General features: G+C 38.7%; 55 protein-coding genes and 1 riboswitch (2 of these 56 cut by a window edge). Of the genes, 44 read left to right on the forward strand and 11 right to left on the reverse strand.

Annotation, left to right across the window (positions count from 1 at the left end; translation table 11 throughout):
- The 12 genes from ACWF5P_RS00320 to ACWF5P_RS00375 all read left to right on the forward strand — a co-directional run.
- Positions 1-352, forward strand: the final stretch of a protein-coding gene (locus ACWF5P_RS00320) for a threonine aldolase family protein (protein ID WP_452444410.1). It extends 725 nt beyond the left edge of the window; 352 of the gene's 1077 nt are visible here — the last part of the coding sequence; its start codon lies beyond the left edge, outside the window; the stop codon is at positions 350-352.
- Between the two features lie 12 nt (positions 353-364).
- Complete coding sequence (locus ACWF5P_RS00325) at positions 365-1039, forward strand: alanyl-tRNA editing protein (RefSeq protein ID WP_452444411.1); 675 nt, start codon at positions 365-367, stop codon at positions 1037-1039.
- Positions 1040-1200: 161 nt separating this feature from the next.
- A complete protein-coding gene (locus ACWF5P_RS00330) occupies positions 1201-2016 on the forward strand; it encodes an STAS domain-containing protein (RefSeq protein ID WP_452444412.1) in 816 nt (271 codons plus the stop codon).
- A gap of 252 nt (positions 2017-2268) precedes the next feature.
- A complete protein-coding gene (locus tag ACWF5P_RS00335; protein WP_101223299.1) occupies positions 2269-3540 on the forward strand; it encodes an MFS transporter in 1272 nt (423 codons plus the stop codon).
- Positions 3541-4002: 462 nt separating this feature from the next.
- Entirely contained in the window at positions 4003-4806 is an 804-nt protein-coding gene (locus ACWF5P_RS00340) for an ATP-binding cassette domain-containing protein (protein WP_434167792.1), read from the forward strand.
- Positions 4807-4861: 55 nt separating this feature from the next.
- Complete coding sequence (locus ACWF5P_RS00345) at positions 4862-5851, forward strand: ABC transporter substrate-binding protein (protein WP_434167791.1); 990 nt, start codon at positions 4862-4864, stop codon at positions 5849-5851.
- A gap of 1 nt (position 5852) precedes the next feature.
- The gene (gene fhuB, locus ACWF5P_RS00350) at positions 5853-7832 is read left to right on the forward strand and encodes a Fe(3+)-hydroxamate ABC transporter permease FhuB (protein ID WP_452444413.1); all 1980 of its coding nucleotides are present in this window, start codon (positions 5853-5855) and stop codon (positions 7830-7832) included.
- 483 nt (positions 7833-8315) lie between these two features.
- Complete coding sequence (locus ACWF5P_RS00355; RefSeq protein WP_452444414.1) at positions 8316-9017, forward strand: response regulator transcription factor; 702 nt, start codon at positions 8316-8318, stop codon at positions 9015-9017.
- Positions 9014-10357: a sensor histidine kinase gene (locus ACWF5P_RS00360; protein ID WP_260358585.1), complete on the forward strand. Its 1344-nt coding sequence runs from the start codon at positions 9014-9016 to the stop codon at positions 10355-10357. Before ACWF5P_RS00355 ends, ACWF5P_RS00360 begins: the two co-directional genes overlap by 4 nt.
- 25 nt (positions 10358-10382) lie before the next feature.
- The gene (locus tag ACWF5P_RS00365; RefSeq protein ID WP_452444415.1) at positions 10383-11120 is read left to right on the forward strand and encodes a PepSY domain-containing protein; all 738 of its coding nucleotides are present in this window, start codon (positions 10383-10385) and stop codon (positions 11118-11120) included.
- A 272-nt stretch (positions 11121-11392) separates the two neighbouring features.
- Positions 11393-11974 (forward strand): beta-class carbonic anhydrase, encoded by a 582-nt coding sequence (locus ACWF5P_RS00370; RefSeq protein WP_452444416.1) that lies wholly within the window; start codon positions 11393-11395, stop codon positions 11972-11974.
- 16 nt (positions 11975-11990) lie between these two features.
- Positions 11991-13748 carry a SulP family inorganic anion transporter gene (locus tag ACWF5P_RS00375; RefSeq protein ID WP_260358583.1) on the forward strand — a complete coding sequence of 586 codons (1758 nt, stop codon included), beginning with the start codon at positions 11991-11993 and terminating at the stop codon, positions 13746-13748.
- A gap of 236 nt (positions 13749-13984) precedes the next feature.
- Here the strand turns inward: ACWF5P_RS00375 and ACWF5P_RS00380 are convergent, their stop codons facing one another.
- On the reverse strand, positions 13985-14644 hold the full coding sequence (locus ACWF5P_RS00380; RefSeq protein WP_452444417.1) for a DUF1796 family putative cysteine peptidase: 660 nt from the start codon (positions 14642-14644) through the stop codon (positions 13985-13987).
- 190 nt (positions 14645-14834) lie between these two features.
- Positions 14835-15626 carry a class D beta-lactamase gene (gene blaOXA / locus ACWF5P_RS00385; protein ID WP_452444418.1) on the reverse strand — a complete coding sequence of 264 codons (792 nt, stop codon included), beginning with the start codon at positions 15624-15626 and terminating at the stop codon, positions 14835-14837.
- Between the two features lie 199 nt (positions 15627-15825).
- On the opposite strand from blaOXA, the gene ACWF5P_RS00390 reads away from it, so the two are divergent.
- The 3 genes from ACWF5P_RS00390 to ACWF5P_RS00400 all read left to right on the forward strand — a co-directional run bounded on the left by ACWF5P_RS00390 (position 15826) and on the right by ACWF5P_RS00400 (position 17523).
- Positions 15826-16470: an alpha/beta hydrolase gene (locus ACWF5P_RS00390; RefSeq protein WP_452444419.1), complete on the forward strand. Its 645-nt coding sequence runs from the start codon at positions 15826-15828 to the stop codon at positions 16468-16470.
- 94 nt (positions 16471-16564) lie between these two features.
- Positions 16565-16951 carry an iron chaperone gene (locus ACWF5P_RS00395; RefSeq protein ID WP_452444420.1) on the forward strand — a complete coding sequence of 129 codons (387 nt, stop codon included), beginning with the start codon at positions 16565-16567 and terminating at the stop codon, positions 16949-16951.
- A gap of 80 nt (positions 16952-17031) precedes the next feature.
- Positions 17032-17523 carry a PTS sugar transporter subunit IIA gene (locus tag ACWF5P_RS00400; protein WP_101223285.1) on the forward strand — a complete coding sequence of 164 codons (492 nt, stop codon included), beginning with the start codon at positions 17032-17034 and terminating at the stop codon, positions 17521-17523.
- 112 nt (positions 17524-17635) lie between these two features.
- On the opposite strand, the gene ACWF5P_RS00405 is transcribed toward ACWF5P_RS00400, so the two are convergent.
- The gene (locus ACWF5P_RS00405) at positions 17636-18214 is read right to left on the reverse strand and encodes a hypothetical protein (protein WP_452444421.1); all 579 of its coding nucleotides are present in this window, start codon (positions 18212-18214) and stop codon (positions 17636-17638) included.
- A gap of 577 nt (positions 18215-18791) precedes the next feature.
- Between ACWF5P_RS00405 and ACWF5P_RS00410 the strand changes: the two genes are divergently transcribed.
- Both ACWF5P_RS00410 and ACWF5P_RS00415 read left to right on the forward strand, forming a co-directional pair.
- On the forward strand, positions 18792-19208 hold the full coding sequence (locus ACWF5P_RS00410) for a VOC family protein (protein ID WP_452444422.1): 417 nt from the start codon (positions 18792-18794) through the stop codon (positions 19206-19208).
- Between the two features lie 156 nt (positions 19209-19364).
- The gene (locus ACWF5P_RS00415; RefSeq protein ID WP_260358577.1) at positions 19365-20381 is read left to right on the forward strand and encodes a LacI family DNA-binding transcriptional regulator; all 1017 of its coding nucleotides are present in this window, start codon (positions 19365-19367) and stop codon (positions 20379-20381) included.
- Positions 20382-20434: 53 nt separating this feature from the next.
- Here ACWF5P_RS00415 and ACWF5P_RS00420 read toward each other — a convergent pair whose 3' ends face one another.
- Positions 20435-20950: a GNAT family N-acetyltransferase gene (locus ACWF5P_RS00420; protein WP_434167784.1), complete on the reverse strand. Its 516-nt coding sequence runs from the start codon at positions 20948-20950 to the stop codon at positions 20435-20437.
- Between the two features lie 171 nt (positions 20951-21121).
- Here ACWF5P_RS00420 and ACWF5P_RS00425 point away from each other — a divergent pair, with 171 nt between their 5' ends.
- The 10 genes from ACWF5P_RS00425 to ACWF5P_RS00470 all read left to right on the forward strand — a co-directional run bounded on the left by ACWF5P_RS00425 (position 21122) and on the right by ACWF5P_RS00470 (position 29895).
- Positions 21122-21565, forward strand: coding sequence for an ATP-dependent metallopeptidase FtsH/Yme1/Tma family protein (locus ACWF5P_RS00425; RefSeq protein WP_452444423.1), 444 nt, complete (start codon positions 21122-21124; stop codon positions 21563-21565).
- A 175-nt stretch (positions 21566-21740) separates the two neighbouring features.
- Positions 21741-22604, forward strand: a complete 864-nt coding sequence (locus tag ACWF5P_RS00430) for an amidohydrolase family protein (protein ID WP_452444424.1) — start codon at positions 21741-21743, stop codon at positions 22602-22604.
- Complete coding sequence (locus ACWF5P_RS00435) at positions 22585-22914, forward strand: UxaA family hydrolase (RefSeq protein WP_434167781.1); 330 nt, start codon at positions 22585-22587, stop codon at positions 22912-22914. The genes ACWF5P_RS00430 and ACWF5P_RS00435 overlap by 20 nt, the downstream gene beginning before the upstream one ends.
- On the forward strand, positions 22911-24074 hold the full coding sequence (locus ACWF5P_RS00440; protein ID WP_260358572.1) for a UxaA family hydrolase: 1164 nt from the start codon (positions 22911-22913) through the stop codon (positions 24072-24074). Before ACWF5P_RS00435 ends, ACWF5P_RS00440 begins: the two co-directional genes overlap by 4 nt.
- 30 nt (positions 24075-24104) lie before the next feature.
- On the forward strand, positions 24105-24920 hold the full coding sequence (locus tag ACWF5P_RS00445; RefSeq protein WP_452444425.1) for an SDR family NAD(P)-dependent oxidoreductase: 816 nt from the start codon (positions 24105-24107) through the stop codon (positions 24918-24920).
- On the forward strand, positions 24917-25690 hold the full coding sequence (locus tag ACWF5P_RS00450; RefSeq protein WP_260358570.1) for an SDR family NAD(P)-dependent oxidoreductase: 774 nt from the start codon (positions 24917-24919) through the stop codon (positions 25688-25690). The genes ACWF5P_RS00445 and ACWF5P_RS00450 overlap by 4 nt, the downstream gene beginning before the upstream one ends.
- Before the next feature lie 15 nt (positions 25691-25705).
- A complete protein-coding gene (locus ACWF5P_RS00455; RefSeq protein WP_452444426.1) occupies positions 25706-26620 on the forward strand; it encodes a fumarylacetoacetate hydrolase family protein in 915 nt (304 codons plus the stop codon).
- Complete coding sequence (locus ACWF5P_RS00460) at positions 26613-27038, forward strand: RbsD/FucU family protein (protein ID WP_427571437.1); 426 nt, start codon at positions 26613-26615, stop codon at positions 27036-27038. Before ACWF5P_RS00455 ends, ACWF5P_RS00460 begins: the two co-directional genes overlap by 8 nt.
- Before the next feature lie 22 nt (positions 27039-27060).
- On the forward strand, positions 27061-28401 hold the full coding sequence (locus tag ACWF5P_RS00465) for a sugar porter family MFS transporter (RefSeq protein WP_452444427.1): 1341 nt from the start codon (positions 27061-27063) through the stop codon (positions 28399-28401).
- A gap of 109 nt (positions 28402-28510) precedes the next feature.
- Positions 28511-28589, forward strand: a riboswitch (ZMP/ZTP riboswitch).
- 106 nt (positions 28590-28695) lie between these two features.
- Complete coding sequence (locus ACWF5P_RS00470) at positions 28696-29895, forward strand: phosphoglycerate dehydrogenase (protein ID WP_452444428.1); 1200 nt, start codon at positions 28696-28698, stop codon at positions 29893-29895.
- A 92-nt stretch (positions 29896-29987) separates the two neighbouring features.
- On the opposite strand, the gene ACWF5P_RS00475 is transcribed toward ACWF5P_RS00470, so the two are convergent.
- The 3 genes from ACWF5P_RS00475 to ACWF5P_RS00485 form a co-directional block, all read right to left on the reverse strand.
- A complete protein-coding gene (locus ACWF5P_RS00475; protein WP_170971670.1) occupies positions 29988-30155 on the reverse strand; it encodes a hypothetical protein in 168 nt (55 codons plus the stop codon).
- Positions 30152-30313 carry a hypothetical protein gene (locus tag ACWF5P_RS00480; RefSeq protein WP_452444429.1) on the reverse strand — a complete coding sequence of 54 codons (162 nt, stop codon included), beginning with the start codon at positions 30311-30313 and terminating at the stop codon, positions 30152-30154. The genes ACWF5P_RS00475 and ACWF5P_RS00480 overlap by 4 nt, the downstream gene beginning before the upstream one ends.
- A 400-nt stretch (positions 30314-30713) precedes the next feature.
- Positions 30714-31181, reverse strand: a complete 468-nt coding sequence (locus tag ACWF5P_RS00485; protein ID WP_452444430.1) for a hypothetical protein — start codon at positions 31179-31181, stop codon at positions 30714-30716.
- A gap of 378 nt (positions 31182-31559) precedes the next feature.
- Between ACWF5P_RS00485 and ACWF5P_RS00490 the strand changes: the two genes are divergently transcribed.
- From ACWF5P_RS00490 to ACWF5P_RS00505, 4 genes are all read left to right on the forward strand, one after another.
- Entirely contained in the window at positions 31560-32621 is a 1062-nt protein-coding gene (locus ACWF5P_RS00490; protein ID WP_452444431.1) for a M4 family metallopeptidase, read from the forward strand.
- 32 nt (positions 32622-32653) lie between these two features.
- Positions 32654-32971: a protealysin inhibitor emfourin gene (locus ACWF5P_RS00495; protein WP_452444432.1), complete on the forward strand. Its 318-nt coding sequence runs from the start codon at positions 32654-32656 to the stop codon at positions 32969-32971.
- Positions 32972-33442: 471 nt separating this feature from the next.
- Positions 33443-33997, forward strand: coding sequence for a competence protein ComK (locus ACWF5P_RS00500; protein WP_101223276.1), 555 nt, complete (start codon positions 33443-33445; stop codon positions 33995-33997).
- Positions 33998-34165: 168 nt separating this feature from the next.
- Positions 34166-34435 (forward strand): excalibur calcium-binding domain-containing protein, encoded by a 270-nt coding sequence (locus tag ACWF5P_RS00505; RefSeq protein ID WP_101223275.1) that lies wholly within the window; start codon positions 34166-34168, stop codon positions 34433-34435.
- A 208-nt stretch (positions 34436-34643) separates the two neighbouring features.
- Here the strand turns inward: ACWF5P_RS00505 and ACWF5P_RS00510 are convergent, their stop codons facing one another.
- Positions 34644-34955 (reverse strand): hypothetical protein, encoded by a 312-nt coding sequence (locus ACWF5P_RS00510; protein ID WP_434167773.1) that lies wholly within the window; start codon positions 34953-34955, stop codon positions 34644-34646.
- Positions 34956-35385: 430 nt separating this feature from the next.
- Here ACWF5P_RS00510 and ACWF5P_RS00515 point away from each other — a divergent pair, with 430 nt between their 5' ends.
- Positions 35386-36699 (forward strand): Nramp family divalent metal transporter, encoded by a 1314-nt coding sequence (locus tag ACWF5P_RS00515; protein WP_452444433.1) that lies wholly within the window; start codon positions 35386-35388, stop codon positions 36697-36699.
- A gap of 97 nt (positions 36700-36796) precedes the next feature.
- A complete protein-coding gene (locus ACWF5P_RS00520; protein WP_452444434.1) occupies positions 36797-37774 on the forward strand; it encodes a 2-hydroxyacid dehydrogenase in 978 nt (325 codons plus the stop codon).
- Positions 37775-38083: 309 nt separating this feature from the next.
- On the opposite strand, the gene ACWF5P_RS00525 is transcribed toward ACWF5P_RS00520, so the two are convergent.
- Positions 38084-38344 carry a zinc ribbon domain-containing protein gene (locus ACWF5P_RS00525; protein ID WP_434167770.1) on the reverse strand — a complete coding sequence of 87 codons (261 nt, stop codon included), beginning with the start codon at positions 38342-38344 and terminating at the stop codon, positions 38084-38086.
- Positions 38345-38767: 423 nt separating this feature from the next.
- Here ACWF5P_RS00525 and helD point away from each other — a divergent pair, with 423 nt between their 5' ends.
- From helD to ACWF5P_RS00560, 7 genes are all read left to right on the forward strand, one after another.
- Positions 38768-41104, forward strand: a complete 2337-nt coding sequence (helD, locus tag ACWF5P_RS00530) for an RNA polymerase recycling motor HelD (protein WP_452444435.1) — start codon at positions 38768-38770, stop codon at positions 41102-41104.
- Between the two features lie 647 nt (positions 41105-41751).
- Positions 41752-43047 (forward strand): Nramp family divalent metal transporter, encoded by a 1296-nt coding sequence (locus ACWF5P_RS00535; RefSeq protein ID WP_452444436.1) that lies wholly within the window; start codon positions 41752-41754, stop codon positions 43045-43047.
- A gap of 98 nt (positions 43048-43145) precedes the next feature.
- Positions 43146-43844 carry an FCD domain-containing protein gene (locus ACWF5P_RS00540; protein WP_434167767.1) on the forward strand — a complete coding sequence of 233 codons (699 nt, stop codon included), beginning with the start codon at positions 43146-43148 and terminating at the stop codon, positions 43842-43844.
- Between the two features lie 255 nt (positions 43845-44099).
- Positions 44100-44885, forward strand: coding sequence for an aldolase/citrate lyase family protein (locus ACWF5P_RS00545; protein WP_434167766.1), 786 nt, complete (start codon positions 44100-44102; stop codon positions 44883-44885).
- Between the two features lie 22 nt (positions 44886-44907).
- Positions 44908-45831, forward strand: a complete 924-nt coding sequence (locus tag ACWF5P_RS00550; protein ID WP_452444437.1) for a dihydrodipicolinate synthase family protein — start codon at positions 44908-44910, stop codon at positions 45829-45831.
- 133 nt (positions 45832-45964) lie between these two features.
- Positions 45965-46096, forward strand: coding sequence for a small, acid-soluble spore protein L (gene sspL / locus ACWF5P_RS00555; protein WP_061464729.1), 132 nt, complete (start codon positions 45965-45967; stop codon positions 46094-46096).
- Between the two features lie 276 nt (positions 46097-46372).
- Positions 46373-49543, forward strand: coding sequence for an ATP-binding cassette domain-containing protein (locus ACWF5P_RS00560; protein ID WP_452444438.1), 3171 nt, complete (start codon positions 46373-46375; stop codon positions 49541-49543).
- A 494-nt stretch (positions 49544-50037) separates the two neighbouring features.
- Here the strand turns inward: ACWF5P_RS00560 and ACWF5P_RS00565 are convergent, their stop codons facing one another.
- Positions 50038-51306, reverse strand: coding sequence for an ATP-binding protein (locus ACWF5P_RS00565; protein WP_434167763.1), 1269 nt, complete (start codon positions 51304-51306; stop codon positions 50038-50040).
- Positions 51307-52126: 820 nt separating this feature from the next.
- Between ACWF5P_RS00565 and ACWF5P_RS00570 the strand changes: the two genes are divergently transcribed.
- The 4 genes from ACWF5P_RS00570 (at position 52127) to ACWF5P_RS00585 (ending at position 56461) form a co-directional block, all read left to right on the forward strand.
- Entirely contained in the window at positions 52127-53410 is a 1284-nt protein-coding gene (locus tag ACWF5P_RS00570; RefSeq protein ID WP_452444439.1) for a hypothetical protein, read from the forward strand.
- A 689-nt stretch (positions 53411-54099) separates the two neighbouring features.
- On the forward strand, positions 54100-54558 hold the full coding sequence (locus ACWF5P_RS00575) for an SRPBCC family protein (protein ID WP_434167761.1): 459 nt from the start codon (positions 54100-54102) through the stop codon (positions 54556-54558).
- A gap of 296 nt (positions 54559-54854) precedes the next feature.
- Positions 54855-55550: a cell surface protein gene (locus ACWF5P_RS00580; protein WP_434167760.1), complete on the forward strand. Its 696-nt coding sequence runs from the start codon at positions 54855-54857 to the stop codon at positions 55548-55550.
- Between the two features lie 377 nt (positions 55551-55927).
- Entirely contained in the window at positions 55928-56461 is a 534-nt protein-coding gene (locus ACWF5P_RS00585; RefSeq protein ID WP_434167759.1) for a hypothetical protein, read from the forward strand.
- A gap of 562 nt (positions 56462-57023) precedes the next feature.
- Here ACWF5P_RS00585 and ACWF5P_RS00590 read toward each other — a convergent pair.
- A protein-coding gene (locus tag ACWF5P_RS00590; RefSeq protein ID WP_434167758.1) for an ornithine cyclodeaminase family protein crosses the window boundary here: on the reverse strand, positions 57024-57671 show its 3' portion. The gene runs 336 nt beyond the window's last position; only the last 648 of its 984 coding nucleotides appear in the window; the start codon falls outside the window, past its right edge — the gene reads right to left on this strand; the stop codon is at positions 57024-57026.

Raw genomic sequence — 57671 nt, forward strand, 5'->3', positions numbered from 1 at the left:
TTTGGGGATCCAGTTTGAAACCCTATTTGAAGATGGCTTATATTATGAAGTTTCTAATCATGCCGTGGAAATGTCAATGATGATTCGAGAAGCATTTGTTAAAAATGGATTTTCATTACGATATGACTCCACATCAAATCAGCAGTTTCCCATCTTGCCCGAAGATGTAATTTTGGAATTAGGCAAAAAGTATTCATTCTCCTTCTGGGAAAAAGTCGATGCTACACACAGTGCTGTGAGATTTTGTACCAGTTGGGCTACGAAAAAAGAACATGTTGATATGCTCGTAGAGGATATTAACGCAATTAAAGGAGAAAAAAATGGCCACGATAGAGTTATATGTAGAGAATAGTTATCTAAAAGAATGTTCGGCAAATATTGTTTCCATACAAGACCGATTTGTTGTGTTCAATCAAACCATTTTTATCCTGGCGGCGGTGGGCAGCCTTGTGACCGGGGGATCATTAAACAAGGTGATGAAAGCTATAATGTATTAGCAGTAAAAAAAGTAGATGGTGAAATTATTCATGAACTAGAACGTCCATTACAGGACATTGATCAAACAGTAGAAATGCAGATTGACTGGTCTTGGCGGTATCAGAATATGCAGTATCACACATTATTGCATGTCATTTCAGGTTATTTATATGAATATTACAATGCTTTAGCTACAAGCAGTCAAATTGAAAAAGAACATGCGAGATTAGAGCTGTCTTTTTCTCTTGAAATAATACAAGAAATACCATTCGATCAATTAGAACAAACGATAAAGAAGGTACTGGCCCAACCCCATAATGTTGACACGAATACAATTAGCAGAGCTGAAGCAGAGCAAAAAGAAGGGGTTATTAAAACGGTCATTAATTTACTTCCAGCTTCTATTAACGAAATTCGAATCGTTCAAATAAATGATATTGATGAGCAAGCATGTGGCGGAACCCACGTCAACAACACTAATGAAATTAAAGACTTTTCCATAATGAAAATTCAACAAAAAGGTCCGACGGAAAAAAGGATCAAAATTCAACTATTGGATTAAATTTAATGAGGAATATAAATGGCAGAGATACGTCCTTGTAATTTGGTATTAAGCTAAGTCGGAAACATCGTCCGTGTTTTTTAATTCAATTGACTATCAATGATGTAAATGATTATTATTACTACAAGAGTTTATTCGCTTAAAGAAGGTGTTGGACTAATATGACCTGGGTTTTGAATGTTTCAAACCACCTAACCGATAATGCAGAATCTCTAGCTGAAGAAATTGTTGAAGGTGTTCTGCATAGTATGGAATTAGATATTCCACTGTGGGAAAAAGAGCAAGCAATAAAAATGTATATGGAATTTATAAATTTTTTAGGTGAATCACTTTTGGTCATGGATGAGGGAGTGCCACAGACACTCATTGAATGGAGTAATAAGAACGCAGCTGGACAGGTATCTCCCGAAGGGGCGATTTCAGAGATAATTGTTCGTTATCCGCCAACGAGGGACATTTTTACCGACATTATTACGAAAATCAGCTTAGAGTTTCAGCTTTCATTAAAAGATCATTCCTTCATTATTAAGAGGATAAACAATATGTTGGACATAAGCCTTAATGAAACCATTTTTGCTTTCGAACGCCTTTCCGACGAATATAAGGAGAAAACGCAAAGAGAACTGGATGAGCTTTCAGCACCCATTGTAATGATTAAAGATGGTATTGCGGTACTCCCATTGATTGGTATTATAGATTCATATAGGGCGAATTACATTATGGAAAAAGTCGTACCAAAAATTTCTGAACTACGGTTAAACTATGTGATTGTTGACTTCTCAGGCATATTGAAAATAGATACAGATATTGCACGTCATCTTCATCAAATAGGACGAATGCTTGATTTGCTAGGAATACAAACCCTTACAACAGGGCTACGCCCTGAATTAGCCAAAACCGTTGTAAAAAGCGGAATTAATATGTCGGAAATTACTTCTTTCGCAAACGTTAAGCAAGCATTAGAAAGCATTAAATAAAACTATTATACCAGCAATATATCTGCTGGATTTTTTTATACAATGGATCGGTTAAAACAATTATGTTGAGTTTCTTCTTAGTCTAACGGGGCAGGTCAGTTCAACAAGCGATTTCTTATTGTCGTGTTGTTACTGTTTAATGTCAGTGGAGGCTGTTGAACTTCTAAGATCCAAAGGTGTTAATGCATTTCGTTTAGAGGAAGGTGTACATGATTGGAAGAAATTACAGAATTATAAATGAGGTCTTAACAAATGTCCAGTAAAACTTTTCAAAAGAACCAGAGTTATGTAGATTCTCAAGAAAAACAAAAGATGTTATACAAACGTACATTAATTATTGTAAGTATTTCACAAATTTTTGGCGGTGCTGGGTTAGCGGCTGGAATTACGGTGGGGGCACTTCTTGCACAACAAATGCTTGGCACAGATGCATTTGCTGGACTTCCTTCTGGTTTATTTACTTTAGGGTCTGCAGGGGCTGCTTTAATCGTAGGTAGACTTTCTCAACGTTACGGTCGTCGTACAGGTCTAACAGCTGGTTTCATGATAGGGGGACTTGGAGCGCTAGGGGTCATAATCGCAGCTATAATAAATAGCGTTTTCCTTTTATTTGCTTCCCTTCTTATTTATGGTGCAGGAACAGCGACAAATTTACAAGCTCGTTACGCTGGTACGGACTTGGCAAACAATAAACAACGCGCTACTGCTATTAGTATTACTATGGTGTTTACAACATTTGGTGCAGTTGCAGGTCCGAATTTAGTGAATGTAATGGGGGATTTTGCTCTTTCCATTGGCGTTCCATCATTAGCTGGTCCTTTCATTTTATCAGCAGCAGCATTTATCTTAGCAGGTCTTGTACTTTTCATTATGCTTCGCCCAGACCCATTAGTTGTAGCAAGAACAATGGAAGCGTCCAACCAGGAAAGTAATCGAATTGAGTATTCGATTGATACTGAACGAATAGAAAACAAAAGAGGTATTATGGTTGGTGCGACAATTATGGTTCTTACTCAAATTGTAATGGTGGCTATTATGACAATGACACCAGTTCATATGAGACATCATGGACATAACTTGGGTGAAATAGGTCTCGTTATTGGTTTTCATGTAGCTGCAATGTATCTTCCTTCACTGGTTACAGGTGTCCTTGTTGATAAGTTTGGCCGTACTGCCATGGCTATTGCCTCTGGAGCTACGCTGCTTCTGGCAGGTTTAATATCAGCGATTGCACCAGGCGATTCTATGATTCTCCTAGTTATTGCCCTTTGTTTACTTGGATTAGGATGGAATTTTGGTTTAATAAGCGGGACTGCTCTTATTGTTGATTCAACTGACACTTCAAACCGGGCTAAAACTCAAGGTACAGTGGATGTTTTAATAGCCTTATCAGGAGCTTCTGGCGGTGCCTTATCAGGAATGATTGTGGCCGGTTCAAGTTATACAACATTATCATTTATTGGAGGTTCATTATCTTTATTATTGATTCCAGTGGTAATCTGGTCTCGGGGAAGTAAAAAATAAAAAACTGATTTCTCTACGAAATCTGTTTTTTTGTTGATCTAACAAGTGCTATACTTCATTGCCAGGAGCTGATCTGCAGCTCCTTTTCTTATGCAACAAACGTGGCATAATGCCCCCTCATATAGCAACATTTGTGGTACCTCAACCACCGCGTAATACTTGCCCCCTTATTTTCTTCAGTATCGACTTCAATCGTTCAATTTTGGAATTCACCTTCACTGTATATCCGTATTGCATATAAACCCGTTTTTCAATTCATATAAAAGGCTTGAAAGCGATTCTAGTTGCTATGCTGCCGTGCTTATTTTCATATATTAGGACAAGTCACCATGCAATGAAGGACTCTCCTTCATAACATATAACATCTTGAAAAAATGGGTAATGACAGGTTGTTAAAAGGACCATTCGAGTTCCTTTTTTATTTATTATATTAAGTTCGGAAGCCATACTAGGAGTGATAACATGCATCCATTGGAAGCAAGATCATTAACGTTAGCCTATGGAGAAACAATAATTATTGACCAACTAAATTTACAAATTCCAAATGGGGAAATCACGGTTTTTATAGGTAGTAATGGTTGTGGTAAATCAACCTTGCTTCGTTCTTTAGCACGTCTATTACGCCCTAAGGAAGGTTCTGTTATTCTCGATGGGAAAGATATTGAAAAATGGCCGACAAAAGAAATTGCCAAACATTTGGCTATTCTTCCACAGGGACCAATTGCTCCGGAAGGACTTTCTGTCACTCAATTGGTAAAGCAAGGGAGATACCCTTATCATAATTGGCTGAAGCAATGGTCGGAAGAAGATGAAGTTATAGTGAATAAAGCATTGGAAGCTACAGGAATGAAATCTTTAGCAGATCGTTCGGTTGACTCCCTATCCGGGGGACAACGACAAAGAGCCTGGATTGCCATGACACTTGCGCAAGAAACAGACATCATTCTTTTAGACGAGCCAACCACGTATTTAGACATGACCCATCAAATCGAAATACTTGATTTGCTGTTTGAATTAAACGAGAAAGAACAGCGTACTATCGTGATGGTTCTTCATGATATAAATCTAGCTTGTCGATATGCTCAACATATTGTAGCGATTCATAACCGAAACGTTTTTGCTCAAGGAAAACCAGAAGATATTGTAAATGCCGATATGGTTCGTTCGGTTTTTCAAATAGAATGTGAGATTACTGTCGATCCATTGTTTGGGACCCCTTTATGCATTCCATATGGCAAAGGGAGAAAAGTAAGTGATGGGAAGTAATATGCTATTCATTATTGGGTATCTACTATTCTTGAAAAAATCGGGGGAATGAATTATGAAGAAATTATTCAGGGTGCTGTTGTTAGTAACATTTGCAACTATCTTGGCAGCTTGTAACCAATCACAAATGGATGGGACAACTCCTGATGGGCAAACATCCAATGAAAATGAACCAGTAACGATTAAGCATGTATTAGGAAACACGGAACTACACGCAAAACCGAAAAAAATTGTTGTTTTAGAATGGACATACGTAGAAGACTTGTTAGCTCTTGATATACAGCCTGTTGGTGTTACAGATATAGAAGGGTATAACAAATGGGTACAAATCGATGAAGAGCTATCAACTGATGTAACAGATGTGGGCACCAGACAAGAACCGAATCTTGAGGCTATCGCTCAGTTGGAACCGGATCTAATTATTACAACAAAGTTTCGTCATGAGGGAATTAAAAAAGAGTTGGAATCAATTGCCCCTACTATATTCTTTGAACCTTATCCACAAGATGAATCCATTAGCCAATACGATGAAATGGTAACAACCTTCAAAACAATTGCAAAAGCAGTTCAAAAGGAAGATCAAGCTGATGCCATTTTAAATGAATTAAATGAAAAATATAAAGAAACAAAAGAGAAAATCCAAGCAGAAAAATTAAAAACAAATCAATTTGTGTTAACTCAGGCTTATAGCTCGAATCAAGTACCTGTTCTTCGGGTATTTACACCAAACTCAATGGCATCAGTTATTTTGGAGAAGGTAGGGTTACAAAACGCTTATCAAAATGAAAACTTTGAAGTATATGGTTTCTCTACAGTCAATGTGGAGGCACTTCCTGCCTTAGAAGAAGCCAACTTCATTTATGTCGTTCAAGATAATGATAATATATTTGAAAACCAATTAAAGGATAATGACGTTTGGAAAAACATAGCGTTCGTTAAAGAAGATCGTACTTATTCATTAGGGGAAGATACTTGGTTATTCGGGGGCCCGCTATCTGCAAAAGTACTCGTAGATCAAATTGAAAACGCATTGGTGGAAGAATAAAATGGCAAGTTCAATAAAAAAGAGTTCCCCTTGGCTTTTCATTGGGGGCCTCCTTCTATTGTTTGTTCTTAGTATCTTACATTTATATCAAGGCCAAGCAGATTATACGATACGAACATTGATGACAGAGGTTTGGTATGAAGGAAACGTTCAGAATATAGTACTAGGGCTAAGGCTTCCCAGGGTCATTATCGGTATACTTTCCGGGGGAGCATTAGCAGTTGCTGGTGTACTTTTACAAACATTAACGAAGAACCCTCTTGCTTCCCCCAGCACTTTAGGAATTAATTCGGGAGCCTACTTGCTCACTGTTATCGCTATGGTCTTTTTTCCACAATATATAGGGGATTATCCCTTTGTAATTTCCTTTCTCGGTGCAGGGTTATCTGCTGTTCTGTTGATAGCTTTATTAGGAAGAGTTATGGAGCCAGTTCGTGTCGCTCTTACAGGAATGATTGTTGCCTTACTTTTTTCTTCTATTACAGGAGCTGTACAGCTCCTTTTTGAAAATGAAACAAATGGATTGTTTTTATGGGGATCTGGAACTCTTATACAACTAGATTGGTCTGGTGTGAAATTTTCAATATTTTTCATTTTGATTGGCTTTATTATAGCTTTAGTTCTAGGAAAGTCACTTGATCTCCTATCCCTTGGGGATGACTTGGCCACCTCGTTAGGACAATCGGTAAACCGTGTAAAGGCATTTGCCTGGTTCACGGCTATTTTACTTTCTGCTGTGACCGTTAGTGTTGTCGGTCCCATCGGCTTTATCGGTTTAATGGCACCACATTTAGTTCGGTTAATGGGGATACAAGGGCACAAGTTGTTAATACTTCATTCTTTCTTATGGGGAGCCAACCTTCTTGTAGCTGCAGATGTATTAGCAATGTGGATTCAACCCGGACAAGAAATTCCGGTTGGGGCCATGACGGCTTTAATTGGTGCCCCTTGGTTAATGTATTTAGCCTATAAAACTGGAAAAAGACAAACAAGGGGAGAAAGCCGTCTCGGCAGTTCACTTCTCCCGATATCATATCGCTGGATCTTGTTTGGATTATTTGGATTGACCATTATGATTATATTAGTTTCAGTTTCATATGGAGCAGGAAGTTTTTTTACATTTCAAGACTGGCTTGATAAGTCATTTAACTCACCGTTTGTTATGCAATTCCGTATTCCGCGGATATTGACTGCTTTTCTAGTTGGGATGCTATTAGCGACAAGTGGATTATTCATACAAGCTGTATTAAGAAATCCTCTAGCTGATCCTTCAGTTTTAGGGATCACTTCTGGTGGTGGAGCTGGGGCATTAATTTTCCTAGTGTTATTTCCTGCTGTTTCTATACAATTTCTTCCTATTGCGGCTATGATTGGTTCAAGTATTTCAATCACTATCATTTTAATTCTGTCATGGAAAACTCAATGGCAGCCGATCCTACTTGCGTTAATGGGGGTAGCGGTTTCTGCATTTGGTTCAGCCATTATACAAATATTAATTGTTAAAGCGAATATTGGCGTAGCCCCTGCCCTAGCATGGCTAGCGGGAAGCACCTATGCCAAGGGCTGGGAAGAATTGAAACTTGCTGGCATTGTCGCTCTCATTACGATTCCTTTGAGCATTTTATTCATTAAAAAATTTGATGTGATTTCCTTTGGAGATGAAGTTGCTGAGGGACTGGGAGTAAATATTATTATGACGAGGCTTTTAGCTATTATGTTAGGAGTTTGTATGGGGGCAGTCAGTGTATCTATTGTAGGAACAGTCGGGTTTATAGGTTTACTAGCACCTCATGCAGCTAGGAGAATGGTTGGATTTGAACATGGAAAGGCTATTCCAGTCAGTCTTTTTCTTGGAGGAATCCTTTTAACTTCGGCTGATCTTATAGGAAGAATTGTTTTAGCCCCTAAAGAAATTCCTTCTGGACTTGTCGTTGCACTAATAGGCACTCCATATCTCTTATATTTACTGAGAAAAATATAGAATACGCCTCCTTTTTCTCTTGAATTTTTCTTTAATAACTTCGGTATACCTTATATAAATTTAGGTGAAGACGTGTAAATTAAGGGGTGGAAAATACTTAAAGTAAATAGGGCTTTTAACATGAGAGTTGCTCTGGCAGCTCTTTTTTTTATGGAGAAAACTGGGTCAATAGCGTCTTTATTTTTGGAATTTTACATGCAATAATTTGTACATTCGTAAAAATAACAAAAAAGTACACGAGGGGAAGTTTAATAGCCAAAGAGATTATTTTTCCGAAACGCCTTTATCTTGTCTGATTCAAAAAATGATGGCGGCTATGTTGTTCGGATATATACACCTGATGAAAGTTTCCTTAAAGAAGGTTGCTGAGGCAGCCTTTTTCTTATTGAACGAACAGGTATACTTACCGATAATCCAATCCATTTAATTTGAAAATGAATGATACAAAATGGGGACAGTCCCACCCAAAAGGAGGTCTTCCAAATGAGTAAAGAATCAATACTAATCGTAGAGGACGAAGAAAAAATCTTAAGATTGCTTGAATTGGAGCTTGAAATCGAAGGCTACCAAGTCGGAAAGGCAATGGACGGAAAGGAAGCCCTTGAAGCGTATCGATCACGAAAGTGGGATTTGATCTTATTGGATGTGATGCTTCCAGGCATAAGCGGGATTGAGCTGCTTCGGAAAATTCGTACGAAAAACAATTTCACCCCTGTCATCCTGTTAACTGCAAAGGGCTCGGTTGAAGATAAAGTTTCCGGTCTTGATCGCGGTGCGAATGACTACATCACTAAACCTTTCCAAATTGAGGAATTGCTTGCCCGAATTCGTGCGGTTTTAAGAATGCGGACTGCTGCATCTTCAATGGAAGATGAATACGATGGATGGCTGAATACTGCTGATTTAAAGGTGAATGTCAAAACACGTGAAGTCATTAGAGGTGAAAGCGAAATTGACCTAACGCCAAAGGAGTATGATTTACTTCTTTATTTACTGAAGAATAAGCGTCAAGTGCTAAACCGGGATCAAATTCTCGGAGCGGTTTGGGGGTATGATTTCTATGGAGAAACAAACGTGGTGGATGTGTATATCCGATATGTTCGCAAAAAGCTCGAATATGGCTTTGATACGCCGCTTATCCATACTGTAAGAGGCGTTGGCTACGTCCTGAAGGATGCAAAATGAGACTTCGCAAAAAAATAAATTTATATACAGCGGTGCTATTCATTTTCCTGCTCCTATTGATGAATGTTTCCATTTATTTTGTTTTCAGTAATCTGATGATGGTGAACGAACTTAATCGTGCGAAAGCGGAGACAGAGAAAATTGCCTTTGATGTTAGTGAAAATGTCAATAATATATCTCCAAGTGATTTACTTCGATCCTATCTGCCTATAGATGGCATGATTGGTATTGTAAAAGAGGGTCAACGAAAAGGCACAGCTGTTACATCCAATTCTGAAAAACAATTAAGCAATCGCAATAGCAGCTTTTATCCCGGTGAGAAGAGTGCGATCATCACTTATCATCAGAACAAGTATGTATTCGTTTCAAACCCGATCATTTGGGGGGATGGAAGTGTAGTTAATCTTCAAATCACCAAAAGCATTTCAGCAACCGAGGAAATGCTCGCTGTTCTGCGCATCGTATTAATCGCTGTAACCATCATTGCCATGATACCTGTTCTGATATCAAGCACTATTCTTAGTAACTTCATCGCCCGTCCGATTCGATCGATGATTGATACGATGAAGGAGATTCAAACAAGCGGCCAATTTAAGCGACTTAGCCTGGAAGAAAAGGCAAAAGATGAACTTGTGGAAATGGGGAAAACCTTTAATCACATGATTGATTTGCTGCAAGCTAACTTCGAAAAACAGGAGCAATTCGTATCAAATGCCTCACATGAATTAAAAACACCGCTAACTGTCATTGAAAGCTATGCAAGCCTTTTGAAAAGAAAAGGCTTGGAGCGCCCTGAGTTGTTTGATGAATCAATAGAGGCCATTCATTCTGAAGCCATTAGAATGAGAGAGATGACAGAGCAAATGCTCCTGCTAGCAAAGCATCAGGAAAAATGGAATATAGAGAAGGAAAACGTCAATCTGACCGATATCATGGCAGACTTAGCGAAAGTATATAAAAATGCGTACAATCGAACAGTGGAGATTTATAGTGGCGATGCAATTGAAGCACTTACGGACGTGCAAAAGTTAAAACAGCTATTGTTTATTTTTTTAGACAATGCAAGAAAGTATAGTGACGAGCAAATCTCAGTCTATATAGGACAAACTAGTAGAGAAGCATATATCCGCATCGAAGACAGAGGGGATGGAATTCCCCAGGCTGAATTGCCAAAAGTGTTCGATCGCTTTTATCGTGTAGATGAAGCAAGAAGCCGAAAGCAAGGCGGATCAGGTTTAGGGCTTTCCGTGGCAAAGGAAATTGCTGATGCAATTGATGTACGGATTGAAATGGATAGTCTTGAAGGCAGGGGAACGAACGTTACTCTTTTATTTAATTAAGCCAGAATGACGTTGGATGGGTGATATGATGAAGAATGGAAAAGTGCTGATAACAGCTGGATCAACTCTCGTTTTTGGTCTGCTATTATTCTTCGGATTTCAATGGTGGGCTCCATCGTTATCCGCGGAAAGCTTGACGGAAGAAGAAGTGAACCAGACAGCAAAGGATAAATATCCTGGAACCATTATAAAGACAACGAAAACTGAAAGTGAAGAATATCAGATTGAAATGCAGCTTGAAACCGGGGTATATCTTATTAGTATGGATGCGAAAAGCGGTGAAGTTCGTTCTATAAAAAAAGAAACCATAGGTCATGCAGCAGAAGAAACGGCAGAAAAAACACCCCAAAAGCAACTAACCCAAAATGAAATAAAGGCGCGTATTTCCTCACAAGGCGATCTGGAACAAATTGATTTTGTGCAGGAGACAGACAACTCCCATTATAAAGCAGTGGTAAATAAGAACAATGAAAAAATCACATTAATTCTCGACCCATATACAGGAGCTATAATTGACTCGACAATGGTAGCAGATAGTATCATTACAGAAAACGAAGCAATCGCAATTGCCGAAAAACATGTAAAAGGAACAGGTGACGATACAGAATTTTATCAACCATCAGATCAGACACCTTATTATTTGGTCGAAGTTGAATTAGAGGACGATCGAGACGCAGTCGTCCAAGTGGACGGCTACACAAAAGAAGTAAAAACAATCACATGGGAAGATGATGAAGTGGATGATAGAGATGGCCACGAATAATAATTGTATAAAACATAAAAAAGGGTGATGCATAGTTAACTATGCATCACCCTTTTTTTAGTAAGAAAAATGCAAAAAAAAAGAGAAGGAACTGTAATAATTCTCACCATTTTCTAATCCTTCTATCATTTAACTCTAATTTAATATCTCTAACATGGAATAAAGCACCAAATGATAAAACAGAGCCAAATAAGACCGTTTATGAAAGGCATCTGGATTATTGTACATAGAACATATCCATCATATTTCAACACGAGAAAGGAGAATAAATAATGTCAGTCATTTCTAGCATTCTGGATTACAACAAGACGTTTGTCGAACAAAACAAATATAAAGAGTTTCAAACGACAAAGTATCCAGATAAAAAGATCGTCATCATAACATGCATGGACACCCGTCTGTTGGAATTGCTTCCAAAGGCGATGGGGTTAAGAAATGGAGATGCGAAAATCATTAAAAACGCTGGAGCTATTGTTTCTCATCCCTTTGGCAGCATTATGCGCAGTATCCTTGTCGCTGTTTATGAGCTAAAAGTGGAGGAAGTGTGTGTGATCGGACATCGCGGATGCGGTATGGTGGGGCTTCAATCCACTTCACTTCTTGATGCTGCAAAGGAGAAGAAAGTCACTCAGGAGCAAATTGATATCCTAACAAACTCTGGTATTGATTTATCAAAGTGGCTGACAGGTTTTCAATGCGTTGAGGAGAGTGTAACGAATAGTGTCCGTTTGATCAAAAATCATCCATTATTACCGGATTCCATCGCCGTTCACGGTATGGTCATCCATCCCGAAACGGGTAAATTGGATCGAATCATAGATGGATATAGCAAGGACGAAATACAAATTCAATAAAAGAAGGAGCGATAAAATGATGAGTTCTAGCAGGCTTGAAGGGTATAACTTAGGCCATTTTCAGAAAGATCTGGTTGCAGGGGTCGTAGTTGGGATAGTAGCAATTCCTTTAGCGATGGCTTTTGCCATTGCTTCCGGAGTAAGACCGGAATATGGACTGTACACATCAATTATTGCAGGAATCATGGTCTCCCTTTTTGGTGGATCGAAATATCAAATTGCAGGCCCGACTGGGGCCTTTGTCCCGGTCTTGTTAGGTGTGGTCATGCAGTACGGATATGAAAAACTGTTAATCGCCGGCTTCCTGGCAGGTATCATGATATTTCTTATGGGTGTCCTCAAACTGGGAAGATTCATCAAGTTTATTCCCCGTCCAGTTACGATCGGCTTTACTGCTGGAATTGCTGTGATTATCTTCTCTGGCCAGATTGCCAATTTCTTTGGACTCAGTAACTTAAAAAAAGAAGAAGCCTTTCTTTTAAATATGAAGGAAATCTTATTGAACTTCAATACAGTGAATATCTATAGTGTACTGGTAGCTATCATAAGTTTAACTCTCGTCATATTAACTCCCAAATATTTACCGAAAATCCCTGGAGCATTGCTGGGATTGATTGTATCAACTCTAGTCGCCAGCTTATTCTTTCCAGGTCAGGTAGCGACAATTGGATCGGCCTATGGCGCCATTCCTAATGCATTGCCCCAGTTTCAGTTTCCCCAGATCACTGGCGGTTTGGTGATTGAACTCCTTCCGGCTGCTTTGGTCATTGCCATGCTAGGAGGAATTGAATCACTATTATCCGCTGTGGTTGCAGACGGCATGACCAACAGTAAACATAACAGCAATAAAGAGCTGATGGGACAAGGATTGACCAATATGATTACGCCTTTATTTGGAGGCATTCCGGCTACAGGTGCCATCGCCCGTACCGCAACGAATATTAAAAACGGTGCTGTCTCCCCCATATCAGGCGTGATTCATGGGCTGGTGGTATTGCTCGTGTTAGTCAGTTTGGCTCCTTATGCTTCGGCCATTCCTTTGGCCAGCATGGCCCCCATTCTTATGTTTGTCGCCTGGAACATGAGCGAACGCAAAGAATTTTCGCATATCTTAAAAGCAAAAACCATGGACTCGGTCGTATTGATCGTTACCTTCGTGTTAACCGTATTGATTGACCTGACAACAGGTGTAGGGATCGGATTACTATTAGCCATCCTGTCGTTCGTTAAACTGATGAGCGGTACATTGAAATTATCAAAGGTATTACCAGATCCAGCTGATAAATTAGTTAAACCAGAAATGGTGCAACAAGGTTCAAGCTGCCCGCAGATTAACATTTATACGATAGAAGGACCTTTATTCTTTGGTTCAATCGAAAGGCTGCAAGAAGAAATCGAAGATATGATGCGTTCTAAACCAAAAGTCCTTCTATTAAGAATGAGCAATGTGTCATTCATTGATACTTCGGGAGAAGCACTTCTCACAGACATTGTGAAGCGATTCAAGTCCCACAAACTACAAGTGTTGATTTCCGGTATTCAACAGGAACCTAAAGAAATGCTCGAAAAAACCGGTTTTACTAAACTGGTTGGTGAAGAGCAGTTCTTTTCCAGTACGGGTGATGCCATTAATATGGCTTTATCCAAACTGGATGAGAATCGTTGTAAAGGGTGTAAACAGTTTTCATTTGCTGAATGTACCGCACTCTCACAGCAAGTTCAAAAGCCAGCGTTATTAAAACAGAAAAGAAAACGGGAGATAGGATTAACTTGACTCCTAAAGAAGAGAAAGGCATCCGCTTTTGGCAGATGCCTTTCTCTTAAACCTTTTTAATTAATTCACCATCACCAAGGGCGATTAATGTGATTTATGATTGCCTAAACGATATTTGCTTTAAAAAACTAAATAAGGATGCGAAAAGGCGTTGATGACCCGATGAAAAACTTAAGACAATAACTAAAATCGTCCAATTTGAAATAGTTAACACATTAGCGTTATTAGCTCAGTGGTTAATCCAGACTATTCAATTGTATGCCACTATAAACATGATCCCAAATGGCCTCATCCCAAATTTGGTTAGGAACTTCTAAAACACAAACATTTTCCAGGTTCCATTCTAATTCAGAAATACTTGTAGCATCATCCGAGGGGACTAATATTAATACATTAAATTCTTTTTCTTTTAACATGTCCTGCATTTCTTGGTGAAACAAATAGGCTTGGTCATATTTTGTTGACCATCTTACAAATAGGATTGAATCACTATTGTTAATCGTGTCATTGAATCTTGCAATTCTTTTATCTAAATTTTCTTTGAAATAAGGATATGTTTCAAACCATTCTTTATCAGGCAGGATGGGGAAATCGTGAACTGAAGTAACTTTATAATGGTTATCTCTGACCAAATAGGTATTTACAGCATTTATATCCACGTCATCATCAAAATAAGTACCGGAACCATCTACTAAAGTCAAATTCCTCAATTCCATATATTCCTTGAACTGATTTTTATATAGCCTGGCCACTTCTGCAAATGACTCAGTATAGACCCAGTCAAGAGGCAAAGAGAATCTTCTTAAACCAAGTCTTCTTAGGTTCAAAGTGGGAGTGCAAGCACTGCCACAAGGAATGATTACATCATAAGATTTCTTGATTTCGGTTAATTTCACTATTAATCCCCCTTTCTATATTATCAATACTATATTAGATGAAAATTTTCTTTTTTTTGATTGGACAAACCAAAAAAAGGCTTCAGAGCATTCAATCCAACTTGATTATTTGTAGGTATTAAAATGGTTTTAAATATCTTTTTAGACAAAGCAAAACGCATGCCCAAGAATTGAGAGCATGCGTGAACTTTTAATCTTCTATGATATCCAACTCTTTCAGGGCATCCAGCGTAATCGTTTTGGCCTTGCTGCCGCTGCCGTCGATGTTCGTTGCGAAGGCCCATTTTCCTTTGTCCGTTTCGATGTAACCCACATACCAGCCCAATCCCATATCTGAAAGGCGTGTCCCGGTTTTTCCATGGAGGACATATGAGTCTGCTTCTTCATTGATCATGATTCTCTTAACGGTTCTCATATGCTGCTTATCGATAGGCAGTTTTTCTTCTACAAGGTTTTCGATGAATTGGACTTGTTCCCGAGCAGAAATCCTAATGCTGCTGTCGAGCCAAAACTGGTCGATCCCCCCGGAGATATCATGATTGCCATAATCTATCAGGTTCACATATTGCTGCATATCTTCCGCCCCGATATCGCGGGCCATTGCTTGATAATACCAGATCACTGAATGCCTCATGGCTGAAGCCAGCGTATGATCTCTGTTCCAATCCTCAAATTCCCTGATTACACCATCCCACCGCTTCACTTCATATTCATCGCTTACCGCCTTTGTCTGTAAGCCGATTAATGCATTCGCCACTTTAAATGTCGATTCTGGAGTGTAGCGTACCTTACTTCTCTGTTTATCATAGATGAACACTTTATCATTTTTTAAGTTTTGGAGAACCATTGTACCTTCCGCACCATCGAAAGACTCCCCGATATCCAGTTTTTTCACCTTTTGATCGTTTGCACTTGCATGAATCGTACTCATGGAACCAGTGACTAGCAGGACAAGAATGAAACATAACGCTTTGATTTTCATTACACACTCTCCTTCAAGGCTGGATTGATCGATCATCAAAGTAATTTCCAAAAAATAGGTTGATATCTAAAGTATACCTATTCCTGATAAAAAACGAAACCTAATTCTTGGAATCTAGCTAGATAGTATCGATCAAGGAGGAATTCAGCAGGTAGCTAATGAATATAAAAAGCAAACGATAGAATGGGAGGAATCTATCATGGAGGTTAACCAAAGAAAAATAAATAGTATTGAAAAAGAAATTACATACACACATATTGAAAACGGAAATCCAGCAGTTTGTTTTATGTTTTCAGGTGCGGGGTACACGTATGAGAAGCCGTTATTCTATTATTCGACGATGATCATGCTTCAAAATCAGTATGATGTCGTACATATTCATTACGCTTACGACCAGGATATTTTCAAGCATCCATTGGTAGATATCACAAAAGTGATCGTTAATGATATCAATCCCGTCATTACGGAGGTACTTCAAAATCATGAATATAAAGGAACAGTATTTCTAGGCAAATCACTTGGCACCATACCCATCATCAATGGAATCATGAAAAGTGAGCGGTTTATGAATGCCAAAGTGATATTGCTCACGCCGCTATTGAAGTTCGTTTCGGTTTTTGAAGGATTATTGAGCAGTAATCATTCAGCACATATAGTTATAGGAGAAAAAGATCATCATTATATTCCAGCTAAAATTCAAGCGATTGAAAATAAAACGAATATAAGCATGGATAAAATCCCACATGCAAATCATTTATTGGATATTGAACCTTTCGATACCTCAAGGACGATTATCATGCTAGAAGGTGTAATGAATAGAATGGAAGAGTTTTTAAAAATATAGGTTAGCGAAATGCAAAAGGGACTCAATCCATGGATTGGTGGGGGAAAATGTTATAATAAGAGTATTGTAGTTTGGATTTAAGAAGGGAGAAAAGATGGAGGGTACCAATACATTTCATTCAATTGATGAATACATTATACAATTTCCCGAAGAAGTTCAGGAAATATTAAAAACGTTAAGAAAAGTCATGAAGGATGCAGCACCGGATGCAGAAGAAAAGATAAGCTATCAAATGCCTACCTTTGTTTTATATGGAAATCTGGTGCATTTCGCTGCCTATAAAAAACATATAGGATTCTATCCAACTCCAAGCGCGATCTCTGCTTTTGAATCTGCTTTATCTGAATATAAATGTTCAAAAGGGGCCGTTCAGTTTCCGCTAAACAAGCCAATTCCTTATGAATTAATAACCGAGATGGTTAAATTTAGAGTGGAACAGAATAAAAAGAAAGCAGAAGGGAAATTGAAAAAGAAAAAATAACAAAAACTATTATCGGAATTCACCAAATATTTAACTATTGATTGTGAGATTCAAGACCGAAAGAGAAAGGTGGAAATATTATGTTCAAAAAATTATTCGGTAAAAAAGAGAGTGTGGAACAACTGCTTGCTCCTATTAATGGACAAGTAATAAATATTGAGGATGTTCCAGATCCGGTGTTTTCCGGTAAAATGATGGGGGACGGAATAGCAATTCTTCCTGAGGAGGGGTTGGTCGTATCTCCAATCGATGCAGAAGTAATCCAGGTTTTTCATACTAAACATGCGCTAGGCCTACGCACAAAGCATGGCATAGAATTGTTGATTCATATTGGATTGGAAACAGTTAACCTTAATGGTGAGGGATTTGAAGTCCACGTTGCAGAAGGGCAAAATGTAAAAGCAGGAGACAAGCTAGTTACATTTGATATCGATTTTCTAAAATCAAAAGCTCCAAGCATCGTAACTCCGATCGTTATCACGAATGGCGAGCTAGTTGAAAAACTGGAAAAAACAAATAGTACCCAGGCAAAAATTAAAGAAACACAGATTATGAGTGTTTATTTGAAATAACAAGAAAAGGCCATTAGACTTCAGGTGCCTTCTAGTACATGAAAAGCAGTCCTTGCTGGCGAGTGCCGGCAAGGACTGTTTTAATATAGCTGCAAGACTTCAGCACAGTGTACTAATCCAATTGCACATGTCCTAAATCACTATTAAATGATTTAAGATCGTTAATTAACTGGTTAATATTTTGGCTTGGACCGCTATCATATAGAGCATTTCTAAATCTTAAGTACTTGGTTCCCTTTTCTATTAAATTATTCAATAGCACATTTTCAGGGAATCTTAGTGTGGATTTCTTAGGAATATCATTCCATTCTTTGTTAGCTAAACCATGGTACCATGTGAATAATATAGCAGGATTCTTTTCTTTTAGCCTGTGCATTTGCCAACCCATAGAGCGTTCAGAAAAGCCGTAGTTGCCAATATCGGTATTTAAACAATCATACATTGCCTGTAAAATTGAAAACCAAATACCATCAACCTCATCCCAATCATAAAAGCTCGAGAGAAATTGATTTTGATAAGATATAATGACTGTGCCGTATAAGGAAGTTCCTTTTGAAGTAAATAACTGTTGATTTCCCAGTTGGTTAGCGCTTGAGTGATGGATTGGGATAAAATCTTCGTTAGCAAATAAATGTTTATTAACAATGGCATCATAACTATTTTTTGATATATATGTTTGAATGGTAACCATTTATGAACCACCTATCCCATAGGGTAATGTTGTTTCCCATCTATTTTTTGAACTTGTGTTGCATTTGCAAAACGAGGATTGCGCTACTTGCATAATAGGGCATGGCTATTGGAGGACGAAATGATTGGGATCAATCCTGGTAAAACAACTGAAATCAGAAAGTTTTCCGGATACTTCATGTTTTAATACTAATTTTCATATGCATGCCTCCTTAAAAGTAATTAATTTTAGTAAAGCATGGAATTATATAATTTTTATTTCAAAAAAGAGAAGAAGTGTTTTAGTTATGAAACCATCCGGTATACGAATTTCAATTTTTATGCACGATCCAATGTTGAAGTAGCAAGGGGAGAGGGATATACTTCTTGAAAGTTTCTTAAGGTAAACTCCCAGGTTGTTTTAAAATTGAATCAGCCTGTTTAATATTTGAAATACTTTAAGTAGGTGATTTAGAATGTTCCCCGTGACTAAGGTTGTATCCGTTCAATGTGAATGCAATCACTGCTGCAAGCAGGATAATCGAAAAATGCAGCGAATAGTAGGTGAGTGAACAAATAAATCAAGTGAGGGTGATTGGATGGGAGTTCAAGCAGAAAAGATCTTTGTAAACTTGCCTGTTAAAGATTTGGATGCCTCAGTAGAATTTTTCACAAAGGTCGGCTTTGAGTTTAACGAGCAAATGACCAATGAAAATGCGACATGCATGGTTATCAGCGAGTCCATATATGTCATGTTATTGGTGGAAGACTACTTTAAAACGTTTACCAAGAAGGAGATCCCGGATTCTGCAGCGAGTACCGAAGCCATCGTCGCCCTTTCCGTTAAAAGTAAGGCAGAAGTCGATGAGATCGTGAATAGGGCACTGGATGTTGGCGGAAAGCCTTTTAACGAAGCCATTGATCATGGTTTCATGTATGGTTGGAGTTTTCTGGATATCGACGGACATTCTTGGGAAGTATTTTACATGGACGAAAGCGGATTTAACCAAAATTAAACCAAAAGCAAGGCACAATCCTTCACGAAGGACTGTGCCTTTTTTGAAGTTCAGTGCCGTATCCGGGTCAACATGATCTTCCAAGTGCTAAAGTATAAAATAACCATTTATACTTATGATACAATATAAGGGATAATGTAAAGGCGGGTACAAAAAGTGACGACAATTTACGATATTGCGAAAAAAGCGAATGTATCAACGATGACTGTATCGAGAGTTATTAATAATAAAGGAAATATCAGTGAAAAGACAAGGGAAAAAGTTGAAGCGGTCATTAAAGAGTTGAACTATATACCGAATTCCGCAGCCCAAAGTTTGAATATTAAAAGAACGAAGCTGCTTTCATTAATCATAACCGATATCACCAACCCTTTTTTCACCCAAGTAGCGAGAGGGGCCGCAGATAAGGCCAATCAAATGGGATATCAGCTCATTTTATGCAATACCGATGAGGATTACGAAAAAGAGAGTGAATATATCGATGCATTGATTTCAAAACGGGTGGATGGCGTCATTATTGCACCAACAGGCGATCAATCGACAAAAAATTTGAAGAAATTAATTAAAAACAGGATTCCATTTACATTGATAGATAGGCAAATTCAAGATGTTTCATGTGATAGGGTGCTTGGTGATAACTATGAAGGAACGAAAAAGCTTCTTCAGCATCTCATCGATTTTGGACACGAACGAATCGCGATGGTTCATGGTCCGCTAACGATTTCCACTTCGAAAGAGCGTTATCAGGCGTATATTGAAACGCTGAAAATAAATGATTTGAACATCGATCAGTCTTTCGTAATAGAGACTCATTACAAACAGGAAAAGCAATGGAACGGTATTGACGGATTGATGAATGTTCCGCCCTCTGAGCGTCCAACAGCAATTTTTGCCGCCAATAATTTCATTGCCATCAAAATTATAAAAAGTTTACGAGAAAAACAGATTAAAGTACCTGAAGACATTTCTGTCGTTTGCTTTGACGACTTAGAATTATTCTCGGATTTCGATCCCTTTTTAACCGTATCTTCACAGCCCGCTTACGACTTCGGATATTTAGGAACACAATTAGTGATCGAGCGAGTGGATGAAGTCGGTCCTGCCGACTATCGGACGATCAATTTAAAGCCGGAATTGGTAATCAGGAAATCATCTGGAGCTCCTATAAAATAATAGGAGTTTTTTTTTTGGCCAAAGAATAAGTGGCCTCTTCAGTGGCATGTCGCTCATAACAATACTTGGCTAATATCCTTCCACACATAAACCAATAGATTCAATTCAGCACCAGCCATTTTGATTTTTTCGGTTTTAAGCAATTCAGCACCAAATGCCTCATAGAAGAATCGAGATTTATTGTCTTCAAGCACCTCAACGAATATTGTCTTAAATCCCAGTGCCTCGAATTTTAAAAATAACTCTTTGATGAGTTTCTTACCTATCCCCATTCTTTGAAAATTTTCGAGGATATATATAGCAGTTAAATCACCGGAATTCTCAACTTGATTCGTATCCCTTTTCCCGCCATCTATAAATCCAACTATTTTTCCTTCGTTATTTTCTGCGACATAAACATAATTACCATCTCTATTAATATTCTTTATCCATATTTCTTTCCTTTTCTCATAAGACAGATTATCTAAAAAATCACTCGGCATTATTTCTTTATAAGTAGTTCGCCAGCAATCCACATGGACTATTGCTATACCTTCCGCATCTGCAACCGATGCATGTCTTATTAGCATATTAGTTCCTCCTTTTTTAAGTTTGCTATATCCCCTATATTTTACTAATATTATCCATTTTGCAACTAATCGGCCTGATATATTCCAAGAGTATCCACAGTTTGATTTCTAATATTTAACTTTGTATGTTACTATTTCCTATAGTTTGTTTAATGTGGAAGAAGGTATGAGATGATGCGGAATTTCCCTAGTAAAGTATTTTATTTATTAATCTTCTTGGTTACCTTGGGGGTTGTGCTAGTTTTTTATAATGACGAAGAACCGACTGAGAAATTAACTGAGGATGAATTTTTTACAACTTTAGAGGATGGGAAAGTGACATTTTTAAAGGTGGAGTCACAAAATAGTGTTTATGAAATTAGAGGTCGGCTGGTAGGGTATGAAAAGGATCAATACTTTATCGCGTCTGTACCAAATAGTGAAATATCGCTAGACAGAATGAATAACGCCATAAGGGAACTTGATATAGGAAAAATTGAGTTTATCCCAGACACAGAGACAAGCGGATGGGTCACCCTTTTAACAACGACCATTCCGTTCATGATCATTTTCATCCTGATTTTTGTTAGTTTTCTATTTCTAATTGTCATGAAAAGAATGAAACATTCTAAATGATTAAAAACTCGCCGTTCCAATTGGGAATGGCGAGTTTTCTTATTAACAAGAGTTGAAAATGGTAATTCCGTTTTAGATAGTTTAAAAGATTTCGTTTAATTTATTGACAATTTAAAATATTGCTGTTATTTTAATGTTACCGGTAACATAAAGATAACAAGAGGAGGTCAGCCTGATGATTGATGCACATCAGCATTTTTGGAGAATTGACCGAGGTGATTACTCTTGGCTTAAAAATGATATGGGAGTCCTTTATCGGGATTATCTTCCCGACGATTTATCGCCCTTAATACATAAGAATGATATTTCGGGGACCGTCCTTGTACAAGCGGCTCCAACCTATGAAGAGACTTTATTTCTATTATCCTTGTATGACCGCCATGACTGGATATATGGTGTGGTGGGCTGGCTTGACTTATCTGCTCCATCATTCCCGGAGCAATTGGATTCTTTAATGACAAGACCGGGAATTGTTGGTTTACGTCCCATGTTGCAGGATCTGGAAGACAGTGCTTGGATTTTACAGGAACAAGTTGTGGAAAATTTGAAACAGCTTATTCGATATGATCTTCCGGTGGATTTGTTGATTAATCATAAACATATTTCATCTATTTTAACATTGATGAAAACGCTTCCTAACCTAAAGGCCATCATCGATCATATGGCTAAACCGAATATATCAGCAGGGGAATTAAACAAATGGCAAGAAGAAATGAATACTTTGTCACAGTTTCCGAACATTTGGTGCAAACTGTCGGGTTTATTGACCCAAGCAGATCCTGCAATGTGGAAGGCGGAAGACTTTAAGCCATACATACAACATATTGTTCGGGCATTCGGGCCGGACCGTTTACTTTTCGGCAGCGATTGGCCTGTATGTTTATCAGCTGGAGGCTATGAAGACGCAGTGAGGGTCATTAAAGGGAATTTACCGGAAACTTTAACACAAGCTGAAGTGGATGGGATATTTTCTGGAAATGCTGAAGCCTTTTACAAACTAAAAGAAAGGGGAGAGCGAAATGGGCCAGTTAGCTTATGAACAGGACGTTACAAGCATCGTCATGTCTGATCAGGATAATGTAGCGACTTCATTGAAAGATGTAAAAGAAGGGGAAACATTACTCTTTGTCATAAATGGTAAAAAAATGGAAGTAAAAGCAAAGCATTCGATTCCTTTTGGGCATAAAATCGCAATCAAACCGATTCAGCGATCGGCGACGGTCATCAAATATGGAGAAGTAATCGGTGCAGCCACGATGGATATCGAGCCTGGTGAACATGTCCACATACATAATATTGAGGGAATCAGAGGAAGAGGAGATAAGGCGGAAGGGGAGCAAACACAATGAGCAGGATAAAAGGGTATCGCCGTTCAAATGGCAAATTTGGAATCCGTAATCATCTATTGATCATCCCTACCGTCATTTGCGCCAATCATGTGGCCAACAGAATCCAGCAAGCTGTACCGGAATCAGTGGCCATTCCGCATCAGCATGGGTGCAGCCAGATTGGTGATGACAAAGAACGTACACATAAACTTCTTGGCGGAATGGGGAAAAACCCGAACGTTGGTGCGGTTCTGTTGATCAGCTTGGGCTGTGAGGTGATTGATGCCAAAGTATTGAAACGGGAAATCGAAGAAGAAACGGGAAAACCTGTGGAGTGGCTTGATATCCAAGATGCAGGCGGGACGATAAACGCGATTAAGAAGGGGACTGAAGTGGCGAAGGGTTTATTTCTGGAACTCGAAAAAGTGCCGCAAGTGGATGCCCCCATTTCAGAATTGATAGTTGGTGTGAAATGCGGCGGTTCCGATGCTACATCCGGTCTGTGCAGCAATCCCGCTTTAGGGAAAACCGCTGATCAGCTCTTGAAACAGGGCGGTACGATCGTAATGGGTGAAACCACGGAAATCATCGGAGCTGAACATATTGTTGCCCAAAAAGCAGTGAGCGAAGAAGTGGCCAATAAACTATATGCATATGTTGATAGATTCGAAAAAGAAGTGGAACGCATCGGGGCAGATATGCGTGGCGGGAACCCGAGCCCGGGCAATATTGAGGGAGGGCTCTCGACCATCGAGGAAAAATCGCTTGGCTGCATTAGTAAAGCAGGTACGGCCCCCTTGAACGATGTCTTATCATTTGCGGAAGAGATCCCGGGTAATGGCTATTACTTCATGGATTCCCCGGGGAATGATATCGAGTGTGTTTCAGGCATGGCGGCCGCCGGTGTACATATGGTCTGCTTTACGACAGGAAGAGGGACACCGACAGGAAACCCGATTATCCCGGTCATCAAAATAACGGGAAATGAACATACGGCAATCAAGATGATCGATAACATCGATATTGATACAAGCCCAGTCATGAAAGGGAAAGAAACGACGGAGGATGCAGGAAATCGCATTTTTGAAACGATTGCTAAAACAGCCCAAGGTGAACTGACAAAGGCGGAAATTCTTGGACATCAGGAATTTAGCATCAGCCGGATCAGCATCAGCCTTTAGAAACAGATAGGAAAAGGGAGGAGAATTCATATGGGTAAATTGAATAATCGAACAGCGCTTGTCACAGGAGGCAGCCGGGGAATCGGTGCAGCGATTGTCATGAGATTGGCTGAAGAGGGTGCCAATGTGGCGATCAACTATACATCGCCGAGGTCATTTGAAAAAGCGAATGCGTTAAAAGAAAAAGTAGAATCCGAGTTTCATATCAAAGCGATCGTCGTGAAAGCGAACGTTGGGATGAAGGAAGATGTCGATGCCATGATCAATGAAGTGGAAAAAGAGTTGGGAACGGTGGATATTCTAGTGAATAATGCTGGTATTGCACCGTTTGAGCCTTTTTTGAGCCTTTCGGAAGAGACATGGGATGATACGTACCGAACAAATGTGAAATCAATCTTTTTGACGACACAAAGAGTGGCGAAGCGAATGATTGAAAATAAATATGGCAAGATCATCAATATTACATCAACGGCTAGCGTCCTTGTCACGAGTCCGGTCATTCCCCACTATATTTCATCGAAAGCAGCCGCCTCGCATTTAACGAAGGCATTGGCGATTGAGCTAGGCAAATACAATATCAATGTGAATGCTGTCGGCCCAAGCACCGTTGCGACGGATATGTGTGAGGAATATTTGGAGGATCCGCAAATTCTCGCAAAAGAGATTGAAGCCAATCCGATGAAGAGACTTGGGACCGAAAAACAAATTGGCGACTCCGTCGTATTTTTGGCTTCCGATGAAGCCATGCAAATCAACGGGCATCTGTTAATGGTGGATGGCGGTTTAACGGTGAAAGCGGCGCAGCCTGAAGATCATATGAATCATGAGCAGGAGGTAACGTCATGAGACTGCAAAATAAAATCGCTGTCATCACTGGCGGTGGAAGCGGGATCGGGAAGGAATCAGCCCGTTTATTTGCTAGTGAAGGCGCATTTGTCATCATTACCGATATTCATGCTGAAAACGGGCAGGGCACCGTTTCTGAAATAGAGGAGGCTGGCGGGAAAGCGGCATTTTATGAGGTGGATGTAACGGATCCGGAAGCGGTTCAATCCGCAATCTCCCAGATAATCGAAACCTATAAGAAAATAGACATATTATTCAACAATGCCGGAATCTCAAACGTAGGCAGGGTGGACGAAGTGGAACCGGATGTGTGGGACCGCATCATGAGCGTGAATGTGAAGGGGGTTTATCTGCCTTCTAAATACACGATTCCTTATATGATGGAACAAAAAAGCGGGGTCGTTATCAATATGTCATCATGTGCAGCGGAAATGGGTCTCGTGAAACGTGCCGCATACTCTGCAACGAAAGGAGCCGTACTGGCTTTAACGAAAGCGATGCAAGTGGATTATGCACCTTATAATATTCGGGTGAACGCTTTATTGCCGGGTACGATCTTGACACCGTTCGTCGAAAATTACTTGAAAACTTCATATGACGATCCTGAGGTTGCCATCGGCACGATCAAGAAAAGACAATTGAGCGGCGATTTGGGCAGACCTAGTGATGTAGCAAAAGCGGCACTGTTCCTAGCTTCGGATGAGTCTGCGTTCATGATGGGATCGCCTTTATATATCGATGGTGGGGTTGTTTTTGGGAAAAATGCATAAAAGGGGGAAGAAACGATGAAATTGGCTACTTTTATTAAAGACGAACAGCAAAAACTGGCCGTTCAAGTTGAGAATCATTTAATAGATATCGAAGAAACGGCGAAGAGGAATGAATGGAACCAAATCGTGTCGGATGTGATGCAAGTGATAAACTTCAGCCAATCCGAACGGGACGAATTTGAAAATAAGGTCCATGAAGCTGTCAAAGAAGGAATGGCTGAAGTAATTGAAGAGAAAGGGCTCACATTCGGTCCCAGTATAACAAAGCCGCATAAAATCATTTGTGTTGGGTTGAATTACAAAAGACATGCAGATGAAACCAATGCACCGTATCCTGAAGTGCCAATCTTATTTAACAAGTTTGATAATACATTAACGGGTCACGGATGTGAGATTGCCATACCAATCGTAACGAATGAACTGGACTATGAAGTGGAACTCGGAATCGTGATCGGCAAAAAGACAAAAAACGTTTCCGAAGAAGCAGCACTCTCCCATGTGTTCGGGTATTGTACGGTCAACGATTTGTCGGCAAGAGATCTGCAAATGAGGACGCCGCAATGGCTGCTTGGGAAAACCTGTGATGATTTCAGTCCTGTTGGCCCTTACCTGGTAACAGCGGACGAAGTGGGGAATCCAAACGACCTGCAATTGAAAACGTATGTTAATGAAGAACTAAGACAGAATTCCAATACATCAGATATGATCTTTTCATGTGCGGAAATCATCAGTTATATTTCCAAGCATATGACATTGGAACCGGGCGATTTTATATTGACAGGTACACCTGAAGGAGTCGTATTGGGTTTACCGGCCGAACAGCGTGTTTATATTCAGCCAGGGGATGTGGTCACCGTTGAAATCGAAAAACTGGGATCACTCACGAACACATTTGTCGCTGAAAGCGAAGAGGCTTTGACGAATGCTTAAAGGAATTCCGCCAATACTTTCTCCTGAATTGATGAAGATCATGATGGAGATGGGGCACGGTGATGAAATCGTACTTGCAGACGGGAATTATCCGGCTGCAAGTCATTCAAGCCGGATCATCAACGGCCATGGACATGGCGTGGCCGACTTCCTGCAAGCGATATTGGCATTCTTTCCACTCGATACGTATGTGAAACATCCCGTCATATTGATGAATCCTGTGGAAGGCGATGAAAAAAGCCCTGCAATCTGGAAGAGTTATGAAGATATAATGAAAAAAACGAACGATATTCCTATCAAAATCGGAAAACTGGAACGAATGGACTTTTACGAACGAAGTAAAGCGGCCTATGCCATTATCGCAACTAGTGAACGAGCACAGTATGCAAATCTCATATTGAAAAAAGGTGTACTTTAATTTACTAAAAGGAGTGATTGCTTTGCAAAAGATTCCGAATATTATGTATGTTTATGCGATTTTTGGCGGGTTGGCCGGACTATTATATGGTTTCGATTCCGGTGCCATTTCTCCAGCGATTCCATTCATCACCGAAGAGTTTGGACTAAGCCCGTCGGGTCAAGGATTGATAGTAAGTTTCCTGTTATTAGGGGCATTGCCTGCTATCGTCCTTTCCACTTCACTATCTAAGGTGCTTGGAAGGAAATCACTCCTGATTGGAGCGGGCATCACATTCATCGTCGGGTCGATTGGTTGTGCCTTCGCTACAAATGTAAGCGTTTTAATTGCATCGCGGTTCATCCTGGGAATCGGCTGCGGAATAGCCAATATGTGTTCACTTATTTATTTGGTGGAATTGGCTCCTCCTAAAATCAGGGGATTGATCGGCGCTTTATATCAACTAAGTGTAAACGTCGGGATATTGAGTGCTTACATAGTGGGTGCTTCCTTCTCCGCTAGCGGATCTTGGAGAATCATGCTCGGAATCGGGATCATTCCAGCAGCAATCTTCACATTTGGAATGCTTATCTCACCGGAAAGCCCACGGTGGCTCATGGCTGCAGGAAAGGAAGACCGTGCAAGGAAGGTTTTGATGAAACTAAGGGGAACGAAGCAAGAAGTGGAAGATGAAATAAGTGACATCAATCATTCCCTTAAACAGCAAAGCGTAGGATTCAAACATTTAGTACACCAATATAAAAAAATATTGAATATGAATTTCATCTTAACATTCTTCCAAGTCTTCACGGGAATCAATGCCGTTGTATACTTTGCCCCGATCATTTTCGAAGGGGTTGAAATCAACGGATGGAGCGGTTCCAATATAGCAAACTTCGGAATCGGGACGGCCTTGGTCGTTTCCACTGCCATCTCGTTATTCATCATTGATAAACTAGGCAGAAAAACGCTGCTAATCTACAGTATTGGCGGTCAGGTCCTGCCACTGATCGGATTGGCATTATTTTCGGATTATACGATCTTCAGCATGGTTTGTGTGTTCTTATATGTCTTCGCATTCGGAATCGGCCTTGGCCCTGTCTTCTGGCTATTCATACCGGAAGTGCTGCCATTGCAGGCAAGAGCGATCGGAATGGGAGTCATCACCTTTTTACAATACACATTGAACTTCCTTTTTTCATACACGTTCCCGCCACTGTTAAGTGTCATTGGCAATAACGTCTTTCTCATCTATGCGTTCTTATCAGTGGTAGCTTGCGTATTCATACACTATAAAACTCCTGAAACAAAAGGGAAATCATTGGAGGAAATTGAAGAATACTGGCGTGAACAAGATTTGGCAAAAGCGATTAAACCTGCTTGAGTCCGGCATTCGCAGTCGTGGTGAGTTGTGGATTCTGCAAAAAAAGGGATAAATATATAATTTGATATTGAAGATTGCAGAATAGTTTGATAGAATGAAATAAATGAAAAAGACTATGTGCAACTGGCGAAACACGGATAACCGTGAGGGAACACATAGTGTCGTAGCCGTTCGCCTGGGCAGAGGTAAGGGAGTTTATCCCTTGCCTCTTTCTGTATATTAACAGATAGTGAAGGTTTAAAGTCAGTATTTTGAAATTTCGAAACTATCATATTCAAAAGAGGAGCAAACAAAATGAGCACAATTCTTTTAGAAAAAGTGAAAACGATCAAGGCGTTAAATAATATTGCCGAAAGCGGACTGAATGTATTCAACAAAGGGGAATTTACGGTTGATAATGACAGTGAAAACCCTGATGCAATCGTTCTTCGCAGCTTTAACATGCATACTATGGAATTCGGCGATCAGTTAAAGGCAATCGCAAGGGCAGGGGCTGGAGTCAATAATATTCCGGTCGACAAATGCACCGAGCAGGGAATTGTCGTTTTCAATACACCTGGGGCTAACGCAAACGCTGTAAAAGAAATGGTGCTGACGACATTAATGGCTTCATCTCGTAACCTTTTTGCCGGTGTGGCTTGGACAAAGACGCTTGAAGGCGAAGGAGAACAAATTCCGAAGCTTGTTGAAGCAGGAAAGAAACAATTCGTTGGTAAAGAAATCAAGGGAAAAACACTTGGCGTAATCGGTTTAGGAGCGATCGGTGCACTTGTAGCGAATGATGCGCTTGATTTGGACATGGATGTCATTGGCTTTGACCCGTTCATCTCTGTTGATACAGCTTGGAACTTGTCACGCAATGTACAGCGCGCCATGACGATTGAAGAATTGTTTGCAGAATCTGATTATATTACAGTACACGTTCCATTAACTGACGACACAAGAGGAATGTTCAACCAAGAAACATTCAGCATCATGAAGCCGGGCGTACATATCTTGAATTTCTCACGCGGCGAGCTAGTGAATGAAGATGATATGCAAGCTGCACTTGAAAGCGGAAAAGTAGGCAAGTTCATTACAGACTTCCCGAATGAAAACGTGTTGAAAATGAAAAATGTCGTTCCAATTCCGCATCTTGGTGCCTCTACGCTAGAGTCAGAGGAAAACTGTGCCATCATGGCAGCTCGTCAGTTGAAGAGCTTTTTAGAAACAGGGAACATCAAGAACTCTGTGAATTTCCCGAACACTTCCCTTCCTTATACAGGTAACCGTCGTGTGGCAACTTTCCACGAAAACGTTCCGAACATGGTTGGGCAAATCACGCTGGCTGTATCTGGCTTTAATCTGAACATCGCTGACATGGTTAACAGAAGCCGTGGGGGATATGCATATACGATCATCGACATTGACGGTGAAGTAAATGGCGATATCATTCCTGGCTTGGAAGAAAAAATCAAACAAATCGAAGGCATCGTTACAACTCGTATTATCTAATTGGAAACGGAAGAAAGATGATTAATAGTGAAGCCTCAATTCCTTTAAGGAGTTGAGGCTTTTTAGGCTTTGTGTATTAAACTGAAAATCTGTCAGGGTTTCACCTCCGTTTTTTCCTCATAATGTACAAACAACATTAAGTAGAGTGCGAATAGAAGATGCAAATAAAGCGGAATATCCTTATCGTTTTGAATGGCAACAAATACGTAGATTCCATATAGCAATATAGGAATGGTTAAAAGGATTCTGAGCTTAGTCATATGCCACCCTCCCCTTTACCCTCAAATATTAATACATCAAGCATTTGAGCCACTTGAAAATCCTTTTCTGCTGTTGCGTTTATAAAACTTGTACAATTATTTTCCCTGAGAACATCTGCTAATAATTGTAAATCCATTGTCATTATTGCTGGTTTCATTGATTCATCCTCCTAATTAACCAAATATTCTGTCACTTCTATTAATACAATAGTATGAAGTACTGAGAAAATGCTGTCAATCTATATTCCATCTGTACTCATTTTAAGTTAATGGATTCATAATTTATCTACCAAAATAACTATCTCTTATAAATATCTACTTAGTGAGACAGGCAAAACGGTACCCAATAGGGGAAGCATTGCGATCAGCTGAACGCCAGGGAGCAACTTGTTGCGAACCTAAATCAATGTAACCTTAAATTCTCATCCAACCCTTCAGTTCAATATGACTTTTGTTAATTTCCTCTAAGTAAAAGAATCGTCCCTATGGAATGCAGAGACGATTCCTTATGTGAAACACCATTTCTACACAGAATGGATTACCCTATACTGTTCTTCCTCAAAAATTCTGATGCTGATGAAGGATATTCGATGTTAAAAAAGCTCCAACAGGAGGTAATTGCCCGGAATAGGCATTACCGCTAACAGGATATTCATTCAGAGCTATATCAGTAGTGGCAATCCATGATCCAGACTCACCTGCTTGCAGAGAGGGAGGCTTCATAAGAAAACGTCCTTGAAGAATGAAATGTCGAATCCTAATCTGGAAATCATCCATTATGGTTAAGTTGCCAGAGAATGTGGCAAAGGGTGAATCAAATGCGATTTGTTTGGTGCTTTCATTCCATAATCCATTAATCGGAATGGGTCTGCCACGAAAATTAACCGTACCAACCACCCTATTATTTGTAATAGAGTCAATGATGAGTGTGCCCCAAATAATCGTCCTGCCAGCTATTGAAGAGTGGATACCCCAAACAGATGGGAATGGAAAGCTAATTGAAGCAGTTCCCTGTGAAGTTACCAATGCTATGCCCCCCCTTAAAGGTTGTGTATGTTCTGAGGAAGATTCCTTGTTTAAAGCAGTATATGCAGCACGAGCAGAATAATTTAATAAACAAAGGTGAAGTAATGCATCCCCTGCCTGAAGTTGCATTCCTGATGAGTTAACAGTACTGCTGGAAAAAAGGAATGAACGGGTCAGAGGAAGGAATGGAGGGAAATGAGGTATTTACGGCGAAAGTAATCTATAGAAATGTGTTGAAAATAGGAAGAGCATCAGGTAACCATGTAAACGGATTTAAACTGCTAATGAACCGTTGTTGAAGCCAAAAGCATTAAGAAAGCAGCACTCTTGAAAAAAGAAATCGTAATAGATCGTAAAAAACATGAAGGAGTGACGGATATGCACAAAAGAGATTGTTCCAAATTGAAGTGTCATTGTTTCATCGTACCAAACTATATTCTTGAGAATCTGGCACAAAATGAAGTGGAAGAAGCACGGATCAGTTTAGCGAAAAGCCGTCAAGTGCGCAGGCGCAGAATTATGAAAGAATACGATATTGACGGTGTTGTCGCTTTAACGGATGCAGGATCTGGTCGTCAAGGTGAATCTGCCCGCCATGTTTATGATTGCAGGGGGGGAACGAAACTCCGGGAGAATGAGGCAAGAAAAGAAGGAGATCGATCAAGTGCAGATCCTGTTGTTAACGCTGCATATGATTATAGCGGAGTTGTGCGTGATTATTTCAAGGATGTCTTACACCGTAATTCAATTGATAACCAAGGCCTTGATCTCATTCTGAACGTTCATTATGGAAATAAATTCACGAATGCCTATTGGGACGGAGATGAAATGGTATTTGGTGATGGCGATGGGGTCATTTTTAGCAATTTTGCCAATTCACTCGATGTAATTGGCCATGAACTGACACATGGGGTTACGCAGTTCACAAGTGGATTGGAGTATGAAGGCCAGTCCGGGGCATTGAACGAACATCTTTCAGATGTGTTTGGAGTTGCCATAAAACAATTTCATTTAAAGCAAACAGCAGGTGATGCCGATTGGCTAATCGGAGCTGATATAATGGGACCAACACTCAAAGGGCAGGCCCTCCGTTCGATGAAAGCGCCAGGTACGGCATTTGACAATAAGTTAATGGGTAAAGATATTCAGCCTGATCATATGAAGAACTTCTATAAAGGAGAACGCGATAATCATGGTGTCCATATCAATAGCGGCATACCAAACAAGGCCTTTTATCTAGTATCGATGGAAATCGGAACAGACAAAGCGGCATTGATCTGGTTCAATGCGATGCAGAATTTATTTGCGACGTCGAATTTCAATCAATTCGTGCAAATTGTCATCAAGGCAGCGCAAAAACTTGTTGATAGCGGAGAAGTTACGAAAACAGCCATCAAGACAATTGAAAATGCTTTTAAAGCGGTTGGACTGCCTGAGTAGTCATATTCCATGAATAGGAGGCTCCATCTACCATGCATATCAAATTTAGCTGCATAGGGGGATTTGCCAACCTCGACTTGAATTTTCAGATCGATACAGAGAAATTGCCGAAAGAGAAAAATGAGGAATTGCAGAACTTAATGAAGACAGCTGACTTACCTAATGCTAGCCAAAGTATAATGGCAGGAGCTAAAGCGCAAGGGTTCGACGCATTTTCATACCAGCTGGATATAGCCGATGAAAAGAAGAAGCAGTCTTACTCATTCAATGACATAACAGCTCCAGAGGAAGTAAGACCCTTATTGGATTATCTACGGAATTTAGCAATTGAAATAAAGATGGCAGAATAACCAAGAAAAAAGTCTATCATCACGATAGACTTTTTTTGTGGTCTTAAAATTTCACAAAAATGTCATTTTATTTCACTTTTATATGAATTTTGGCTGTTTGTTCGCTAAATGGACACATATAACAAGATAATAGCAATTTAGAACAGCAGATTTTAAAAGGAAATTCGAAAGTATAGACCTTTAATGGGATTTTGTAAAGAGTCAGCCAATCAAACAGGCGATGCAGTCACAAAAGGAAATCAAGGTGAAATTAGCTGGATTTTACAAAAAAATCATAAAATAGGATAATAGTCGCATGGAGGTGAATGACATATCAAGAAATGAAAGTGACGATAGACGGAAATCCAAAAACCCCTAGGTGAGTACGTCCTGGAAGACATCACCTAAGGGCTTGCGAGCAGGAGTATACCTGCCTCTATATCCAGTATACTCCAAAAAATATGAATAGGGAAATGGGGAGTGAATGGAAGGATGATACGAAAAAACTATTTATTGAATAAGGAAACGGTGGGATTGATGGAACGTTACGATTCCAATGGTGTGGAGATGTCCACGGTAGTGGAGGGAGAGAACACATTCCATGTTGCCCAATCGCGCCAGGAAATCCTGAATAACACGTTAAACTACTTTGGGTTGAATCTGGATGGCGGACTTGCAGCAGCCAAATCAGTGCTTGGCGGAAAATATAGGCTGCCAGTCTGCATAAACGCCCAGCAGGGAATGGTCTGGTTCTCCTCCCGCTCATTCCGGAAAAGAGGAGGAATCTGGTTTTCCTACATCCACATTCGTGACTTAGAGGAAATGAACGAAAAAGAAACGCTGGTCCACACAAGCTATGGACATTGCCTTCCTGTATCATTAAGCAAAAATCAGCTCGCCTTCAAAAGGGACCAAGCATCCTATCTGCATACGACCTTCCATGAACGTTCATTGGGAAAAAAGACCTTTTATTACGAACCGGGAAGCGGAATCACCTTTTGCAAAGAACCCGGGGAGGCCCATTACAAGGTGAAAGGGAAGGAATAATAAGATGAGATGAAAACCGCCGCATTGGCGGTCTTTTTTAGGATTAGATAAAGTGAGAGCGGGTTTTATTCAAGTAAACTCTAACTATAGAAATATAGTTATTGTAAAAAAAGAAATGATACATTATGATTAGTAAATAGTTAATATTTAGGAAGGGGAGTACATATTTTGAAAAGATTATTTGCTATTTTACTATCTTTTGGTCTAGTATTGGGTCTCTCGTTTGGCGCGAATGATGTTGCCAGTGCCAAAACAAAGGTGAAGACGTATAAAAACTGTACAGCATTGAATAAAGACTACAAAGGAGGCGTAGCTCGTACATCTTCCGTTAAAAATAAAGGAGGAAAAACGAAATACAAGCCTCACGTTTCAAAGGCGCTATATGATGCCAATAAAAAAAGCGATCGTGACAAAGATTTGATCGCTTGTGAAAAATAAGAATTATTCTGAGAGACCTTTTATAGGAAGGTCTCTTTAATTTGTAGATAAAAGGTGTTCCATCTGAATTATTAAACAAAGTTGATTGGAACGGAAGGTGAGAGACTCCTTCGGAAAGCGAGTGCCTGGAGAGGAAGGTTCATTTTTGTACAAAACTAAAAAAACGGAAGCTAAAGCCTATACAGGTCTTTAGCTTTTTTCTCGTGGGTTATCTTTCAAACCGTCCAAAATGTGTATTTTCCCGATTTATAAGTGCATCCCCAAGATTAATTCTGCTCATAAGTCTTTCATGGTCCGAAGGAAAACGTTCTTTAATGTTTGCAACTCCCTCTATTGTTGGGATATTACCATTAGTCATAGGACGTTCTTCTCTTTGAAATCCGGGGTTCAAACTATCATTAATCATTACGGGTCTGTCAATTGTATCGTTGTCATCATTATTAGTAGTGGGATTATTAGTTGGGTCTCTATCAAGGTTCCCGGCATTATTGAATGGATCATTGTTAGTATCTTGTGGCATATATTTCACTCCTTCACTATATATTATCCGCTGATAGCATTAATCTATTCGCACGCTGTACTTATCCTTTTTTATATAGTAACAACAATCCTGTATTTTCTAATCAGCAACAACTTGAATGTGTCAACAAGTACGAAGTGTCAAAAAAAAAATCTAAATATTATGATTGACTTACATTTTAATTTGTCTTACAATTTCAATGTAAATAGTCAAAACATTCAATTAAATGGAAGGGGAGCTTTTTTAACATTTTTGATTCACTTCAACATGAAGCATGACAACATAAACAGCATTGTAAACTTTATGTCAGTTTCAGAAATGACATAAAGCTCTGTCATAATTTCAATAACTGTTTGTCCAGAGTTATCAAAGTATTAATGCTTTAGAAAAATGAAAGCGAATACATACTCTTTGGGATGGAGTGAATAACATGAAAAATCAATCAAATCTTGCTGAATCCACTGTGATTATTCCTGAGGTCGTAAGAAAGAAACCAAATTTCATCACGAAGTTTAAAACATCCTATGGTCCGGGGATCCTTGCCGTGTTGACGTGGCTTGGAGCCGGGGATCTGGTGACTTCTTCTGTTGCCGGGGCAGATTATGGATATAGTTTAATGTGGATTTTAGCACTGTCATTAATCCTTCGTTTTCTTATCGTTAATGTTATCGCCCGGTTCCAGCTTTGTAACACAGAGGGGTTAACCATACTTGAAGGGTATGGACGTATCCACCCATTTTTCGGTTACTTCATGTTTGGTTATGCGTTAATAATGGGTCATCTATTTAATGCCTATATGATTAAGGGGGCCGGAGAGGTATTATCGACCCTATTCCATGTTAATCAGCCATTCTTAGCTTCAATGGTAGTTGTAGGATTAGTTTTTATGCTTATTGGCAGGAATATTTATAATAGAATCGAAAGTGTAATGAAAGTGCTTTTGGCATTATTGACTATTGCCTTCCTGTTCCTCGCCATTCAAGCAACACCGGATGTAGGGCAAATCATTAAAGGAACAGTTGGTTTTAGCATTCCAAGTGATACTGGCGTTCATGGAGCATTATTGGTAGCGATTTCAATTATCGGTGCAGTTGCTGGATCGATTTCGAACTTTGTTCATCCATATTTCATGAAGGAAAAGGGCTGGACGAAACCGAGTCATGTAAAGGTTCAAAGAAATGATTTGCTGTTTGCCATCGGAGTTTGCATCGTGATTAATTTGGCCATTTGGGTGGTTGGGGCAGAAATTTTAAAACCGAATGGAATTCATGTGGAAACGATTGATGACTTGGCAATGGCGTTACAAATGTCGTTAGGACAATTTGGCTGGTACATTTTCTATCTTGGTGTATTTGGCGTATTGTTCGCGAGTGTAGTAGGTAAGTCAACTGGTTTTCCTAGATTGATAGTAGATGCCTTTTACGTAATAAATAAGGGGCGTCGTGAAAAGTACAATGGTAAATATGAAAAAGATCCAATGTATAAATGGGTTATGATTTTTGTATTGGTCACCCCAATCATTTGGTCCATTCCCGGCATGCCTGGTTTCATCGCATTGACGATTGGCGTAAATGCAATAAACATAATCGGTTTTCCGGTAATCGCAATTGGGATGCTGGTGCTATCAAATAAAAAAAGCTTGATGGGAAAATATAAAAACAATTGGTTTGAAAATATTATTCTATCCTTAGCTTCCATTTTAGCGGTTTGGTCCGCCATTCAATTAGCTACAACCTTTTTTTAAATAATGGTAGATTATAGATAGAGGCGTAAAACATAAAGGTTATGTCGACATTTGATCCCGAGAGGGGTCCTACTTTAATGGAAGTGAGGTATCAGTGATGAAACCGAAAGTAATCATCTATAAGAAAGTGGATCAGGAAGTGCTGCAATATATTCAAGAGACTTGTGATGTCGTTTATTTTGAAGGTCTTGACTCACAAAATCACTCTGAATTCCTTCAAGAGCTGAAGAACGCACAAGGTATATTAGGGTCAGGATTAAAGGTGGATAAAGCTTTACTGGATCAAGCACCGCAATTAAAAATCGTCTGTAATTCATCGGTTGGATACGACAATTTGGATGTAACCGAGCTGTCCAATCGCGGAATCATGGCTACGAACACTCCCGAGGTATTGAATGAGACAGTCGCAGATACGATCATGGGCTTGATGCTGTCCACAGCAAGAAGAATGCCAGAGTTGGATCAAATGGTAAAGTCAGGACAATGGACATCGAACATCGGAGAAAAATCGTTTGGGTTGGACGTGCATCATAAAGTATTAGGCATAATCGGCATGGGCGGAATAGGCTCTGCCGTTTCAAAAAGGGCCCGTTTTGGATTCGATATGAACATCTTATATCACAACAGATCCAGAAATGAAGAAGCGGAACAAAAGTATGGAGCTACATACTGTTCTCTGGAAGATCTGTTAAAGCAATCTGATTTTGTTTGCTTGATGACACCACTAACTCCCCAAACTGAAAAAATGATGGGGGAAAAAGAATTCAAGCTCATGAAAGAGTCCGCCATCTTCATCAATTGTTCAAGAGGGAAAACAGTGGATGAAGAAGCCTTGATCACTGCACTTAAAACCGGTGAAATTCACGCTGCAGGACTGGATGTCTTTGTACAGGAGCCCGTCAAGGAGGACAATCCTCTGCTTTCCATGAAGAATGTCGTCACCCTGCCTCATATCGGTTCCGCAACATATGAAACCCGCAAGAAAATGGCGATGCTGGCAGCAACCAACCTTGTAGGAGGATTACAGGGAGAAACTCCGCCTACCTTGATCAAATCTGGGGTAAAGGTAAAGTGATCTTTTAGACAGCATTTATAAATTAAGCTGGATAGCCTTATTTGGGGCTATCCATTTTTTTAGTTCCGGATTATTCAGTATTTTACTCATCCTGCAGAACAAACAAGCCCTCTCTATAATGGAGGGCTTCGGCTGTAGATAATCTCGTTAATATTGATTTCCATTCCAGGCACTCGCTTTCCGCGGGTGGTCCGGGAGCCTCCTCGGTGCTGCCTGCGGGGTCTCCTTTGACGCACTATTCCCCCAGGAGTCTCGCGCCTTCCGTTTCAATCACATTTGAATGAAAACAGTTTTTTCGTTTTCTGTAGTTTACTTATTCCATCGCTCTAACTTTGGGATTCCTCTTGTAAAAAACTTAGCAATAAATTTTGGCATTTTCATATTTTCCATCATATGATTTTGAACAAATTTTTGCATTTCTATCGCAGTAATATTTTGAGTGAATTCACCATTTAGATAACAATGACTACAATATTTAGTGCTTTTACTACCATCTTTTTCAGTTCCTCCACCTAATTCATCTTTAGAAAGCGGCATTCCACAGCTCTGACATGTTTTATATTTTTTCATTATAAATTCTCCTACAAAAAGTTTTATCCTAAACATTATCTAACAAACAAATATAAGTCAAGACAATATGAATCACAGGTCATCGATACTACGAATCATCTGTTGATGTGAGTATTGCAGCTATTACGAAAAACAGGACTGGAGAAGCGTTTGGCTTTAAAAATATAAATAGGCATAAAAATAACCAGTCAAGCTACTTGCTCAACTGGTTACTGACATTACATGTTAAATTAAAGTTTAAAACGCCGATTCATTATGGAAACTGTTATGAAATATACATTGATATAATTCAGTAGTTATGATAAATTAGTATAGAAACACATTTAATTATACACAAAAACAGTTTACCCCTTACTATAAGTATAAGGTAAAGCTCACCTCTAGTCAACCCCTAATTTCTCATTTTTTAAAGGAGTGTCTGTTATGACCAATGAAATTCGGCAGGAGCAAGAACGTTTGGATGAGGTGATAGAAACAATCACGAAACAAATCAGCAAAATAGAAGGAGAGACTTCACAGCGCAGAAAAGAAGTTGTTAATATCCGTAAACATTTCTGGGATGACCTCAAGGTTAATATCGATACTTTCGATGATTACCTCGAGACCATCATTGGCTTAAGGCAGCAGGCTCAAGACCTGTCACAAAGCGAAGGCGCACATAGATATTCCTTCAAGAGGTTGTCAACACTGCGCCGCATGCAGGAAGTGCCTTATTTCGGCCGGATCGATGTCACTGAAGAAGGGTCTTCCCTTACGGAACAAATTTATATTGGGACCTCCACTCTTACTGATACAACAGGAGAAAACTTCATTATCTACGATTGGAGGGCTCCGATTTCGAGTGTTTATTATGACTATCCTCCAGGTCCTGTAGAATACTCTACTCCCGGTGGCATAATTCGGGGGATGCTGGAGAACAAGTGGCAATACATGATCAAGGGAGGCGTTATCGAATCAATGTTCGATACGAGTCTCACCATTGGAGATGAGATACTGCAGCAGGTACTTGGCAAGGGAACGGATAAGCATATGCACAGTATTGTTGCCACCATTCAACGGGAGCAAAATAGGATCATCCGGAACGATCGCGGACGTCTGCTCATTGTTCAAGGTGCAGCTGGCAGCGGCAAGACATCAGCTGCCCTTCAACGGATCGCTTACCTGCTCTACAAGAATCGAGAAAGGCTGAAAGCGGATCAAATCATTCTATTCTCTCCTAACTCAATGTTTAATAACTACGTATCCAATGTGTTGCCCGAACTTGGCGAAGAGAATATGCAGCAGGTAACATTCCAGGAATACCTGGATCATCGTTTGACTGACTCGTTTCAAGTTGAGGATCCTTATGAGCAATTAGAATTTTTGTTGACTGCAGCGGATGATCCTTCCTATAGCACTAGGACAGCGAGTATCCAATTTAAGGCATCGATTCGCTTCTTTGAGATCATCAAAACATACAGACAATCATTGGAGCAATCTGGAATGATCTTTAGAGGGGTAAAGTTCCGAGGGGAAACGCTCGTCTCGGCCAAACAAATCTCAGAAAGATTTTATAACACAGACACCACACTAAGGTTTCACAATAGGATTGAAAAGTTGAAAGATTGGTTATGTGAGATGCTTGATGAAACGGAAAAGTCCGAGTTGGAAAAACCATGGGTCCAGGAGGAAATCGAGTATCTTAGCAAAGAAGAATATCAGAAGGTATACAACTACTTAGAGAAAAAACGCGGCCTTAATGAAGATTCCTTTGACGATTATGAGATAGAAAATAAAATGCTCGCGCGTATGATTGTTCGTAAGAAATTGAAGACGTTGCGCAAACGGATAAAAGCACTTCATTTTATCAATATTAAGGGAATATACAAGCAACTTTTTGACGAACAAATAATGATCGAACTGTGGAATGAGGGTGAAACACCTGCCGAAAAGGAAATTTGCTTATCAACGCAAAAAATGCTGGACGAAGGTAAACTGTATTACGAAGACGCGACTCCGTTTTTGCTGCTGAAGGAGTTAATACAAGGGTTTCAGACGAATACCGCTATAAAATACGTGCTTGTCGACGAAGCACAAGATTATTCCCCGTTTCAATTCGAGTTTTTGAAACGGTTGTTTCCTTCAGCAAGGATGACCGTGCTCGGTGACTTTAACCAAGCAATATTTGCTCATGCCAGCGAACGGGTGGATTTCCAGACTCTTACCAGTTTATACGGGATAGATGAAACTGAGAGTATAACCTTGGATCAAAGCTACAGATCCACAAAGCAGATTATAGAATTCACACGTGAACTAGTTCCTGAAGGCCATCGAATTAAGGCATTCGAACGTGAAGGCGAGAAGCCTGTGCTGACTCAAGTGTCCAGCCGTGATGAATTGCACCGTAAAATTCTGTCTAAAGTTAAAGACTTTCAAAGCCGCGAGTACAATACAATCGCAATAATCTGTAAATCTGCTGCCGAAAGTGCCGCCGCATACGATGCCCTTAGTGTCCACGGTGAAATTAAACTCGTTCAGAAGGGCACAAATGAATATGAACAGGGTGTTGTTGTTATTCCGGCTTATTTGGCCAAGGGAATCGAATTTGATGCTGTCATCATTTATGATGCATCCATGCAAACATATGGCGATGAGAGCCTGCGTAGATTGTTCTATACCGCATGCACCAGGGCTATGCATAACTTACAAATATATACTGTTGGCGAACCAAGTCCTTTCTTGCACGATGCAACGAAGAGCTTACTTCTGACTTTGGAATAACAAAGTGGAACTTTTCAGGTTTATATGAATGACTATAGTGGAAATACAGGAAGAGCAGTACAGCCTGCCGGGAAAAAAGATCCTGATGTTCCTCAAAACAAAGACACATTTAATTACACGCGTAATTTTAAGTAGATCACTCCAACATAATAGGGTATTAAGGGTTATTGCAGGATAGATTATGAGTTCATGGTTATGCAATTTCCATAGTCGAAATATGGAAAACAGCATTTTGAAATCTGTGTAGAATTTAATTCTATGCAGGTTTTTTATTGGGGTAATCTTTATAAGACTGATTGCAATGATAAAACATTCAAATTTGATTATACATTGGCATCAGGAAATTATTTTATGTAAATTCAAAATAATGTAAAAACAGATTGACTGATTCATTAAACTGATATATCATATCTCATATATAAAACATCATATGTCAAAACTAAATGAAAGCGCTTTCTATAAAAAAGGGAGGGATCATTAACAGGGAGAACCAATGACTCTTTTTGTCTTCCATCTTTTAAGGACAATAAAATGTTAATTCAACATGGTCTGTATTGTTTTAGGAGAAACCCAGTCGCGTGAGATGTATGTAAATGCTTTTTCATAATTGAATAATTTGAAAAACATTATAATTGGGGGATGGGAGAATGGAGATTCAAAAAGAACTTGATATCCAATCGAATAAGACCTTTTTACAAAAGATATGGAATAGTGTAAAGGAATATGGTCCGGGAATTATTATGATTCTTACCATGATGGGAGCGGGTGACCTAATCACTGCCTCTGTATCTGGTGCTAGCTTTGGCTATAATTTAATGTGGCTTCTTGTATTATCTCTCTTAATTCGGTTTGTCATTTGTAATATTATGGGGCGGTACCAGATATACAATAATCAAGGAATGACTATTTTAGAAGGATATGCACGCCTCCATAAATTTTTCCCTTTCTTCTTTGGAATCGCCTCCCTGGTAATAGGGCATTTAATTATAGCGCAAATGATTAAAGGTTCAGGAATAGCCCTCAATTGGATGTTTGGAATTGGCAACGATTTCATTTGGTCAGTTATTGTTGTTTTAGTTAGCTTGTTCATTGCGGGAAGTAATGCTTATAAAAAATTAGAACTGGTCATGAAAGGTTTATTGGCTGTTTTAACAATATGTTTTATAGGATTGGCCGTATATAGCGGACCTGATGTTGGGAGTATTCTTAAGGGGACGGTTGGTTTTGGTCTGCCAGAGGATACAGGTGCATATAGCGTTATTTTGGTAGGTGTTTCATTGGTGGGCGCAGTAGCAGGTTCTCTTACCAATTTGATTTACCCTTATTTTTTACAGGATAAAGGCTGGACGAAACCAGTTCATAAACGGATTCAACGTAATGATTTGTTATTCGGGTTTATTGCGGCCATTAGCCTTACTTTAGCCATATGGATAGTTGGAGCTGAAATCCTCCGTCCAAATCAAATCCAAATCAAGGACATAGATGATATATCCCGTGCTTTATCCATATACATGGGTGATTTGGGATCCTGGGTTTTTTACTTAGGTGTTTTTGCTATCCTTTATAGCAGTGTAATTGGAACAGCGAATGGCTATGCCAAGGTGATTACGGATTGTTATTACAAGGTGACGAATAAGGTATTGACTAAAGAACAGAAAATAGAGGGAGACAACAAATTTAAATGGATTAGTTTATTTCTCCTAATTTCACCAATTATCTGGTCTATACCTGGGACTACTGGATTTGTGGCCCTGACTCTTTTTACGAATGCACTGAATGTAGTAGGTTTACCAGCAATTGCGGTAGGTCTTCTAATCATTTCTAATCAGAAAAAATATTTGGGCAAATATACGAACAACTGGTTTGAAAACATCATGCTAGTAGGGACTACATTATTAGCGATTTGGGGATCATACCAACTTCTCTTAAGCTTCTTCTCTTAATTTGCTAAAAGTGTATTTATGTCACGGAGCCCAAGGTGTACATGCATCAGGAATAAATTGTTAATCTATTTTAACCAAATGCTATAATGGATTTAACAATGTTCAGAAGGAGAATAAACAGAATGAGCGACGATATTATAACAAGAATAAGTATGCAATCACGGTCTGTACGAGAGTTGATTTATGAGGAGCTTAAAGAAGCAATATTGAACAAAAGATATGAGCCTGGAACACATCTAAGAGAGAGGGAACTGGCCAAAGAGTTTAATGTAAGCACTACACCGGTCAAAGAGGCTTTGAGACAGCTTGAAAAAGATGGATTAGTTGTCACACAGGCAAGAAAGGGTTCATTTGTTTCCGAAAGTGTCATGAGCTCAGTGGAAGAAATAAGATGGGCTAGGGCAGCACTGGAGGGAGTTGCGGCACGGTTGGCTGCAAAGAAAAGAACACAAGAGGAATTAGAAAAGCTTGAATCTATCCTAAAAGAGATGGAAGCATACACAAAGGAAAAAAATAGCGAAATGCTGAAAAAGTATAATAGTGAATTCCATGATTTCATCCAACAAACAGCAAAGAATACTTATATTTCTAATCAAATAGAAGCAGTATGCTCCTTTGACAAGTTTTTTAGAGAGAAAGCAATGTCTCATAAGGAGGAACACGAAAGGGCTTTTAATGACCATTATTTCATTTTTGAGAAGATAAAATCACAGGATGAGGTAGGTGCAGAGGATGCCATGCGCAATCACATTAACCGTTCTACAACTTTTACCTTAAACAAAAACAGCAGCAAGTAAAGTCCCCTAATTTTGGAGAAAAAGGTATCTTGAAATTTTACGCCATCTCTCTCTTTTATGTTTCATTAAGATGGCGTTTATGTTATTAAGCCGGTTCAGTTATCTAGTTCATTTAGTTTGTATCAAAGGTTGATAGTGAATTTTATCGGTATAGGTAAAACTCTGTACTAATTTATGATATATCAAATATCAGATATCACTTTTTAACGACAGCTAAATATTTCATAATAAAAATCCAAAGGGGAGATGGGTTTTGTGTTTAACAACAAATTGAAATCTTCGTTCTATACAGATCAACAGGAAACGGTATTTGGAATATTTATTGGTTTTCCAAGTACACAATTGGTTGAAATGGCCGGATATAACGGATTTGATGTTGTTGTCATTGATAATGAGCATGGGATGCTTTCGGCTGAAAATATCGAGCATATGGTAATTGCATCAGAGAATGCAGGAGTGACGCCTTTGGTTCGAGTTGGCTCAAGCAATCCTAGTGAGATTCTAAAAGTGATGGATAGAGGAGCCCATGGAGTTCACGTTCCCCAGGTTGACGAGAAGGAACAGGCTGAAAAAATCGTTGAGGCAGTGAAATACCCTCCAAGGGGGACAAGGGGAGCAGCATTTTCAATGAGGTCAGCTAAGTATGGCACAGTGCCGATTCATGAATACTTAGAACACGCTAATCAACAAAGTTTAGTTTGCATTCATATTGAATCTAGAAAATCAATGGAAAACCTTGAAGAGATTTTAAGTGTTGAAGGAATTGATATGGTTTATATCGGCCCTACTGATTTATCAGTTTCCTTAGGTTTTGGGGGCAGGATTGATCATCAAGAAGTTTTAAAAAGTATTGATAGAATTTACGAAACTGCCAAAAAGTATGGAGTGAGAGTTGGGATACATTCAAAAGATAAAGCTGGTGCAAAAAGCCGAAAAGACTGGGGTGCAGATTATGTAGGCCTTACAGTGACATCTTTGATTAACCAGTCTTTTAAGGATTATATAAAAGATGCAAAAAGTGAAACAGCTTTAGAATCATAATAAAAAAGGGGAGAGGAAATCAATGAGTTATTCAACTTTCAGTGAAAAGCTTTCAACCATTACTGCAATTAATATTGTACCGTTTGAAAAGGAAACAAAGGCGATTAATTGGAAAGGGTTGGAGGAGAATATTCAATTTCTGCTCAAGCACGGAAGCGAAGTGATTGTACCAAATGGGAACACTGGTGAGTTCTATGCTTTGACCCTAGAGGAAGCAAAAGACATAACAAAAGAGGTTGTCCGCCTGGTAGATGGAAGGGCGACTGTTGTAGCAGGTGTCGGTTACGCTGCGGACATTGCGATAGACCTGGGAATTGAAGCTCAAAAAGCCGGTGCTGATTGCGTTATGATCCATCAACCGATTCACCCGTACATTACAGAAAAAGGTGCAGTACAATATTTTAAAAAAATCATTGATGCACTGGATATCCCATCTATAATCTATTTTAAAGATCCAAACCTGAGTGATAATGTCCTAAAAGAATTATCATCTTTGGAGAAACTTGTTGGAGTCAAATACGCTATTAATGATTTACCGAGATTTGCAAAAATTGTTTCAGATATACCTAAAGAGCACAATCTAGCTTGGATTTGCGGTACAGCAGAAAAGTGGGCTCCATTTTTCTTTCATGCTGGTGCAGTTGGATTTACTTCTGGACTGGTGAATCTATATCCGGCAAAATCATTTGAATTATTAACAGCATTGCGTCAAGGCAACAAGGAAATAGTGTGGAAAGCCTGGCATGAGATATTGCCATTTGAGGATCTTAGAGCAAAATATAACAACGGCAATAATGTCGTTGTGATTAAAGAAGCTATGGAACAATTGGGTCTAACTGCCGGTGTAACTAGGGAGCCCGTTTCTCCTTTAGGTGAGCCGGACCAAAAAGAAATATACAACATTCTTAAATCATGGAATTTACCTTTTGAAAGTGTACACTTTTAAGTTACATCCTGGTGAATTTGGCTAAACTCAATTTTTTATTCATTTGCCTGCCTTGTTGACAAGTTTATAGAAGGAAACGACCTCGTTTTTAATTTATAACAGTTCGGACATAATATACTTGGAGGTGAAGGAAATGAGTAAAAAGACAGGAAGAGGTCGCATCGCACCAAGTGTTAACCCGCAGGGACATGGAAAAGATGTGGAATTCTCCACAGAGCCAAAAAGCGAGCTTGAAAACAAGGCAAAAAAGTCCAATACAAAATAAGCGTATTGGTCAAAATTATGGTCATACTTTATAAAGAATGCCCTTCTCTTAATGGAGAGGGGCTTTTATAATCTAAAAGAAGGCTCAATCTGCAGATGATTGAATATCCAACCCTATTTCGTATCACTCCTCGTTTTTTGTCGATGAATCATACGTTTTTGAAGAAGTGGAATGTGAAAGAATAGAAGGATGTGGTTACCGTTAAAAAAATACCAAATACATATACCGCTATGCTAATATGAAAGACTGAGCTTAAAAAATGGAGAGGAGTTACATATGAAAATAAATCGATTAATAGCGAACAATATAAACCATTTAGATTCATCACTGCCAGACGACCAATCATTAGGAATTGCTGGATTATCAGGTTCCGGGAAGACGACTTTTTGTCAAACCATTGGTGAAGAATCCAAGAAGCGTCTCGTTTCCTTATTGCCCAAGTCTGAATATCAGTATTTATTTCCTAATATTATGGAAACCAACTTCAGTGCCATCAAGATGGAGGAAATGCCGCTGGTCCTTTTTCTCGGCAAATCATCCATTTCAGCCAATCCCCGTTCGACCATTGGCACACATACTGGTGTGTTTAAAGAGATTCGTGTTTGTCTTGCAGAAAAATTCAATCTTTCTCCGGAAGTTTTTTCATTTAATAATGCTTTAGGCTGGTGCCCCACTTGTAAAGGACGCGGTACGACGAAAAATGTCGAATGTCCAAAGTGTGAGGGGAAGCGCTACAATCCAGAAGTCGAGCAATATACGATTGAATTATTAGATCGCCCGCATACTATTTCCGATATTAACAACTTAAGCATCGAAACGATCCTTTCACTCTCAGAGACCTTACATATTAGTGAAGCTAAACAGCATATTCTCCAAAATATAATCAATATGAATATTGGTTATTTAGGCTTGAATCGTATTATGGGGACAGTGTCTGGGGGAGAATTAACCCGGCTTTATTTGGCCGAATTCATGGCAACAAGTGAAAATACCGTGATCATCATCGATGAAATCTCCGTCGGTCTTGATCATCAAACCCTTTTGAAAATTTTGGAACAGATTAAGCAATTAGGTTATAAAAATCAAATTTGGCTCATTGATCATTCAGATACGGTGCTGGATAGCACTGATGACCAATTGTTCTTTGGACCCGGCAGCGGAAAATATGGCGGGAAAATCGTTGAGGAATCACCGCGGCCCAAACCAATCAGCTGGAAGCGAAATGAAGCAGCACCAACGGAATACTATCAATTTCAGGATCTTTACTGCCGTAATATTCAAATGGAAGAAATCCGGATTCCCAAGAATAGACTCGTTACCTTTACGGGTGAGTCAGGCTGCGGTAAATCTACACTAGTCAATGAATGTATCTCTATAGATTTTCATAAGCGGTATCCAAAGGATAAGCTGGTCATGGTCGGGCAGGATCGAAACAAATCGATTACAAGTCGTTCAACCGTTGCGACGTTTCTTGATATTAAAAAGAAACTAACCAAATACAGTGATGAAATTGATGATATTTTTCAGCGTTCGATCGAAGATATCATTGAAGAATTGCCAAAAGAAGACATCGCTCATAAACGCTTGAGCTTATTGATCAAACTTGGGCTTGGTTATTTGACGTTAGAAAGAAAAACACAAACACTATCGACGGGTGAATTTCAATGTGTCCACTTAGTTTCCGAGCTGTTTGCGAAGACAAGAAATCCGCATACGCTGTTCATTTTTGACGAGCCTTCAAAAGGGTTATCGCAAAATATTTTAAACCAATTCATTGATAGTGTCAGAGTCATTCTAGATGATGAATCCGTCTCCATCATCATGATTGAACATAATGCCTATATGCTGGAAAGCTCGGATTATATCGTTGATTTTGGTAAAAGACAGCTAACGCCTGTCCAGCATCTTGACGTTGTCAGTCATGATGATTATTATCGTCACAAAAACAGTGACGATCAAGTGGAGCCATTGCAAATCTCTTCCACACTTCGGTCAAAAAATGGCATCAATTATTTACAGGAAAATCATCTGGACTATTTCAAAAAGGCTGAGAACGTCTATAAGGGCGGCATTTTAAAAAGCTTATCACCAATCGCTCGTGTGATTTATGGGGAGTACGAGTCAGACACGATTGCACCTGTCATCGCCATTGACCTTGAACGGCACTTGTACAGTCAATATACGTTTCTTTATGAATTGGGCGGAATGATCAACCATATAGTGGCTGCACATCCGACCAATAAGGATACAAGAAGCTTTGATTTCTATTCTGCAGAAAATCATTGTCCGAGCTGTTCGGGACGCCGGGTCATTGAAAAATTCGATTTCGATGTAGTCATACAAGACAAAAACGTGACATTCTGGGATGGTTTATTACATCCGGACGTGATGGAGGTATTAAAATATTATCAGCATTCAAAACTGCAATTCCTGTTTGATGAGATCAAGAATGAACTCGGTCACGACATTAGTAAAAGCTATAATGAGATGACAGATGCCGAAAAGCATACCTTCTTATATGGGTATTGGGAAAAGTCCTTTTACGATAAAGCGGGCAAGGCATCGCGAATTTGGGAAGGATTCAATTTCATCATAGGGCGTTATATCTTCGTATCGAAATCAATCATTAAAGAGCAGATGAAAGAAACAAAAGAGATGATCGACTGTCCAGTCTGTCAAGGAACGGTTCTCAAACATCATAAAAAGCTGATTTTTGGTGATACGGACATTCGCGAGCTCATCCAACAGCCAATTGATCAAGTCATCAAAATTGTAGGAAAGCTGCCGGAACTGGAAAAACTAAAAGCGATTGTGGGCGGCGATATCGCACTCACTGATGATGTCTCATTCCTTCCACGTGAAACAAAAGCGGCATTGAAAATGCTTGAGCTCGAACTAGCAAGCTTTGTCGGCTATGAAGTGGTTTTACAAAATACCCAGCCATTCTGGGACAGCATTAAAGGCAATATCGAAGCAATCAGCAGCAAAAACCAGATCACCATCTGTGACTTTGCCAATATTAACGAAACAAGAGAAACCATTATTGATAAATATTTCACCAATGGCAAATACAAAAAACTAACCTATGTCTATGAAGCATTCGGCTACAAAAAAATCGTTACCCAAATCAATAAAATTAAAGCAAGTCATAAATGCCCATTCTGTAATGGCAAGAAAGTCATTTCAGAAGACAACATCCATGACGGTGTGTATAAATTAACGATCCCTTGTGTGAGCTGTCATGCCAGTGGCATCGATGATGAAGGTCGTAAAGAAATCGTCGAAAGCATCGAAGTACAAACCTGGCTGACAGGGAAAGTAAAGGATGTCGTGGCTGAAAGTGAACGTACCGAGGCCGTTGCAGATATCCCCATTTTCGCCCGGATTCGTGAATTGAACAAACGAGACATGATGGCGGTTTATCAATGCCTTGACCAGAAAAAATAAAGCAAAAAGTCCGCTGATAATGGCGGACTTTTATTTTGCGGACATAAGGGGCTAAGAGTCTAATAGTGAGGTGAAGGTCGAAAAAAATTCGCAAGCGGTCGAATATAGTGCAGGGTAGGTCGAATACTAAGCGGGGTAGGTCGAATACTGAGCGTGAACGGTCGGATACTATGTGGTTTAGGTCGAATAATGTGCGTGAACGGACGAAAAGTGTGTGGTTTAGGTTGATAAACTGCGTCATTGACCCAAAACAGTGCAGACAGTCGGCGGAAAGTGATTTAAAACAAAGTTGATAGGAGCGGGTGTGCGAGACTCCTGCGGGAAAAGCGTGTCCAAGGGAGACCCCGCAGGCGCAAAGGCGCCGAGGAGGCTCCCGGACCGCCCGCGGAAAGCGAGTGCCTGGAGTGGAAATCAACGGTCAAATATTAAAAACCTAAAAAACCTTAGACAAACTAAAAGTCCGCCGTAAATGGCGGACTTTTTTTATATGAGAGTTATTTTGCAGAATAATCTTCATGATAAACGGGAAGTGTTATTGAAATCGTTGTTCCCCTATTCAAAGCGCTAGTTATATGAAGTGTACCATTCATCGTTTGGATGGTCTTGACAGCCACCATTGATCCCAACCCAGTCCCTTTTTCTTTGGAACTGTAATAAGGCTCGCCAAAACGATTTATTTGCTCCTTGTTCATTCCCACTCCATTGTCACTGATTTCGATAATGATATCGAAATTATTTACATAAGAAACAATATTAAGTTCCCCGCCGTTTGGCATTGCCTCTATACCATTCTTGATGAGGTTTAGGAAGCATTGCTTGAAATGTTGAATATTCCCCCTAGTAATGCCTGGAGCCAACTGTTCAGATATAGTAACTAAATTCATGCTAGCCAATGGTTTGATCATTTCAATTACATACCCTATTTCACGGTTAATTGAAATATTATCCACTTTCTCAAGTGCAGGTTTTGCAAATGCTAAGTATTCACTAATTATGGATTCTGCACTATTAAGCTCCCTGACAACATGCTCTATATATTGTTCTTTTACTTCCTGAGTCAGATCAGGAGTCTTTAGCAGTTGAACAAATCCTTTCACAACCGTTAAAGGATTTCTAACCTCATGTGAAATGCTGGCTGCAAGCTGACTGACTACCTCCATTTTTTCAAGCCTTATCATTTGTGTCCGGATTAAAATGGCATCCTTTAAAATTTCCATGATATAAACAGCTAAACCAATAATGAAAGGAGGGAGGATGATAAAGTAAAATACATACGCCTCCGTTATTTGAAAATAATCAGACATAGCGAGTGAAATGAAGCTCGTTAGTATTCCAAGAAACAAAATTAATAGTATCGAGCTATTAAGCTTATTTTTTCGATTGAAATTTTTGAATTTGGAAGAAAATAGAGCCGTTATAATAAAGATTACGATATATACAATTAACGTAAGTAAATTAAAGCCATAAAAAGCAAACCTAAAAGTTAATATGATGACTAACAGAGCAGCCCCTACAGGCCAACCACCATAAAGGGTCCCTATTATAAAAGGAATTTGCCTGAGATCGTGGACACAATATTCATCGATATAAATAGGAAACTTCATACATAAAATAATAGGGATGCTCATGCATGCAGTGATAAGGGTCCTGACATACTGACTTAACCTTTTGCCATGATCTAATAAAATGTAATAAATCAGAATACTTACTAATATATAAAAAAGATTATCTAATATGTTTTGATTGATATAAATAAAATTCATAGGATTCTCCTGAAAAAGTAACCGTTTGGTTTATTATACAAGAATAACACCAAAAAAGAGAATCTTAATAAGTAATTTATTTACAGAACGACATTTAAATTCAAAATAATGATCATTAAGTACGCCTTTTTAGGAAAAATGAATTTATTAATAAAGTTTGTCGTTAGATTGTTATATAGGGATGGATGAAGTGAATAATGTGACTTTGTAATTGGGCTAAAAAGGTTATTATAAATATTGAATTTCAACATTCTTGAAATGTTATAATTGCTGTTACTTCATAAAGGTTAAAACATTAAACATCGTATAAGCATAAGCATTAAGAGGTAGTGAAAGTGAAGAAAGAAAAAAACTTATAAATTATCCAAATAACAGTTTGAGCAAATTTTGGAAAATTTAATAGAAGAAGGAAAGGGGGAATGACTAGAACAGAAGTGAATCGAAGCTTCTTTAAAGGTAAAATTTTCTAGAACAGTGCTTGACATAATTATTAAGGATTTACTTTCTAACGAATTTATAAAATTGGATGGAAAGTCCACTAGGAGCTAAAATGACAGTTCAGAAAATTACACATCTAAATTAAATCCTACTACTTTAACGAATCACTACCTAAGAAATTAGCAGTCATCATGGCCTCAAGCTTCCTGGGATTTACGATTTAAATACGAACTTTGTAAAAGAATAACTTCAGTTATTAAAACGATAAATACTAATATTTTAAAGGGTTTAAAACTTGTTTTGTTTGTTTTAGGGTTTTATTTTTTGGGGGAAGTAAGAAATTAACGAAATCTTTTTAAATAGAGAGGATGCCAAAAAGTTTATGAGAAAAATAGAGCGAATATTTGACCTATTTGTAATTTGTTTACCCTTATTTATTTTGATTTGGATGCTTGTTATTCATTCTCCCACAGAATTTGTTTCTATGATTTTGGAGTTTAATTCCAACATGCACTGGTCAGAGAAAAGGGTTGGGCTGTATGCCATATATTTTATTGAAATTTTTATGATTGCTACTTTGTGGGACTTTGTGATCTTAAGGCTCTCTAATGTTGTATATTCTCTATATACCGAATTAACAGAACGATTTATCAGGAAAAAATGGATACTTATAAAGTTAATAAGATTTTATTATGGTTTTCAAAAGATTTATTATTATCTTAGACTAGGAATCATCCAAATTTCAATTAGAAGTAAGCCCAAACTTATTGACGATCTTACTGCCCCCATATTTACTGATTGGTTAAAATTCTTTTTCAATTTGTTTAAATCTACTTATTCCATATTAGCGGCTCTATTGACACTTTTAACATTTAATTACTCTATTATATATGGTGGCTTAGAATCGATAAAAGACCAATGGGACAATTTGTTTTTTTTATTATGGAGTAACTCTTCGAAATTATCCGCAGTTGTTGTTGTTGTTTTATTAATTTTTTTATTGTATTTTGTGAGTCGCTATGGTGTTACAAGAAGGGCAATTGCTCAAGCAAATAAAAAGAAATTAGAAGATGTTATCCAATTATTTAGAGAATTAGAAAAACCTGTGCTTGATATCATCTTAAAAGGGTCAAAGAATCTAGAATATGCTTTGAATTGTTATGAGTCTATTTATGAGTCTTGGACATTAAAAAAGTATAAAACACTTGAGAACCAAAAAAGGACTGAAAGTTTAAGAAGCATAGACTTTGATTTTTTATTTGATGATATTACTGAATTAAATGATTTGATTAAAAAACTTGAAGCAATAAATAAATCAGAGAATAGAATGTTTGGTATCTGGTACACAAATTATAAATTTGAGTTAAGAAGATTTATAAATATTACTAGATTAAATCAATTAGAGTATTACGAGAGAGTATTGTTTACAAAAAAAGGATTTAACAAAATGTCTAATGTAAATCAAAATCGACAAGTTATGAAAATAGATGAAAAAAGGCTAAGTGAAGAATATGCTTTTAATCAGTATAAGTTGAATATGAATATTATTGATGGGTTAGAACTTCTATACGCCTTTTATAGATATATTGAAGTAAGTAATAAAATACTTCATATGGATTCAGACAAAGTAGGAAGAGGAATAAGACTTTTTACTGGTAAGGAGTAAATAAGCAAAGTGTTTAAGTGAAAGTTGAAACGATTTGAAGAAATTCTAATGTGCGAAAAGGGGGCGGTTTGAATGTCAACTCCTCGTGGGAACAATAAGGCAACAAAAAAAATTGGTTGATTTAAGAGAAAGGCGTACGGAAGCTCCGGTTAATAATTTGGCACGCGTGAATTAACTAATAGAATGTCCTTATTGTGCAGCAAAAAAGGGTAGAAAACTACTTAAAAAGTTACTTATATGAATTAAATAAGCCTTCCAATAATGATAGGCAGAGAATACATGGGGTAACCAAAGAGTAATTTGGCCATCTGAATAGCTCAACCTGTCCATTATCTGTTCTAAAGCAGCGTATGCGTACTTCGCAAAAGAAAACACTATGACCCGCTTCCTGCAATCTTTTAGCGTTATCAGTTAATAAATGTGATTTACCTATTCCCGCATCTCAATAAATCAATAGTTCAATGCAAAAGGAATAGTAAGAGGGTTTGTTAATGATGTAGTATACTATTTGAAGAGTCAGCCTAGAGCAGTCTTTCGATACTTGCTTCTTTTGCTTTATTAATATTATATGAGTAAGATTTAAGCCAACCAATTCGTCGATGTTTCAGGAACATCAAGTAAGGATTTATCAGTTGAAAATTTGGTTTTACATAATAAAGGAAATATAATAGAGGCAGAGGTGATTTTCATTGAAAAAATGGACAAAAGAAATAGAAATAAATGCCCCAATTGAACAGGTATGGAAGTTTCTTGATGGTTCTGTAGAAAATATGCAAAAAATCATGCCTCAAGTAGTTGAACAAAAGCCGGTTAAAATAACGGAAGAAGTGGTTGGAAGCGTATATCGTCAAACATATAGAGAAGGGAAACGAACAGAAGAGTATGATATAGAAACATTGGAATATTTGAATGAGACAAATGAGAAAAAGCTTAAAGTAGGATTTATACTTGCAAAAATGTTTGATATTACCGCTTTATATGAACTAAATAAAATCAATGACAATAGAACTTCCTTTACATATACAGTCACCAGTCGCCCATTAAAGTGGTTTTTGAAATTACTTTTAGTATTTGCCACCGATAAAGTGGTCGTTGAATTTTTAGATCGTGTCAAAAAGGTAGCTGAAGCAGAAACAAGTGGATCATGAATTTATTAAGTTAATCCAAGATCGACACAGCAACGCAGATATTAAAAGAATCCATCTTTATTCAAGGTGGATTCTTTTTTATTTGTCGTGAATTAATCTTTCAACCCTTGGTACTGTCAGGTTCTTTTATTTGTGGCAAGAAAGGTATAACGTGAGAGGGTCACAGAAAAGATTCCATATGTGAAAATCCTGAATTCAATTTTGGGATATTTCAATCTGAATTTTTGGTTATTATAGCATTATGATAAAGCGTCTTATACCGCTGCTTATAAGAAATACTAACAGGAAGAATAGGAATGAAAACGATGGGTAAGAAAAAGGTTCAGTTGATAGCTTCGCTATTATTTATATTTAGTCTTTCTTTGATAGTTTCAGCTTGTTCTAATTCCAAGAAAGATGTAAGCAATGTAAGTTCGGAGGATAAAAAAAATCTAAAGGTAATTCAAATGGATGGTACTTTTGTTATAAATGTGGATGATCCAAAAGAAACTGTAGGCGATGCAGATTACGTTTTTATAGGCAGAGTCGATGAAGATGTTGACACTCTATACAAAGATCCTGTAACAATTAAAACTAGTGACGGTGCTAAAGAGGTTTCAACACCGTATACAAATTACCAAGTTACTGTCCTGCAAAATATAAAGGGTGATTTAGTTACAGATACTTCCATACCTATTCAAAAGGCTGGAGGGATAAATGAAGATGGCTCTTCTGTTGTTTTGTATGAAGATGATACATTACCGGAAGAAGGAAAATCATATGTGTTTTTAGCGTATGCACAAGATGATGGTTCATTATTAGTATCAGGTCCAAATTCGAATGAATACGTTGAAGGTATTAAGCAAGATGTGACTAGTGAAAAAATGGAAAAAGGTAAAGCTTCTTTGAACGAGGAAGCCACAGAGGTAGTTTCTGAGTATGAAAATGCATATGAAAATGAAATACCTACAGATAGAGACCGTTCAGAATCTGAATTTGATAAAGAGCAATAAAAATTGAAAAGCAGGTGCATTAAGGGTAGCAGGTAAGGTAGTTAATGATAACATTAAAATAAGAGGTATGTGCATTATGAAGCAATGAGAACTTCAAACTCTAAGGGGCTATGGGTTGGTCCAGGTAGATCTAGATCGAAAGCAATTTCAAGATTAAAAAGTGGATTAGATACTTGGAGTATTGGCTCATCAAATGCACTCAGTATAGCAAAAGGTGCTTCACCAACTGGACAATATAGATTTGATTCAGCACATACTGCTGGTAAAGGAAAACGTACATTTGCACATTATCATCCTCATGAATATGGTACCCACTCATTCTACGGAGGAGGTAAGCTCTGGTGATTTATCAAATTAATTTATAAAGGAGGTATTCTATGGAAAAAAACGGCTTCGCAAATTTATTCCCTCCTAAAAGAATTGAGGAAGTAGCTTACATATTAGAGCATGATTTAGACGGAATAGAGATTCCTAAAGAAGATGAACGTATAAAATATATACTGGCTGATCCTTATGCTCCAGAAATGAAGCTAATTAAAGGAGTATATTTAATCTATAATAAAACGATACTAGAATTACTCATAGGAAAAATTCATTCTATTAATAGCTATGAATTTAAATACCTTAAGAAAAAGAATAGAAAGATTTCAGATACAGACATAGAATATGCACTGGACATGGCAACAATTGTAGTACTTGCAAGCACAAATAATAAAATACTCACGACCTATTTTATTAGTGGTTCTGCTGAAAAACTAAACAGTATATTAAACTTATGTATTGGCTACTCCAAAGATTTAGAATACGATGAATATAAAGCTAGTTTACAAAATTTTAAAAAGGATATTGAAATAGTTAGTCAGATGGGATTATTAGATAAAATACTTGGAAATGATTCTGGCGTAAGTTAGTAATTAAAGATTCTGTATATTAAATAGTTAAACACACCCAGGTACTTTTATGGGTGTGTTTTTGTTCGGTCTCCACTAGTAACTACATCCAATGTCATTTTTATTCAGAAATTTCTTTAGCACACTCTTCATGCCAAGAAGGACTATTCCAATCATAACTAGTTCAGGTAAGTGTCCTCATTCATATAAATATAGAATAACCTGATGAAATGTTCCAGTAAATGTAAAGCTACTATATTCGTCGGTTATTTGGCATTAAAAATAGAAACGATGGATCGTTAACCATTAAAATAGCCGCAAAGAATGGTGATGTTCACCAAGTCTCGGCGGCTGGTTTTTACAAAGGTCTTTATTTATCGGCGAATGGTATGGCACTGATCATGGTGGTCGGCACTACAGACGCATGATTTTCATCCATTGCTACATACAGCTTCACTGCTAACTACTTCAATAATTAATATTCAGCTTAGCGACTTAATGAAGTAGTTGGAAAAGAATAGGTCATCATAAGTTCCTTCTGAATTTAACTCAAATAATAGACCGCAACATGTACGATTTTCTGTTATACCTCAATCTCCATCCCGATGTTCCGTTCTTTCGATTGGCGGTAAACACCTTTTGCGACAGCGAGGTCAAAATAAGCAGCACCGACCGATTTAAAGAAGGTAATTTCCTCTTCGTTTTCCCTGCCTGTTTTGGTCAGCATAACAAGTTCATAGAGCTCACCGTGAATATCATTAAACGACCAATTTCCCTGATTGGCTGCAGAAATGAGTTCTCCTGCTTCATCCTTCACGCCCGCCAAATCGTCGACGATAATTTTAGCAGCGCGTGAAACGGTGGTATTATCCACTTCTTTCATATCCGGCAAATACGACCCGACCCCGTTAATGTGTGTGCCCGGCTTTACATCCTGCCCATTGAATACTGGCTCGTTCGAGCGGGTTGCACAGCAAATGATATCTGCTTGACGAACAGCTGCTGAGACATCCTCGAAAACTTCAAAAGGAACGGTTACTCCGAATGCGCGCAGCTTTTCTCCGAATTTATCCGCTTTCTCTCGTGTACGATTCACTAATAAAATGCGTTCAATGTCCCTTACGGCTAACACACCGATTGCTTGTTCAAATCCCATAGCTCCCGTTCCGATGATCGTGAGAACCCGGGCATCTTTACGAGCAAGAAAGTCCGTGGCAATACCGCTCAATGC

The organism is Peribacillus sp. NPDC055009 (assembly GCF_053608705.1).

Bases quoted from the DNA above. Each gene is read 5' to 3' on its own strand.
- ACWF5P_RS00420 (WP_434167784.1), bottom strand. From the start codon at position 20,950: ATGCTAATAAGACATGCATCGGTTGCAGATGCGGAAGGTATAGCAATA.
- ACWF5P_RS00430 (WP_452444424.1), top strand. From the start codon at position 21,741: ATGATTGATGCACATCAGCATTTTTGGAGAATTGACCGAGGTGATTAC.
- ACWF5P_RS00370 (WP_452444416.1), top strand. From the start codon at position 11,393: ATGTCAGTCATTTCTAGCATTCTGGATTACAACAAGACGTTTGTCGAA.
- ACWF5P_RS00365 (WP_452444415.1), top strand. From the start codon at position 10,383: ATGATGAAGAATGGAAAAGTGCTGATAACAGCTGGATCAACTCTCGTT.
- ACWF5P_RS00330 (WP_452444412.1), top strand. From the start codon at position 1,201: ATGACCTGGGTTTTGAATGTTTCAAACCACCTAACCGATAATGCAGAA.
- ACWF5P_RS00495 (WP_452444432.1), top strand. From the start codon at position 32,654: ATGCATATCAAATTTAGCTGCATAGGGGGATTTGCCAACCTCGACTTG.
- ACWF5P_RS00440 (WP_260358572.1), top strand. From the start codon at position 22,911: ATGAGCAGGATAAAAGGGTATCGCCGTTCAAATGGCAAATTTGGAATC.
- ACWF5P_RS00580 (WP_434167760.1), top strand. From the start codon at position 54,855: ATGAAAACGATGGGTAAGAAAAAGGTTCAGTTGATAGCTTCGCTATTA.
- ACWF5P_RS00550 (WP_452444437.1), top strand. From the start codon at position 44,908: ATGAGTTATTCAACTTTCAGTGAAAAGCTTTCAACCATTACTGCAATT.
- ACWF5P_RS00375 (WP_260358583.1), top strand. From the start codon at position 11,991: ATGATGAGTTCTAGCAGGCTTGAAGGGTATAACTTAGGCCATTTTCAG.
- ACWF5P_RS00355 (WP_452444414.1), top strand. From the start codon at position 8,316: ATGAGTAAAGAATCAATACTAATCGTAGAGGACGAAGAAAAAATCTTA.
- ACWF5P_RS00470 (WP_452444428.1), top strand. From the start codon at position 28,696: ATGAGCACAATTCTTTTAGAAAAAGTGAAAACGATCAAGGCGTTAAAT.
- ACWF5P_RS00535 (WP_452444436.1), top strand. From the start codon at position 41,752: ATGGAGATTCAAAAAGAACTTGATATCCAATCGAATAAGACCTTTTTA.
- ACWF5P_RS00565 (WP_434167763.1), bottom strand. From the start codon at position 51,306: ATGAATTTTATTTATATCAATCAAAACATATTAGATAATCTTTTTTAT.
- ACWF5P_RS00400 (WP_101223285.1), top strand. From the start codon at position 17,032: ATGTTCAAAAAATTATTCGGTAAAAAAGAGAGTGTGGAACAACTGCTT.
- ACWF5P_RS00360 (WP_260358585.1), top strand. From the start codon at position 9,014: ATGAGACTTCGCAAAAAAATAAATTTATATACAGCGGTGCTATTCATT.
- ACWF5P_RS00560 (WP_452444438.1), top strand. From the start codon at position 46,373: ATGAAAATAAATCGATTAATAGCGAACAATATAAACCATTTAGATTCA.
- ACWF5P_RS00395 (WP_452444420.1), top strand. From the start codon at position 16,565: ATGGAGGGTACCAATACATTTCATTCAATTGATGAATACATTATACAA.
- ACWF5P_RS00340 (WP_434167792.1), top strand. From the start codon at position 4,003: ATGCATCCATTGGAAGCAAGATCATTAACGTTAGCCTATGGAGAAACA.
- ACWF5P_RS00390 (WP_452444419.1), top strand. From the start codon at position 15,826: ATGGAGGTTAACCAAAGAAAAATAAATAGTATTGAAAAAGAAATTACA.
- ACWF5P_RS00525 (WP_434167770.1), bottom strand. From the start codon at position 38,344: ATGAAAAAATATAAAACATGTCAGAGCTGTGGAATGCCGCTTTCTAAA.
- ACWF5P_RS00500 (WP_101223276.1), top strand. From the start codon at position 33,443: ATGATACGAAAAAACTATTTATTGAATAAGGAAACGGTGGGATTGATG.
- ACWF5P_RS00480 (WP_452444429.1), bottom strand. From the start codon at position 30,313: ATGAAACCAGCAATAATGACAATGGATTTACAATTATTAGCAGATGTT.
- sspL (WP_061464729.1), top strand. From the start codon at position 45,965: ATGAGTAAAAAGACAGGAAGAGGTCGCATCGCACCAAGTGTTAACCCG.
- ACWF5P_RS00585 (WP_434167759.1), top strand. From the start codon at position 55,928: ATGGAAAAAAACGGCTTCGCAAATTTATTCCCTCCTAAAAGAATTGAG.
- helD (WP_452444435.1), top strand. From the start codon at position 38,768: ATGACCAATGAAATTCGGCAGGAGCAAGAACGTTTGGATGAGGTGATA.
- ACWF5P_RS00455 (WP_452444426.1), top strand. From the start codon at position 25,706: ATGAAATTGGCTACTTTTATTAAAGACGAACAGCAAAAACTGGCCGTT.
- ACWF5P_RS00510 (WP_434167773.1), bottom strand. From the start codon at position 34,955: ATGCCACAAGATACTAACAATGATCCATTCAATAATGCCGGGAACCTT.
- fhuB (WP_452444413.1), top strand. From the start codon at position 5,853: ATGGCAAGTTCAATAAAAAAGAGTTCCCCTTGGCTTTTCATTGGGGGC.
- ACWF5P_RS00490 (WP_452444431.1), top strand. From the start codon at position 31,560: ATGCACAAAAGAGATTGTTCCAAATTGAAGTGTCATTGTTTCATCGTA.
- ACWF5P_RS00335 (WP_101223299.1), top strand. From the start codon at position 2,269: ATGTCCAGTAAAACTTTTCAAAAGAACCAGAGTTATGTAGATTCTCAA.
- ACWF5P_RS00515 (WP_452444433.1), top strand. From the start codon at position 35,386: ATGAAAAATCAATCAAATCTTGCTGAATCCACTGTGATTATTCCTGAG.
- ACWF5P_RS00460 (WP_427571437.1), top strand. From the start codon at position 26,613: ATGCTTAAAGGAATTCCGCCAATACTTTCTCCTGAATTGATGAAGATC.
- ACWF5P_RS00450 (WP_260358570.1), top strand. From the start codon at position 24,917: ATGAGACTGCAAAATAAAATCGCTGTCATCACTGGCGGTGGAAGCGGG.
- ACWF5P_RS00520 (WP_452444434.1), top strand. From the start codon at position 36,797: ATGAAACCGAAAGTAATCATCTATAAGAAAGTGGATCAGGAAGTGCTG.
- blaOXA (WP_452444418.1), bottom strand. From the start codon at position 15,626: ATGAAAATCAAAGCGTTATGTTTCATTCTTGTCCTGCTAGTCACTGGT.
- ACWF5P_RS00540 (WP_434167767.1), top strand. From the start codon at position 43,146: ATGTTCAGAAGGAGAATAAACAGAATGAGCGACGATATTATAACAAGA.
- ACWF5P_RS00410 (WP_452444422.1), top strand. From the start codon at position 18,792: ATGGGAGTTCAAGCAGAAAAGATCTTTGTAAACTTGCCTGTTAAAGAT.
- ACWF5P_RS00435 (WP_434167781.1), top strand. From the start codon at position 22,585: ATGGGCCAGTTAGCTTATGAACAGGACGTTACAAGCATCGTCATGTCT.
- ACWF5P_RS00425 (WP_452444423.1), top strand. From the start codon at position 21,122: ATGATGCGGAATTTCCCTAGTAAAGTATTTTATTTATTAATCTTCTTG.
- ACWF5P_RS00345 (WP_434167791.1), top strand. From the start codon at position 4,862: ATGAAGAAATTATTCAGGGTGCTGTTGTTAGTAACATTTGCAACTATC.
- ACWF5P_RS00570 (WP_452444439.1), top strand. From the start codon at position 52,127: ATGAGAAAAATAGAGCGAATATTTGACCTATTTGTAATTTGTTTACCC.
- ACWF5P_RS00445 (WP_452444425.1), top strand. From the start codon at position 24,105: ATGGGTAAATTGAATAATCGAACAGCGCTTGTCACAGGAGGCAGCCGG.
- ACWF5P_RS00325 (WP_452444411.1), top strand. From the start codon at position 365: ATGTTCGGCAAATATTGTTTCCATACAAGACCGATTTGTTGTGTTCAA.
- ACWF5P_RS00405 (WP_452444421.1), bottom strand. From the start codon at position 18,214: ATGGTTACCATTCAAACATATATATCAAAAAATAGTTATGATGCCATT.
- ACWF5P_RS00475 (WP_170971670.1), bottom strand. From the start codon at position 30,155: ATGACTAAGCTCAGAATCCTTTTAACCATTCCTATATTGCTATATGGA.